Source organism: Exiguobacterium sp. SH1S1 (assembly GCF_004337245.1).
Classification (GTDB): Bacteria; Bacillota; Bacilli; order Exiguobacteriales; family Exiguobacteriaceae; genus Exiguobacterium; species Exiguobacterium aurantiacum_A.
The window spans coordinates 1-53650 of record NZ_SJUZ01000011.1 but is presented as its reverse complement, the minus strand read 5'-3'; the positions used below and the strand labels follow the sequence as shown (position 1 = coordinate 53650).

General features: G+C 49.2%; 68 protein-coding genes, 2 rRNA genes and 2 other annotated features. All 70 genes read left to right on the top strand.

What is annotated here, in order from left to right; translation table 11 throughout:
* The first annotated feature begins 19 nt into the window (after window positions 1–19).
* A 5S ribosomal RNA gene (rrf, locus tag EVJ23_RS14155) occupies window positions 20–135 on the top strand.
* 142 nt (window positions 136–277) lie between these two features.
* Window positions 278–745, top strand: coding sequence for a CtsR family transcriptional regulator (locus tag EVJ23_RS14150; RefSeq protein WP_070329265.1), 468 nt, complete (start codon window positions 278–280; stop codon window positions 743–745).
* A 62-nt stretch (window positions 746–807) separates the two neighbouring features.
* A complete protein-coding gene (locus tag EVJ23_RS14145; RefSeq protein WP_236641239.1) occupies window positions 808–1194 on the top strand; it encodes a UvrB/UvrC motif-containing protein in 387 nt (128 codons plus the stop codon).
* On the top strand, window positions 1194–2237 hold the full coding sequence (locus EVJ23_RS14140; protein WP_070329263.1) for a protein arginine kinase: 1044 nt from the start codon (window positions 1194–1196) through the stop codon (window positions 2235–2237). The genes EVJ23_RS14145 and EVJ23_RS14140 overlap by 1 nt, the downstream gene beginning before the upstream one ends.
* 24 nt (window positions 2238–2261) lie before the next feature.
* Window positions 2262–4697 carry an ATP-dependent protease ATP-binding subunit ClpC gene (clpC, locus tag EVJ23_RS14135; protein ID WP_070329262.1) on the top strand — a complete coding sequence of 812 codons (2436 nt, stop codon included), beginning with the start codon at window positions 2262–2264 and terminating at the stop codon, window positions 4695–4697.
* 54 nt (window positions 4698–4751) lie between these two features.
* A complete protein-coding gene (radA, locus tag EVJ23_RS14130; RefSeq protein ID WP_131441626.1) occupies window positions 4752–6128 on the top strand; it encodes a DNA repair protein RadA in 1377 nt (458 codons plus the stop codon).
* A 114-nt stretch (window positions 6129–6242) separates the two neighbouring features.
* Window positions 6243–7307, top strand: coding sequence for a PIN/TRAM domain-containing protein (locus tag EVJ23_RS14125; protein WP_070329260.1), 1065 nt, complete (start codon window positions 6243–6245; stop codon window positions 7305–7307).
* Window positions 7308–7363: 56 nt separating this feature from the next.
* Window positions 7364–8044 carry a 2-C-methyl-D-erythritol 4-phosphate cytidylyltransferase gene (ispD, locus tag EVJ23_RS14120; protein ID WP_201739024.1) on the top strand — a complete coding sequence of 227 codons (681 nt, stop codon included), beginning with the start codon at window positions 7364–7366 and terminating at the stop codon, window positions 8042–8044.
* Window positions 8041–8514, top strand: coding sequence for a 2-C-methyl-D-erythritol 2,4-cyclodiphosphate synthase (gene ispF / locus EVJ23_RS14115; RefSeq protein ID WP_131466502.1), 474 nt, complete (start codon window positions 8041–8043; stop codon window positions 8512–8514). Before ispD ends, ispF begins: the two co-directional genes overlap by 4 nt.
* Window positions 8515–8559: 45 nt before the next feature.
* Window positions 8560–10017, top strand: a complete 1458-nt coding sequence (gene gltX / locus EVJ23_RS14110; protein WP_201739246.1) for a glutamate--tRNA ligase — start codon at window positions 8560–8562, stop codon at window positions 10015–10017.
* Window positions 10014–10217 (top strand) — a binding site (T-box leader). It overlaps the preceding gene by 4 nt.
* A gap of 49 nt (window positions 10218–10266) precedes the next feature.
* Entirely contained in the window at window positions 10267–10956 is a 690-nt protein-coding gene (gene cysE, locus EVJ23_RS14105; RefSeq protein WP_131466498.1) for a serine O-acetyltransferase, read from the top strand.
* The gene (gene cysS / locus EVJ23_RS14100; protein WP_131466496.1) at window positions 10925–12322 is read left to right on the top strand and encodes a cysteine--tRNA ligase; all 1398 of its coding nucleotides are present in this window, start codon (window positions 10925–10927) and stop codon (window positions 12320–12322) included. The genes cysE and cysS overlap by 32 nt, the downstream gene beginning before the upstream one ends.
* A complete protein-coding gene (locus EVJ23_RS14095; RefSeq protein ID WP_035386102.1) occupies window positions 12319–12723 on the top strand; it encodes a Mini-ribonuclease 3 in 405 nt (134 codons plus the stop codon). Before cysS ends, EVJ23_RS14095 begins: the two co-directional genes overlap by 4 nt.
* A 121-nt stretch (window positions 12724–12844) precedes the next feature.
* Window positions 12845–13582 (top strand): 23S rRNA (guanosine(2251)-2'-O)-methyltransferase RlmB, encoded by a 738-nt coding sequence (gene rlmB / locus EVJ23_RS14090; protein WP_035386115.1) that lies wholly within the window; start codon window positions 12845–12847, stop codon window positions 13580–13582.
* Entirely contained in the window at window positions 13579–14127 is a 549-nt protein-coding gene (locus tag EVJ23_RS14085) for a YacP-like NYN domain-containing protein (RefSeq protein WP_070329254.1), read from the top strand. The genes rlmB and EVJ23_RS14085 overlap by 4 nt, the downstream gene beginning before the upstream one ends.
* Before the next feature lie 202 nt (window positions 14128–14329).
* Window positions 14330–14971, top strand: a complete 642-nt coding sequence (gene sigH, locus EVJ23_RS14080) for an RNA polymerase sporulation sigma factor SigH (RefSeq protein WP_070329253.1) — start codon at window positions 14330–14332, stop codon at window positions 14969–14971.
* 127 nt (window positions 14972–15098) lie between these two features.
* The gene (rpmG, locus tag EVJ23_RS14075; protein WP_083274150.1) at window positions 15099–15245 is read left to right on the top strand and encodes a 50S ribosomal protein L33; all 147 of its coding nucleotides are present in this window, start codon (window positions 15099–15101) and stop codon (window positions 15243–15245) included.
* 34 nt (window positions 15246–15279) lie between these two features.
* Window positions 15280–15450: a preprotein translocase subunit SecE gene (gene secE, locus EVJ23_RS14070; protein ID WP_012727692.1), complete on the top strand. Its 171-nt coding sequence runs from the start codon at window positions 15280–15282 to the stop codon at window positions 15448–15450.
* A gap of 17 nt (window positions 15451–15467) precedes the next feature.
* Window positions 15468–16019, top strand: coding sequence for a transcription termination/antitermination protein NusG (gene nusG / locus EVJ23_RS14065; RefSeq protein ID WP_016508920.1), 552 nt, complete (start codon window positions 15468–15470; stop codon window positions 16017–16019).
* A 148-nt stretch (window positions 16020–16167) separates the two neighbouring features.
* Window positions 16168–16593 carry a 50S ribosomal protein L11 gene (rplK, locus tag EVJ23_RS14060; RefSeq protein ID WP_070329252.1) on the top strand — a complete coding sequence of 142 codons (426 nt, stop codon included), beginning with the start codon at window positions 16168–16170 and terminating at the stop codon, window positions 16591–16593.
* 98 nt (window positions 16594–16691) lie between these two features.
* Window positions 16692–17378, top strand: a complete 687-nt coding sequence (rplA, locus tag EVJ23_RS14055) for a 50S ribosomal protein L1 (protein ID WP_083274148.1) — start codon at window positions 16692–16694, stop codon at window positions 17376–17378.
* 59 nt (window positions 17379–17437) lie between these two features.
* Window positions 17438–17591: a sequence feature (ribosomal protein L10 leader region), on the top strand.
* Between the two features lie 45 nt (window positions 17592–17636).
* Window positions 17637–18143: a 50S ribosomal protein L10 gene (gene rplJ, locus EVJ23_RS14050; RefSeq protein WP_070329251.1), complete on the top strand. Its 507-nt coding sequence runs from the start codon at window positions 17637–17639 to the stop codon at window positions 18141–18143.
* A 54-nt stretch (window positions 18144–18197) separates the two neighbouring features.
* Complete coding sequence (rplL, locus tag EVJ23_RS14045) at window positions 18198–18563, top strand: 50S ribosomal protein L7/L12 (RefSeq protein ID WP_070329250.1); 366 nt, start codon at window positions 18198–18200, stop codon at window positions 18561–18563.
* Between the two features lie 85 nt (window positions 18564–18648).
* The gene (locus EVJ23_RS14040) at window positions 18649–19245 is read left to right on the top strand and encodes a class I SAM-dependent methyltransferase (protein WP_131466494.1); all 597 of its coding nucleotides are present in this window, start codon (window positions 18649–18651) and stop codon (window positions 19243–19245) included.
* A 193-nt stretch (window positions 19246–19438) separates the two neighbouring features.
* Window positions 19439–22987 carry a DNA-directed RNA polymerase subunit beta gene (gene rpoB / locus EVJ23_RS14035; protein ID WP_070329266.1) on the top strand — a complete coding sequence of 1183 codons (3549 nt, stop codon included), beginning with the start codon at window positions 19439–19441 and terminating at the stop codon, window positions 22985–22987.
* Window positions 22988–23009: 22 nt separating this feature from the next.
* Window positions 23010–26609: a DNA-directed RNA polymerase subunit beta' gene (rpoC, locus tag EVJ23_RS14030; RefSeq protein ID WP_070329248.1), complete on the top strand. Its 3600-nt coding sequence runs from the start codon at window positions 23010–23012 to the stop codon at window positions 26607–26609.
* A 288-nt stretch (window positions 26610–26897) separates the two neighbouring features.
* Complete coding sequence (gene rpsL / locus EVJ23_RS14025; protein ID WP_012727683.1) at window positions 26898–27320, top strand: 30S ribosomal protein S12; 423 nt, start codon at window positions 26898–26900, stop codon at window positions 27318–27320.
* Window positions 27321–27365: 45 nt separating this feature from the next.
* Complete coding sequence (gene rpsG / locus EVJ23_RS14020; protein ID WP_016508928.1) at window positions 27366–27833, top strand: 30S ribosomal protein S7; 468 nt, start codon at window positions 27366–27368, stop codon at window positions 27831–27833.
* Between the two features lie 116 nt (window positions 27834–27949).
* The gene (fusA, locus tag EVJ23_RS14015; protein WP_070329247.1) at window positions 27950–30028 is read left to right on the top strand and encodes an elongation factor G; all 2079 of its coding nucleotides are present in this window, start codon (window positions 27950–27952) and stop codon (window positions 30026–30028) included.
* A gap of 114 nt (window positions 30029–30142) precedes the next feature.
* A complete protein-coding gene (gene tuf / locus EVJ23_RS14010) occupies window positions 30143–31330 on the top strand; it encodes an elongation factor Tu (protein ID WP_070329246.1) in 1188 nt (395 codons plus the stop codon).
* A 97-nt stretch (window positions 31331–31427) separates the two neighbouring features.
* Window positions 31428–31937 (top strand): nucleotidyltransferase family protein, encoded by a 510-nt coding sequence (locus EVJ23_RS14005; RefSeq protein WP_070329245.1) that lies wholly within the window; start codon window positions 31428–31430, stop codon window positions 31935–31937.
* A 380-nt stretch (window positions 31938–32317) separates the two neighbouring features.
* Window positions 32318–32626 (top strand): 30S ribosomal protein S10, encoded by a 309-nt coding sequence (gene rpsJ / locus EVJ23_RS14000; protein ID WP_016508894.1) that lies wholly within the window; start codon window positions 32318–32320, stop codon window positions 32624–32626.
* A 61-nt stretch (window positions 32627–32687) separates the two neighbouring features.
* Window positions 32688–33314, top strand: coding sequence for a 50S ribosomal protein L3 (gene rplC / locus EVJ23_RS13995; RefSeq protein ID WP_016508913.1), 627 nt, complete (start codon window positions 32688–32690; stop codon window positions 33312–33314).
* 28 nt (window positions 33315–33342) lie between these two features.
* The gene (gene rplD, locus EVJ23_RS13990) at window positions 33343–33966 is read left to right on the top strand and encodes a 50S ribosomal protein L4 (protein WP_070329244.1); all 624 of its coding nucleotides are present in this window, start codon (window positions 33343–33345) and stop codon (window positions 33964–33966) included.
* The gene (gene rplW, locus EVJ23_RS13985; protein WP_024372184.1) at window positions 33966–34247 is read left to right on the top strand and encodes a 50S ribosomal protein L23; all 282 of its coding nucleotides are present in this window, start codon (window positions 33966–33968) and stop codon (window positions 34245–34247) included. The genes rplD and rplW overlap by 1 nt, the downstream gene beginning before the upstream one ends.
* Window positions 34248–34281: 34 nt before the next feature.
* Window positions 34282–35112 carry a 50S ribosomal protein L2 gene (gene rplB, locus EVJ23_RS13980; RefSeq protein WP_070329243.1) on the top strand — a complete coding sequence of 277 codons (831 nt, stop codon included), beginning with the start codon at window positions 34282–34284 and terminating at the stop codon, window positions 35110–35112.
* A gap of 66 nt (window positions 35113–35178) precedes the next feature.
* Window positions 35179–35454 carry a 30S ribosomal protein S19 gene (rpsS, locus tag EVJ23_RS13975; RefSeq protein ID WP_012727673.1) on the top strand — a complete coding sequence of 92 codons (276 nt, stop codon included), beginning with the start codon at window positions 35179–35181 and terminating at the stop codon, window positions 35452–35454.
* 20 nt (window positions 35455–35474) lie between these two features.
* Window positions 35475–35807, top strand: coding sequence for a 50S ribosomal protein L22 (gene rplV / locus EVJ23_RS13970; RefSeq protein ID WP_021066609.1), 333 nt, complete (start codon window positions 35475–35477; stop codon window positions 35805–35807).
* Between the two features lie 13 nt (window positions 35808–35820).
* A complete protein-coding gene (gene rpsC / locus EVJ23_RS13965; RefSeq protein ID WP_035386108.1) occupies window positions 35821–36465 on the top strand; it encodes a 30S ribosomal protein S3 in 645 nt (214 codons plus the stop codon).
* 32 nt (window positions 36466–36497) lie between these two features.
* Window positions 36498–36935 (top strand): 50S ribosomal protein L16, encoded by a 438-nt coding sequence (gene rplP / locus EVJ23_RS13960; RefSeq protein ID WP_016508922.1) that lies wholly within the window; start codon window positions 36498–36500, stop codon window positions 36933–36935.
* Window positions 36922–37125, top strand: coding sequence for a 50S ribosomal protein L29 (rpmC, locus tag EVJ23_RS13955; RefSeq protein WP_016508900.1), 204 nt, complete (start codon window positions 36922–36924; stop codon window positions 37123–37125). Before rplP ends, rpmC begins: the two co-directional genes overlap by 14 nt.
* A gap of 33 nt (window positions 37126–37158) precedes the next feature.
* Window positions 37159–37419, top strand: a complete 261-nt coding sequence (gene rpsQ / locus EVJ23_RS13950; RefSeq protein WP_016508930.1) for a 30S ribosomal protein S17 — start codon at window positions 37159–37161, stop codon at window positions 37417–37419.
* 43 nt (window positions 37420–37462) lie between these two features.
* Window positions 37463–37831, top strand: a complete 369-nt coding sequence (rplN, locus tag EVJ23_RS13945) for a 50S ribosomal protein L14 (protein ID WP_012727667.1) — start codon at window positions 37463–37465, stop codon at window positions 37829–37831.
* Between the two features lie 37 nt (window positions 37832–37868).
* Window positions 37869–38177, top strand: a complete 309-nt coding sequence (rplX, locus tag EVJ23_RS13940; RefSeq protein ID WP_070329242.1) for a 50S ribosomal protein L24 — start codon at window positions 37869–37871, stop codon at window positions 38175–38177.
* A gap of 32 nt (window positions 38178–38209) precedes the next feature.
* Window positions 38210–38749, top strand: a complete 540-nt coding sequence (gene rplE / locus EVJ23_RS13935) for a 50S ribosomal protein L5 (RefSeq protein ID WP_016508927.1) — start codon at window positions 38210–38212, stop codon at window positions 38747–38749.
* A gap of 18 nt (window positions 38750–38767) precedes the next feature.
* Window positions 38768–39037 (top strand): 30S ribosomal protein S14, encoded by a 270-nt coding sequence (gene rpsN, locus EVJ23_RS13930; protein ID WP_035386110.1) that lies wholly within the window; start codon window positions 38768–38770, stop codon window positions 39035–39037.
* Window positions 39038–39068: 31 nt separating this feature from the next.
* On the top strand, window positions 39069–39467 hold the full coding sequence (gene rpsH / locus EVJ23_RS13925; protein ID WP_021066614.1) for a 30S ribosomal protein S8: 399 nt from the start codon (window positions 39069–39071) through the stop codon (window positions 39465–39467).
* Window positions 39468–39500: 33 nt separating this feature from the next.
* The gene (rplF, locus tag EVJ23_RS13920; protein WP_016508938.1) at window positions 39501–40040 is read left to right on the top strand and encodes a 50S ribosomal protein L6; all 540 of its coding nucleotides are present in this window, start codon (window positions 39501–39503) and stop codon (window positions 40038–40040) included.
* Between the two features lie 34 nt (window positions 40041–40074).
* Window positions 40075–40437 carry a 50S ribosomal protein L18 gene (rplR, locus tag EVJ23_RS13915; protein WP_070329241.1) on the top strand — a complete coding sequence of 121 codons (363 nt, stop codon included), beginning with the start codon at window positions 40075–40077 and terminating at the stop codon, window positions 40435–40437.
* Between the two features lie 20 nt (window positions 40438–40457).
* Window positions 40458–40958, top strand: coding sequence for a 30S ribosomal protein S5 (gene rpsE, locus EVJ23_RS13910; RefSeq protein WP_016508948.1), 501 nt, complete (start codon window positions 40458–40460; stop codon window positions 40956–40958).
* A 15-nt stretch (window positions 40959–40973) separates the two neighbouring features.
* Entirely contained in the window at window positions 40974–41159 is a 186-nt protein-coding gene (gene rpmD / locus EVJ23_RS13905) for a 50S ribosomal protein L30 (RefSeq protein WP_016508937.1), read from the top strand.
* A gap of 30 nt (window positions 41160–41189) precedes the next feature.
* On the top strand, window positions 41190–41630 hold the full coding sequence (rplO, locus tag EVJ23_RS13900; RefSeq protein ID WP_021066618.1) for a 50S ribosomal protein L15: 441 nt from the start codon (window positions 41190–41192) through the stop codon (window positions 41628–41630).
* Window positions 41630–42919: a preprotein translocase subunit SecY gene (secY, locus tag EVJ23_RS13895; protein WP_070329240.1), complete on the top strand. Its 1290-nt coding sequence runs from the start codon at window positions 41630–41632 to the stop codon at window positions 42917–42919. The genes rplO and secY overlap by 1 nt, the downstream gene beginning before the upstream one ends.
* A 78-nt stretch (window positions 42920–42997) precedes the next feature.
* Entirely contained in the window at window positions 42998–43648 is a 651-nt protein-coding gene (locus tag EVJ23_RS13890; protein WP_070329239.1) for an adenylate kinase, read from the top strand.
* Complete coding sequence (map, locus tag EVJ23_RS13885) at window positions 43645–44403, top strand: type I methionyl aminopeptidase (RefSeq protein ID WP_016508902.1); 759 nt, start codon at window positions 43645–43647, stop codon at window positions 44401–44403. The genes EVJ23_RS13890 and map overlap by 4 nt, the downstream gene beginning before the upstream one ends.
* A gap of 105 nt (window positions 44404–44508) precedes the next feature.
* A complete protein-coding gene (gene infA, locus EVJ23_RS13880) occupies window positions 44509–44727 on the top strand; it encodes a translation initiation factor IF-1 (protein ID WP_035386112.1) in 219 nt (72 codons plus the stop codon).
* A gap of 30 nt (window positions 44728–44757) precedes the next feature.
* Window positions 44758–44871, top strand: coding sequence for a 50S ribosomal protein L36 (gene rpmJ, locus EVJ23_RS13875; RefSeq protein WP_003156543.1), 114 nt, complete (start codon window positions 44758–44760; stop codon window positions 44869–44871).
* A 19-nt stretch (window positions 44872–44890) separates the two neighbouring features.
* Window positions 44891–45256, top strand: a complete 366-nt coding sequence (gene rpsM, locus EVJ23_RS13870) for a 30S ribosomal protein S13 (protein ID WP_035386113.1) — start codon at window positions 44891–44893, stop codon at window positions 45254–45256.
* A gap of 16 nt (window positions 45257–45272) precedes the next feature.
* Entirely contained in the window at window positions 45273–45668 is a 396-nt protein-coding gene (rpsK, locus tag EVJ23_RS13865) for a 30S ribosomal protein S11 (RefSeq protein WP_070329238.1), read from the top strand.
* A 92-nt stretch (window positions 45669–45760) separates the two neighbouring features.
* Window positions 45761–46705, top strand: coding sequence for a DNA-directed RNA polymerase subunit alpha (locus tag EVJ23_RS13860; protein WP_070329237.1), 945 nt, complete (start codon window positions 45761–45763; stop codon window positions 46703–46705).
* 24 nt (window positions 46706–46729) lie between these two features.
* A complete protein-coding gene (gene rplQ / locus EVJ23_RS13855) occupies window positions 46730–47083 on the top strand; it encodes a 50S ribosomal protein L17 (RefSeq protein WP_016510776.1) in 354 nt (117 codons plus the stop codon).
* Window positions 47084–47152: 69 nt separating this feature from the next.
* Entirely contained in the window at window positions 47153–47989 is an 837-nt protein-coding gene (locus tag EVJ23_RS13850) for an energy-coupling factor transporter ATPase (protein WP_070329236.1), read from the top strand.
* Window positions 47965–48843 carry an energy-coupling factor transporter ATPase gene (locus tag EVJ23_RS13845; protein WP_016510779.1) on the top strand — a complete coding sequence of 293 codons (879 nt, stop codon included), beginning with the start codon at window positions 47965–47967 and terminating at the stop codon, window positions 48841–48843. The genes EVJ23_RS13850 and EVJ23_RS13845 overlap by 25 nt, the downstream gene beginning before the upstream one ends.
* Window positions 48840–49631 (top strand): energy-coupling factor transporter transmembrane component T family protein, encoded by a 792-nt coding sequence (locus EVJ23_RS13840; protein WP_070329234.1) that lies wholly within the window; start codon window positions 48840–48842, stop codon window positions 49629–49631. Before EVJ23_RS13845 ends, EVJ23_RS13840 begins: the two co-directional genes overlap by 4 nt.
* On the top strand, window positions 49628–50368 hold the full coding sequence (truA, locus tag EVJ23_RS13835) for a tRNA pseudouridine(38-40) synthase TruA (protein ID WP_131466492.1): 741 nt from the start codon (window positions 49628–49630) through the stop codon (window positions 50366–50368). Before EVJ23_RS13840 ends, truA begins: the two co-directional genes overlap by 4 nt.
* 154 nt (window positions 50369–50522) lie before the next feature.
* Window positions 50523–50960 carry a 50S ribosomal protein L13 gene (gene rplM, locus EVJ23_RS13830; RefSeq protein WP_016510784.1) on the top strand — a complete coding sequence of 146 codons (438 nt, stop codon included), beginning with the start codon at window positions 50523–50525 and terminating at the stop codon, window positions 50958–50960.
* Between the two features lie 25 nt (window positions 50961–50985).
* On the top strand, window positions 50986–51378 hold the full coding sequence (rpsI, locus tag EVJ23_RS13825; RefSeq protein WP_070329232.1) for a 30S ribosomal protein S9: 393 nt from the start codon (window positions 50986–50988) through the stop codon (window positions 51376–51378).
* Between the two features lie 143 nt (window positions 51379–51521).
* Window positions 51522–52553, top strand: a complete 1032-nt coding sequence (locus EVJ23_RS13820; protein ID WP_071398652.1) for a P-loop NTPase — start codon at window positions 51522–51524, stop codon at window positions 52551–52553.
* A gap of 11 nt (window positions 52554–52564) precedes the next feature.
* Window positions 52565–53218, top strand: a complete 654-nt coding sequence (locus tag EVJ23_RS13815) for a KinB-signaling pathway activation protein (RefSeq protein ID WP_071398651.1) — start codon at window positions 52565–52567, stop codon at window positions 53216–53218.
* Between the two features lie 369 nt (window positions 53219–53587).
* Window positions 53588–53650: ribosomal RNA gene (locus EVJ23_RS13810) — 16S ribosomal RNA — on the top strand; the annotation flags it as partial.

Below are 53650 nucleotides of genomic sequence, written 5' to 3'. Positions count from 1 at the left end.
TTCAGGGAACAATCCCTTGTCTGGTGGCGATAGCGAAGCGGCCACACCCGTTCCCATGCCGAACACGGAAGTTAAGCGCTTCAGCGCCGAAAGTAGTTGGGGGTCTCCCCCTGTGAGGATAGGACGTTGCCAGGCCATATGAAGGACGACCAAGCACATGCTTGGTCGTCTTTTCTTTTGAGCGACGACGCATTTGCGTCGTCGCTTTTCGTTTGCCTTTTTTTAAATCAGTGATAGAATAAAAACAAAAGTCAAAGATGGTCAGAGGGTGGTGGAGATGAGAAACATATCTGATGTAATCGAACAGTATTTGAAGCAAGTGCTGAAGGAAAGTCAGGCAGAAGCGATTGAAATCAAACGACAAGATATCGCGAAACGTTTTGAATGTGTTCCGTCTCAAATCAACTATGTCATCAATACACGTTTTACGGTCGAAAAAGGCTACCTTGTAGAAAGTAAGCGAGGCGGGGGCGGTTATATTCGAATTCGTCGCGTCATTCTTCATGAGAAACAAGACTTGCTGACGAGTTTAATGGATATTTTACAAGACCATCCTCGCCTGACGGAACAACTTGTTGAAAACATTTTGATCCGTTTATTTGAAGAAGGTATGTTGAGCGAGCGGGATGTCCGTTTACTGTACCACTTGTTGTCCGACGAAACGCTCGGCTTGAACGCCGACGACCGCTATCTGATTCGAAGACAGCAGCTACTCGCCCTGATGAAGTTACTTAGTTATCACTGACGGAGGCTTAAGACATGTTATGCGAACGGTGTAAACGGCGTCCTGCCGTCAATGAAGTCGTTATGTTGGAAAACGGGGTCCCAGTCGAACGAAAACTATGTCGGAACTGTACAGTCGAAGTGATGGCTGGTTACGTTCCTGTCGTGAAGCGGTGTCCAACTTGCCAGATGACACAGAACGAGGTGACGCACCTAAGAAAAGCGGGCTGCGCCTCATGCTACACAGTTTTCCGTGAAGAGTTGATTAAAATGACACGTCAGTACCAGCAAGGGCATGACCATCATGTCGGTTCGGTACCTGACGCGTTACGCACACCGGATGAGCGAATCGGCGAACGTCTTGTAAAGTTAGCAGGGGAGTTAGAACGGGCCGTCGAACAAGAAGATTATGAACGAGCGGCACGAATCAAAAAAGAAATGACGCAACTGAAAGGGCAAGGTGAGGCGTGATGGAGACATTCCTCAAACATCCACTCGGTCCAAAAATGAAAGAACGGGCCAAGCTTGATGATCTTGTCATCTCGACACGAATTCGTTTGGCACGCAATTTAAAAGACACCGTCTTTTCTCCTACATTGTCTCAAGAAGGACAGCGACAGCTATGCGAACGCATCGAGACGGCCTTGGGCGGCTTACAAGGCTTTGAATATCTGCATATGCGCGCCTATGATCAAGTGACGCGGCAAGCTCTCGTCGAAAAGCATTTGATCAGCCCGACGATTGCGGAAAAAGATGAGAGTGCTGTTTTCCTGAGTGAAGACGAGACGATTAGCGTGTTGATTAACGAAGAAGATCATTTGCGCATCCAAACGTTGCTTCCCGGCTATCAAGTCCAAGAAGCGTTCGAACTTGCGAAACGAGTCGACGCGCTCTGTGGTGAGTCGCTCCCATACGCTTTCGATGAAGAGCTTGGTTATTTGACGACGTGTCCGAGCAATATCGGTACCGGACTTCGCGCATCGGTCATGCTTCACCTGCCGGGTCTGACGTTAACGGGACGAATAACTCCTATATTAGTAGAACTTCGCAAACTCGGATACACGATTCGAGGACGTTACGGAGAAGGCAGTGACGCAGCCGGGCGTTTGTTCCAGTTATCGAATCAACGGACGCTTGGCAGCGATGAATCGCAGCTGTTATCTGATTTTATGGAAATTACAGAACAAATCGTCCACGCAGAACGTCAAGCCCGAGAACAGCTCCTAGCCAGTAACCAAGATGAATTGGAAGATCAGTTTTATCGTTCTTACGGGATTTTACGGTATTCCAAATTATTGTCGTCGACAGAGGCGATTGAACGGTTATCCGATTTACATTTAGCGAGTGACCTCGGTATTTTGTCCGACTGGAGTCCACCGCAGTTTCATGATTTGATCGTCCGCCTACAATCAGGTTTCCTACAAAAACATTTCGGGAAAACATTATCTACGAAAGAACGAGATCGCGAACGAGCGACTCTCGTACGTCGAACGTTAGATCATGGTTTAGTTTGATCCAACTTTAAGGAGGTTTTGTCAATGATGTTTGGTCGATTTACAGAACGAGCTCAGCGCGTATTAGCTTTAGCACAAGAGGAAGCGGTACGACTTGGCCATCATAATATTGGTACGGAACATATCTTGCTCGGACTTGTCCGTGAAGGTGAAGGGATTGCTGCCAAAGCGTTGTTCGCCCTCGGTTTAACTTCTGAGAAAATTCAACAAGAAGTCGAGGCGCTGATTGGCCGTGGTTCTGAGAACGGTTCGACAATCCACTACACGCCGCGTGCGAAAAAAGTAATCGAGCTCTCGATGGATGAAGCCCGTAAACTCGGTCATTCTTACGTCGGGACAGAGCATATTTTACTCGGATTGATTCGTGAAGGCGAAGGCGTCGCTGCCCGCGTCTTGAACAACCTCGGTATCAGCTTGACGAAAGCACGGCAACAAGTGCTTCAACTTCTCGGGAACACGGAATCGTCGTCAAACGCATCACAACCAGGCACGAGCGCAGCGACACCGACACTTGATGGCTTGGCCCGTGACTTGACGCAACAAGCGCGTGAGTCACGTCTCGACCCTGTTATCGGCCGTGCCGGTGAAATCCAACGGGTCATCGAAGTGTTGTCTCGCCGGACGAAGAACAACCCGGTATTGATTGGAGAGCCAGGTGTCGGTAAGACGGCAGTTGTCGAAGGACTCGCGCAACAGATCATCAACAATGAAGTGCCGGAGACGCTTCGCAACAAACGCGTCATGGTGCTTGACATGGGTACGCTCGTCGCGGGAACGAAATACCGCGGTGAGTTTGAAGACCGATTGAAAAAAGTCATGGACGAGATTCGCCAGGCCGGCAACGTCATTCTCTTCATCGACGAGTTACACACGTTGATTGGGGCGGGTGGAGCCGAAGGAGCGATCGATGCCTCGAACATCTTGAAACCGTCGCTCGCGCGAGGAGAGCTCCAGTGTATCGGTGCAACAACGCTTGACGAGTACCGGAAATACATTGAGAAGGATGCCGCACTCGAACGCCGCTTCCAACCGATTCAAGTGAATGAGCCGACGACGGACCAGGCTGAACAGATCTTGTTCGGTTTGCGTGACCGCTATGAGGCTCACCACCGTGTCACAATTACGGATGAGGCGATTCATGAAGCGGTTGTCTTATCTGACCGCTATATTTCGGACCGGTTCCTTCCAGATAAAGCGATCGACCTCGTCGACGAAGCGGCTTCGAAAGTTCGCCTCCGTTCATTCACGGCGCCGCCGAACTTAAAAGAGCTTGAAGCACGTCTCGAATCGATCCGTAAAGAAAAAGATGCGGCCGTCCAGAGCCAAGAGTTTGAAAAAGCGGCTTCGCTTCGTGATACAGAACAGAAGCTTCGCGATGAACTCGAGCATCTCAAATCAGAATGGCAGAACAAGCAAGGCAATGAAAAGCTTGAAGTGACGAAAGAAGACATCGCTCAAGTCGTCGCAAGCTGGACGGGTGTGCCGGTGACAAAAATTGCCGAAGAGGAGACAGACCGTCTCCTCAAGCTCGAGTCGATCTTACACGGTCGGGTCATCGGTCAAGATGAAGCCGTCAAATCAATCTCACGGGCGATCCGTCGGGCCCGGGCCGGACTGAAAGATCCGAAACGTCCGATCGGTTCATTCGTTTTCCTCGGACCGACCGGTGTCGGGAAAACGGAACTAGCGCGTGCTGTCGCTGAGGCGCTCTTCGGTGACGAGGATGCGATCATCCGAATCGACATGTCAGAGTATATGGAAAAACACGCGACGAGCCGTCTCGTCGGATCACCTCCAGGGTATGTCGGATACGAAGAAGGCGGTCAGTTGACGGAGAAAGTCCGTCGTAAGCCATACTCGGTTATCTTGCTTGATGAGATTGAGAAAGCTCACCCTGAAGTGTTCAACATCTTGCTCCAAGTGCTCGATGACGGGCGTCTGACCGACTCGAAAGGTCGTACGGTCGACTTCCGCAACACGGTCATCATCATGACGTCAAACGTCGGTGCGGCCGCACTTAAACGAAACAAATATGTCGGCTTCACCGTCGAAGATGACGTGAAACGTGAATATACGGAAATGAAAGATAAAGTCATGGAAGAATTGAAGAAAGCGTTCCGGCCTGAGTTCTTGAACCGGATCGACGAGATCACCGTCTTCCATTCGCTTCAAAAAGAGCATATCCAAGAAATCGTCAAACTTATGGCGAAGACGCTCACAGACCGACTTGGCGAGCAAGGCATCGATTTCACTTTGACAGAATCGGCGCTTGAGAAGATTGCCGTCGTCGGCTATGACCCTGAGTACGGGGCTCGTCCGCTCCGCCGTGCGCTCCAACGCGAGGTGGAAGACCGACTCTCAGAATCGATGCTCAGCGGGGAAATCACGAAAGGTAGTAAAGTGGCTCTCGATGTTCAAGACGGTGAATTCATCGTCCGCAACGAAGGTGTCGTCCAGTAAATACGGAGCTCCCTCTCTCTTGTGAGGGGGCTTTTTTAGACAGAAGGGAATAACATGGCAAAAATTAAAACGAAGTACGTATGTCAGTCTTGTGGATATGAATCCCCAAAATGGATGGGTCGTTGTCCGGGATGTAACGAGTGGAACACGCTCGTCGAAGAATTTGTTGAAGAAAAGAAAGCGAAACGGGGAGCTGCGTTCGTCCATAGCTCGTCGCGACAACTGAAGCCAGAGCGTCTCTCAGACGTCGTTTCCCAAGAAGAAACACGTGTGCATACGAACAGTCAAGAGTTCGACCGGGTGCTCGGGGGCGGAATTGTCCCGGGCTCGCTTGTCCTCGTCGGTGGGGACCCGGGGATCGGGAAGTCGACAATTCTCCTGCAAGTGAGTGCACATCTCGCCCATAGCGGTCGGAAAGTGCTATATATTTCTGGGGAAGAATCGTTGAAGCAGACAAAGCTGCGCGCAGAACGACTAGGGTTACCGACGCAGGATTTATACGTTCTCGCCGAGACGGACATGCTCATGATCGAACGGGTCATCGATGAAGAGGAACCTGGGTTCGTCATTATCGACTCGATTCAGACGGTATACATGGATGAAATCCAATCGGCGCCAGGCAGCGTCGCCCAAGTGCGTGAATGTACGGCTGCGCTCATGAAAATTGCGAAGACACGAGGGGTCGCCGTCTTTATCGTCGGCCACGTGACGAAGCAAGGATCGATTGCCGGACCGCGTCTGCTCGAGCATATGGTGGATGCTGTTCTGTATTTTGAAGGAGAACGTCACCACACGTTCCGGATTTTACGGGCCGTCAAAAACCGGTTCGGTTCGACGAACGAGATTGGAATATTCGAGATGAAAGAAGGCGGTCTTGAGGAAGTGCTCAACCCGTCAGAGATTTTCCTCGAAGAACGAACGGCGGGCGTCTCAGGCTCGACGGTCGTCGCGTCGATGGAAGGGACACGGACGGTACTCGTTGAGCTGCAAGCACTCATTTCCCCAACGTCGTTCGGGAACCCGCGCCGGATGGCAACGGGAATCGACCAAAACCGGGTAGCCCTTCTCATGGCCGTGCTGGAGAAGCGTTCGGGTCTCTTGCTTCAAACGCAAGATGCTTATTTGAAGGCGGCGGGCGGAGTCAAGCTCGATGAACCGGCAATCGATTTGGCGATTTGTATTTCCATCGCCTCGAGTTTCCGGGACCGTCCGACTCGTCCGACCGATGTCTGCATCGGCGAGGTCGGATTGACCGGGGAAGTGCGCCGTGTGTCACGGATTGAGCAACGTGTCGCGGAAGCGGCCAAGCTCGGTTTCACGCGTGCGATCATTCCGAAGAATAACCTAGGGGGCTGGACCGCCCCGCCTGGTATCGACGTGGTCGGTGTCAGTACTGTCGATGAAGCGCTCCAACTTGCCATCCCGTTCTGACGGGGCGCTTCCGGCAGTTTTTAACGCTTTGTAACGAACGGATTTAAAAGAACCGTGTTACAATATAAGTGTTATTTTTTTGAAATTTTAATTCAATAGAAGGAGGTGGAATGAGTGAAGATTGCAGTGCGACTCGGATTTATTTTGATTGGACTCGTCGTCGGATGGTTTGGCATGATCGAAGCGATGGTGCTTCTTGATGACCTCGGTGTCAGCGTGCCGGCATGGTTGACGATTCCTTACGTTGCTAGTTTGATTGGTGGACTTATCTTCTTCATTCTCAGTTTATTTTTGACCGATGTGATCGTCAAATTTATCCGTTTTGTCGAAGAACGGCTCGTCCGTTTACCGGTCGGCGATATTTTATTCGGCTCGATCGGATTGATCATCGGTTTATTGATTGCCTTTTTGATCAGTGTATCGCTTGAGGTCACAGGCATCTTCTTACTCAGTAAGATTGTACCGATTTTTGTGACTGCCCTGTTCGGTTACTTTGGATTTGCCGTTGGTTACCGGAAGCGGAACGAATGGATCAAGTTGTTCGTGAAAAGTGAACGGGACAAGCCGGAAGCGGAACCATTACGCCGCTCTAACGATAAAATATTAGATACAAGCGTAATCATCGATGGTCGGATCGCCGATATTTCGAAGACCGGATTCATCGAAGGGACACTCATCGTTCCTCAGTTCGTCATCGGAGAGTTGCAGTACATCGCCGACTCGTCGGATACGCTTAAACGGAATCGAGGCCGACGCGGTCTGGATATTTTAAAAGAGCTCCAAAACAACGATCGAATCGAGGTCGAGATTTACGATGGTGACTTTGAAGACGTGGCCGAAGTCGATATTAAATTGATCAAGCTCGCCGAGTTAAAAAAAGGCATCGTCGTGACGAACGATTACAACTTGAATAAAGTGTGTGAAGTCCGAAACGTACCGGTGCTCAACATTAATGATTTGGCCAACTCGGTCAAACAGATCGTCATTCCCGGAGAAGAGATGGTCGTGACGGTCATCAAAGAAGGGAAAGAACAGAACCAAGGGGTCGCTTACCTCGAAGACGGGACGATGGTCGTCGTCGAAGGCGGACGCAAGCTCATCTCGAAGACGCTCCCTGTCGTCGTGACGAGCGTACTCCAAACATCCGCGGGCCGAATGATTTTTGCTCGCCCTGAATAAGTATGGAAAAAGAGACGCATCAGCGCTCTCTTTTTTCACGAAGAGAGGTGAACGTGATGGTACGTTACACGGTCGTCATCCCGGCTGCCGGGAAAGGCAAACGTATGGGAGCCGATGAGAATAAGTTGATGTTGTCGCTCCAAGGAAAACCGATCATCGTCTGGACCGTCGAGGCGTTTGCGAGAGACACATGGTGTGAACAGATTGTTCTGGCGATTCGTCCGGAAGAAGAAGCCTGGTTCGCGCATGAGTTACGTCACGTCCCGACGCCGATTACGTACGTGGCAGGCGGGGAAGAACGGCAACAGAGCGTTCGAGCCGGTTTACAGACAATCGACACGGACGGAGTTGTGTTGATCCATGACGGGGCCCGGCCGTTCGTTCGAATCAGTCAGTTGCATCAAGTAGCGGAAGCGGCTCAGACGAAAGGGGCCATTTTAGCCGTTCCTGTGAAAGATACGGTGAAACAAGTGACCGCGGGGACGATTACGCAAACTGTTCCCCGTGAGACGCTTTGGCTCGCTCAGACACCGCAAGCGTTTCCTGTGGCTGACATCCGGGCGATTCATGACCAGGCAGAATCATCCCAATTCATCGGGACTGATGATGCGAGCTTGTTCGAGTGGTCAGGTAAAGAAGTCACCGTCATTCCAGGTGACTATCACAACATAAAAATGACGACCCCTGAGGATTTGTTGTTCGGGGAAGCGATCTTGACGAAGGAGGACTATCGATGAGAATCGGACAAGGTTTTGATGTACATGCGTTCGCAGAAGGGCGCCCGCTTATATTAGGAGGGATCGAGATTCCCCACGACCGCGGTTTGCTTGGACACTCGGATGCCGACGTGTTACTTCACACCATCGCAGATGCGGCGCTCGGTGCCATCGCGGCAGGGGATATCGGCAAACACTTCCCGGATACGGATCCCGAGTTTAAAGATGCAGACTCGAAAGTGTTGCTCCAACACGTATGGCAACTCGTCAAGGCAGAAGGGTATGTGCTCGGCAACGTAGACGCGACTGTTATGGCGGAACGGCCGAAGCTCCGGACGTATATCGATGACATGCGCGCGGTCATCGCCGAACTGCTTGAAGCTGATATTAGCCAAGTGAACGTGAAAGCGACGACGACGGAACGGTTAGGTTTCACGGGACGTGAAGAAGGAATCGCCGCCCAGGCGGTCATCTTGCTCAACCGTGCTTGAAAAAAGTGGTATACTATTTGGGCAGAAGAGAAGAAAGGTGGAAATATTATGAGTGAAGTGCGTGTACGCTATGCGCCAAGTCCGACGGGTCACCTTCATATCGGGAACGCCCGGACCGCGCTATTTAACTATTTATATGCTCGCCACGCAGGCGGGAAAATGATTCTTCGGATCGAGGACACGGATCAAAAACGAAACGTCGAGAACGGTGTCGAAAGTCAGATGAAGTACTTGGAATGGCTCGGTATCGAGTGGGATGAAGGTCCGGGTCGCGATGGCGATTACGGTCCATATTTCCAAATGGAACGACTCGACATCTACAACAAATACGTGAACGAGTTGATGGACAAAGGGCTCGCTTATAAATGCTACATGACGTCAGAAGAACTCGAAGCGGAGCGCGAGGCACAGATCGCACGCGGTGAAGCACCACGCTACTCGGGAGCACATCGCGACTTGAGCGACGCTGAGCGCTCGGCGTTCGAAGCCGAAGGACGGAAGCCGTCGATTCGGATTCGAGTGCCAGAACAGGTTACGTACAAATGGATAGACGTTGTCAAAGGCGACGTTTCGTTCGAGTCGAAAGACTTCGGAGACTGGGTCATCGTCAAGCAAGACGGGATCCCGACGTACAACTTTGCCGTCGTCGTCGATGACTACTTGATGAAAATCAGCCACGTGTTGCGCGGGGATGACCATATCGCGAACACACCGAAACAGATGATGGTATACGATGCACTCGGATGGGAGTATCCGACGTTCGGTCACATGACATTGATCTATAACGAGAACCATAAGAAGCTCTCGAAACGTGATGAGTCGATCATCCAGTTCATCGAACAATATGCAGACCTCGGATATCTCCCTGGTGCGCTCTTCAACTTCATCTCGCTTCTCGGTTGGTCTCCAGTCGGTGAAGAGGAAATCTTCACGAAAGAAGCGTTTATCGACATGTTCGACGCGGGCCGTCTATCGAAGAGTCCGGCCGTATTCGACCAGCATAAGCTCGCTTGGATCAACAGTGTCTACATGAAGCAGGCTTCGCTTGACGAAGTGGTGGCACTCAGTTTACCATTCTTACAAGAAGCAGGACGATTGCCTGTTGCCTTGTCAATGGAAGAGGCGGACTGGGCCACAGCGCTCATCGCTCTTTATAAAGAACAAATGACACACGGTGCCGAAATTGTACCGTTGACAGACTTGTTCTTTAAAGACGAGGTCGAGTATGACGAGGCGGCGAACGCGGTGCTTGCCGGTGAAGCGGTGCCGGCTGTACTCGCCGAGTTCAAAACGCAGCTCGAGGCGATCGAAGACTTCACACCGGAAGCTGTCAAAGCGGCTACGAAGGCCACTCAAAAAGCGACTGGGCAAAAAGGAAAGAACTTGTTCATGCCAATCCGTGTCGCCACGACCGGACAAACACATGGACCAGAACTTCCAAACGCGATTGCGCTGATTGGCAAAGAGCGTGTGTTGGCACGTCTCACAACATTATTAGCTTAAAGGCAACGATGAGGAAAGTAAGCGGGTTGACACTTGTCAGAGACTAGAACCTAGGCTGGAAGTTCTAGAAGCGTCCCCCGTCGAAGTGCACCTCGGAGCCGTTCCGGCGATATGTAGTCGGGACCGCGACTCGGCGTTAACGAGACTTGAGAGGGGAACTTTCCCAAACAGAGTGGAACCGCGCTTACGGCGTCTCTGTGCCTTGGCACAGGGGCGTCTTTGTTTTTGATATGGAAAAGGAGAACAATTATGGGATTTTGGAAAAGTGTGAGCGCCGACATCCGGAACGTGCTCGAACTCGATCCGGCTGCCCGCTCAAAAGCAGAAGTCGTATTGACGTATCCAGGCCTCCATGCCTTATGGTCGCATCGGATCGCGCATGGGTTGTGGACTCGCAATATTAAACTATTGGCTAAAATGATTGCCCAGACGAGTCGCTGGGTGACCGGGATTGAGATTCATCCGGGTGCCATCATCGGCGAAGGTGTCTTTATCGACCACGGATTCGGGATCGTCATCGGGGAGACGGCCATCATCGGCAATAACGTCACCATCTATCAAGGCGTGACGCTCGGCGGAACCGGCAAAGAAAAAGGGAAGCGGCATCCGACCATCGGGAACGATGTGCTCATCTCGGCCGGCGCGAAAGTGCTCGGTAATATCACGATAGGCGATTGCGTCAAAATCGGGGCTAGTTCGGTCGTCTTAAAAGATGTCCCGTCAGACTCGACCGTCGTCGGAATCCCTGGACGTGTCGTCATCCGCAACGGGGAGCGGGTCAAACAGCACGACCTCGACCATCGCTTACCGGACCCGGATCGTGAATGCCAAGAGCGGTTAGAGAACGCTGTAGCCGATCTGCAACGTCAGTTAGCATCACTCGAGAAACAGATGGAGGAGAAGTCACATGATTCAGTTTTACAACAGCCTCACGAATAAGAAAGAACCGTTCAACCCGATCGTTCCTGGGAAAGTGTCCATGTACGTATGCGGACCGACCGTCTATAATTATATTCACGTCGGAAACGCCCGTCCGGCCATCGCATTCGACACGGTACGCCGCTATTTGACATACCGAGGCTACGACGTGAAGTACGTCCTCAACTTTACCGATGTGGATGATAAGATCATCCGTACGGCGAATGAGCTCGGTGAAGATGTCGCAACGCTGACGAACCGCTATATCGACGCTTATTTGGCGGATACGGGTGCGTTGAACGTCTTGCCAGCGGACGTGCATCCACGTGTCACCGACACGATGGAGGAAATCATCGACTTTATCCGTAACTTAGAGGATGAAGGCTACGCCTACGCGTCAGAAGGCGATGTCTATTTCCGGACGCGTAAGTTTGAAGAGTATGGCAAGCTCAGCCAACAGTCGATCGAAGACCTTCGGGCCGGGTCACGTGTCGACGTCGGGGAGAAGAAGGAAGACCCGCTCGACTTCGTGCTCTGGAAAGCGGCTAAACCAGATGAGCCGGCTTGGGACAGCCCTTGGGGACAAGGACGCCCCGGCTGGCATATCGAATGCTCGGCGATGGCGAAGAAGCACCTCGGCAAAACGATCGACATTCACGCAGGCGGGCATGACCTCAAATTCCCGCACCACGAGAATGAGATTGCGCAGTCTGAGGCGTGCAACCATACGAAGTTTGCGAACTACTGGCTTCACAACGGCTTCATCAACATCGAGAACGAGAAGATGTCGAAATCACTCGGGAATTTCCTGCTCGTCCACGAGGCGTTAAAAGAAGTCGACGCGATGGTGCTCCGTTTCTTCATGTTATCGGTCCACTACCGTCATCCGATCAACTATAGCCGCGAGCTGATCAATCAGGCCGCGAACGGATGGGACCGGATCAAGGAAGCGTACCATAACGTCGAACACCGTCTGTCGGTCACGGCCGGTCTCGTTGAACCGAGCGAGGCGATGGAGCGAAAACTTGCGACGGTGAAAGCAGCATTTATCGAAGCGATGGATGATGATATCAACACGGCGAACGCCGTGACAGTCTTGTTTGATTTAGCAAAAGAGGCAAACATCTACGCCAAAGCAGACCATGTCTCGAAAGATACGCTCGAGCAAGTGCTCGACTTGTTCAAGGAATTGACGGGCGTGCTCGGGTTGACGATTGAAGTGGAAACAGAACTACTCGACGCCGAGATCGATCAGTTAATTCTCGAGCGGAATACGGCCCGAGCAGAGCGTAACTTTGCCCGTGCCGACGAGATCCGTGACTTGTTGAAACAACAGAACATCCAGCTCGAAGATACGGCGCAAGGCGTACGGTGGAAACGGTCATGACGAACGCGAATCAACTAAACGCGCTCGCCCTCGCTTATATGGGCGACGCAGTGTATGAGATGGCGGTACGAAAACGACTGCTCGGCAAAGGGTTGACGCGACCGAACGACCTCCATCGCGGGGCCGTCCGTTACGTGAACGCAACCGCGCAAGCGAGCGTCGTCACCCACTGGTTAGAGACGGGTATCTTGAGCGAGGACGAGACAGCGATCGTCCGGCGCGGTAAAAATGCGAAATCAGGGTCGATCCCGAAACGCACCGACGTCCACACATACCGCTACTCGACAGCTTTTGAGGCATTGATCGGCTACACATATCTAATAGAAAGAAGGGATCGTCTTGAAGAACTCATCGAACAGGCACTCACATGGCTCGAAACCGAGCAACCCGAAACGACATGACGGAGGACGAGCGAACGACAAGCGTTCGTTCGACCGTCCAAGAGGCGAACGGGGCGACCGTCCGCACCGTCAAAAGCCGGAACGCCCGGACTATCAAGAAGTTGACGTCCTTGAAGAAGGCATCGATTTCTTATATGGACGTAATCCAGTAATCGAGGCGCTTCGGAGCGGACGGGATATGAATAAAGTCTTTATCATGGAAGGGCAGCACAAAGGGCCGCTCGCCCAAATTATCGGCATGGCCAATGAGGCCTCGGTACAGATCTCGTTCGTCCCGAAGACGAAGCTTGAAAAGATGGCGGGCAGTGAACACCATCAAGGCGTCGTCGCGGCCGTTGCGGCTTACGAGTATAAGACGCTTGACGATATGTTCGCGCTTGCCGAGTCTAAAGGGGAGACACCGCTCTTTATTTTGCTCGATGAGCTAGAGGACCCGCACAACTTGGGATCGATTTTACGGACAGCTGACGCGGTCGGCGCCCATGGAGTCATCATTCCGAAACGGCGCTCGGTCGGCTTGACGCAAACCGTCGCGAAAGCCTCGACGGGAGCAATTGAATATATCCCGGTCGCGCGTGTCACGAACTTGACGCGGACGCTCGAAGAATTGAAAGAAAAAGGGATGTGGATCGTCGGAACTGACGCGAGTGAGAGTCAAGACTATCGTCGGCTCGATGGGAACATGCCACTCGTCGTCGTCATCGGCAGCGAAGGGAAAGGGATGGGCCGTCTCGTGCGCGAGGCGTGTGACTTCCTCGTCCATATGCCGATGGTCGGTCATGTCACGTCGCTCAACGCTTCGGTCGCGGCCGCACTTCTTCTGTATGAGGTGCATCGCTCTCGTAATCCGTTATCATGAGCCTGAAAAAGCGAGAATTACTCCTCGTCGATGGCTATAACATCATTGGGGCGTGGCCGCATCTTCGAAAACTGCGGGACATCGACTTCGATCAAGCTCGAAATGACTTGATTGAAGCGATGGCCGAGTATCAGGCCGCCACAGGCCGCATGGTGACGGTCGTCTTTGATGCCCACATGCGCTATGGGCGCGAATCGATCCAGAAGCGGAGCCGGGTCGAGGTCGTCTATACGAAGGAGAACGAAACGGCGGATGAGTGGATTGAACGGCGGGCCCATGAACTCGTGGACGATCGTTTAGTGACGTTATTCGTCGCCACAAACGATTTTACCGAGCAATGGGTCATCTTCGGTCAAGGTGCCCTCCGTGTCCCGGCGACCGAACTATTAAAGGATTGGAAGCAAGCGAAAGTGGCGATTGAGCAAGAGCGTCAGACGCTCGCGAGCGACCGGTCCAATCGAAAAACAATCGATATCCCGCCTGACGTCATGGCCCGTTTTGAAGAAATGCGGCGCCGTAAGTCGAACGGTGAGGATTCTCACTGACGAGTTCATACAATGGACTCGTTTTTTGTTTTTAATTTGACATTTTTTTGGAAAGAAATGTTGTATACTATTAGTTGTATAAGTTACACCATATCTAATTGACGGAATTTTTTGAAATTTATTTGACGGTCGTTTTGTATGACGCCTATAATAAGAGCACTAACTTACATAGTTCATTATCAATAGCCGGGGGGTATGAAACATGAACGGATGGCCATACGAGCAGTTTGAAACGATGTCAGACGAAGAGCTCGTCTCTCTAGCGCGGAATGAAGGGGATAGTGATGCGCTCGAGTTTTTGATTGAACGTTACCGTTACTTCGTGCGGGCGAAGGCGCGGTCTTACTTTTTAATCGGCGCCGACCACGAGGATATCGTCCAAGAGGGAATGATCGGTCTGTATAAAGGCGTGCGTGACTATCGGGATGAACGCCTCGCGTCGTTTAAGAGTTTTGCCGAGATGTGTATCACCCGTCAGATGATCACGGCGATTAAGACGGCGACGCGTCAGAAGCATATTCCGCTCAACTCATACGTCTCGCTCGACAAGCCGATCTTTGACGATGAGTCTGACCGGACGTTGCTCGACGTGATTTTGCCCCCGCATCCGAACGACCCGCAAGACTTGCTCGTCACGCGGGAAGAACAACTGTTCATGGAAGAGAAGATGGATGAGCTCCTCAGTGACTTGGAACGAAAAGTGCTTCGTCTTTATTTGGATGGCCGTTCGTATCAAGAAATCTCTGACGACCTTGACCGTCACGTGAAGTCGATCGATAACGCCTTGCAGCGCGTGAAGAAAAAATTCGAGCGGCATGTTGACGTTAAAATGCTGACGAGTTAACTCGTATTGACCGCACGCCTCCTATGTGATACTTTTAAGGCAGCGCCTTGTCCGTAGACGCCATTTACAGGAGGCGTTTTTTTTTCGCTCTTTTTTAATATGGAGCTGTCGAAAGGGGCGCTTATGGATGGCAAAGAAAGTAAGTCTCGAGTGCGCGGATTGCGGGTCAAGAGTTTACTCGACGACCAAGAAAGATGATGTGCAGACGCGGCTCGAGCTGAACAAGTTCTGCCGTCGTTGCAATGCGCACACAACACATCGAGAATCAAAGTAACGTAGATTGGCATTCAACGTAGGAGGAAGCTACCATGAACTTTTTGCGCGATGTATGGAAAGAGTTAAAGAAGACGAGTTGGCCGACTCGTAAAGAGCTCACAAAATATACCATCACAGTCATCGCGACGGTCGTCGTGATCGGCCTGTTCGTGTTCGGCGTAGATACTGGTGTCAGTTATCTCGTCAACCTATTGATTAACTAAGGAAAGAGGTGAAAGCCGTGGAGAAACAATGGTTTGTTGTCCAGACGTACTCTGGCTTTGAGAACAATGTCAAAGAAAACCTAGAACGTCGAATCGGTTCGATGAACATGGAAGATAAAATTTTCCGCGTCCTCGTTCCGACCGAAACAACGCAAGAAGAAGTCACGTTGAAGAGTGGCGAAAAGAAAATTAAAGAGCGTGAAGTGAAAAACTTCCCTGGATACGTCTTCGTCGAGATGATTATGACAGACGATTCATGGTATGTTGTTCGTAACACGCCAAACGTAACGGGCTTCCTCGGATCAACCGGGGGCGGCGCCAAGCCGATCCCGCTCCAGCCTGACGAAGTGACGAACGTCCTTTCGCAGATGGGTCTGATCGAGAAGAAAGACCGTTATAACTATGAGCTTGGCGATCTCGTACGTGTCAAAGAAGGCGCGTTCGAGAACTTTGAAGGTACGATTGATGAGATCGAAACTGACAAAGAGAAGCTCAAAGTCGTCGTCGACATGTTCGGCCGCGAAACAAAAATTGAGCTTGATTTCGAACAAGTTCAGAAAATTAACTAAAACCCACTTGCCATTCTCGGAAACGGATGGTACAATCGGAAATGTTTGATGTTGTGCTATATTTCAGTACAAACTCGACCTAATAGATTGAGTGGGAGGGCGCACAACGTCCAAGAAACCACATTTTAGACTTAAGGAGGTGTGTCTCGTGGCGAAAAAAGTTACTAAACTCGTTAAACTTCAAATCCCTGCTGGTAAAGCTAACCCAGCACCACCAGTTGGTCCAGCACTTGGTCAAGCAGGTGTTAACATCATGGGATTCTGTAAAGAGTTCAACGCTCGTACACAAGACCAAGCCGGATTGATTATTCCTGTAGTCATTACGGTATACGAAGATCGTTCGTTTACATTCATTACGAAAACTCCACCAGCTGCAGTTCTTTTGAAAAAAGCTGCTGGTATCGAGAGCGGTTCAGGAGAACCGAACCGTAAGAAAGTAGCAACGGTTAAGCGTGATAAAGTTCGCGAAATCGCTGAACTTAAAATGCCTGACCTTAACGCAGCGTCTGTAGAAACAGCGATGCTTATGGTTGAAGGTACTGCGCGCAGTATGGGTATTGTAATCGAAGACTAATTTATTAGTCTCTGGGATTGTCGGTGCATATTTTGCTCACCTTCAATCCCTTCATTATGTGGGAGGAAATTCCGCTAACCACAAGGAGGAAAAGAATCATGGGTAAAAAACACCAAGAAGCAGCTAAGCTTGTTGATCGCACGAAGTCTTACGACCTCGCAGAAGCGGTTGAACTCGTTCAAAAAACTGCAACAGCTAAGTTCGATGAAACAATCGAAATTGCTGTCCGTCTCGGCGTAGATCCGAAGAAAGCGGACCAACAAATCCGCGGTGCCGTTGTACTTCCACACGGTACTGGTAAAACACAAAAAGTTCTCGTCTTTGCAAAAGGCGAAAAAGTTAAAGAAGCTGAAGCGGCTGGCGCTGACTTCGTCGGCGACGCTGAGTACATCACTAAAATCCAACAAGGATGGTTCGACTTCGATGTTATCGTTGCGACACCTGACATGATGGGTGAAGTTGGTAAACTCGGTCGCGTTCTCGGACCAAAAGGCCTCATGCCTAACCCGAAAACAGGCACAGTCACGTTCGACGTTGCGAAAGCAATCGCGGACATCAAAGCTGGTAAAGTCGAGTACCGTGTTGATAAAGCCGGTAACATCCACGTACCAGTTGGTAAGAAGTCATTTGAAGCAACAAAACTCTCTGAGAACATCGAGACTATCCTCGAGACACTCATGAAAGTTAAGCCTGCTACTGCAAAAGGAACTTACCTCAAAAACATCGCGCTTTCTTCGACAATGGGTCCTGGTATCCGTGTCGCAACTGCCGATTTCATCAAGTAATTCACTTGAAATAAACTGTTGACAACGTGTGATGCCGCTGTTAAAGTAAAACACGTTCAACCGAATATGTTGGATTACCGCAGACAGAAGGTGGACATCGGTCCGTAAACCCTTCCGAGGTGTCTTTGCTCGAACTTGAGCCTGTTGTCACAGGTTTACTTTCAAACAATTACGCCCTCGTATGTCTTCATACGAGGGATTTCTTTTTGGAGAGCAGCCTCTCGTCCGGTATAAGAATTGACTAGGAGGTGCACAAACATGGCAAGCGAAAAAATCGTAGCTCAGAAATCGGTACTCGTTGATGAAATCGCTGAGAAAATGCAAGCAAGCGTTGGAACGATCGTTGTTGACTACCGTGGACTTACAGTTGAAGAAGTGACTACACTCCGTAAAACACTTCGTGACGCTGGAATCGAGTTCAAAGTATACAAAAACGGTCTCCTTCGTCGCGCGGCGACTCAGTCTGGTTATGACGGTCTCGATGAAGTCTTCACAGGTCCTACTGCAATCGCGTTCTCGAAAGAAGACGTTATTGCTCCAGCGAAGATCTTGAACGACTTCTCAAAAGAGCACAAAGCGCTCGAACTTAAAGGCGGAATCATCGAAGGCAAAGTAACTTCACTCGAAGAAGTTAAAGCCCTTGCAGAACTTCCATCACGCGATGGTCTTCTCTCGATGCTTCTCAGCGTCCTTCAAGCTCCGATCCGCGGGCTCGCAATCGCAACAAACGCAATCGCAGAACAAAAAGAAGAGCAGTCTGCTTAATCTTTGTCGCGTAGCGTAAAAAACTTTTTACAACATCAAAGGAGGAAAACCATAATGGCTTTCAACAAAGAGCAATTCATCGAAGACCTCAAATCAATGACGGTTCTCGAACTTAACGAACTCGTAAAAACAATCGAAGAAGAATTCGGCGTATCAGCAGCAGCTCCAGTAGCAGCAGCAGGTGCAGGCGCAGCAGTAGCTGAAGAGCAAACTGAATTCGACGTAATCCTCACAAGCGCAGGTTCTGGTAAAATCAACGTAATCAAAGCAGTACGTGAACTTACTGGCCTCGGTCTTAAAGAAGCAAAAGCACTCGTTGACGGAACTCCGGCTCCAGTCAAAGAAGGCGTTTCTAAAGAAGATGCAGACGCAGTTAAAGCTAAGCTTGAAGAAGCTGGCGCATCTGTCGAAGTTAAGTAATCTAACTTTTACTTCACAACGTATAGAAGCTCGCTATGGCGAGCTTCTTTTATTTCCTTGAAGAGTGGGTTAGGAGGTTCAATGCATGGGAGATCATTACTATACGAACGATCCGAGTTCGAAAAGTGCCCCTGAGACGTGGACGTATGAGTTGCGAGGGAAGATGTATCGCTTCACCTCGGACCGCGGCGTGTTCTCGAAAGGATCGGTCGATTTTGGGTCACGTCTCTTAATCGAGTCATTTGAAGTGCCGGAAGTTGAAGGTCGCATTTTAGATGTAGGCTGCGGCTACGGTCCGATGGGGATCTCGCTTGCCGACGCCTCTGGGCGTGAAGCGCTTCTCGTCGACGTGAACGAACGAGCGCTTGCCTTGTCAGAGCAAAACGCCGCCCAAAACGGGGTGACGATCGAAACACGGCTTAGCCACGCATATGATGGAGTCGGAGGCGAGCAATTTGCCGCTATCGTGACCAATCCGCCGATTCGGGCCGGGAAGCAAGTGGTTCACACGATTTTAAGAGATGCGCACGCGCATCTCGTCATGGGCGGGGCACTCTACGTCGTCATTCAAAAGAAACAAGGAGCACCTTCTGCTAAGAAGTTGCTTGAAGATGTGTTCGGTCAGGTCGAGACGGTTGCCAAAGACAAAGGCTATTTTATTTTCCGGGCAATTCGCTCTTGACAAACGGTTGAGTCTTGTTGACTCGCTATAACGTATATGCTAACATTATAAAATGCCATTGGAATGGAATTCGCCTTGAATTGCCGCGTTTGCCGCTTTTTAGACGCGGAAAAAGGGCGACATTCAATGACAATGTTCGATTATTACGCCCGAAAAATTCGATAGAGAATTGGGGGTCTGAGAGGTGAATCAGTTGACTGGTCAACTTGTTCAGTACGGTCGTCACCGTCAGAGAAGAAGCTTTGCCCGTATCAGTGAGGTATTAGAGCTTCCGAATTTGATTGAAATTCAAACTGCTTCTTATGAGTGGTTCTTACGTGAAGGATTGAAAGAGATGTTTACCGACATTTCGCCAATCTCCGACTTCACTGGAAACCTCGTGCTTGAGTTCATCGATTACTCGCTTAGCGAGCCGAAATATTCGATTGATGACTCGAAGGAGCGCGACGTCACTTATTCTGCGCCATTGCGCGTGAAAGTACGTCTGCAAAACAAAGAGACAGGTGAGCTTAAAGAACAAGAAGTATTCATGGGTGATTTCCCGATTATGACAGAGTCGGGAACGTTTATTATTAACGGCGCAGAACGCGTCATCGTTTCCCAGCTTGTTCGTTCGCCGAGCGTCTATTACAATTCTAAACTCGATAAAAACGGTAAACGTGGTTTCGGTGCAACAGTCATCCCGAACCGTGGAGCATGGCTCGAACTTGAGACAGATGCTAAGGATATCGTTTATGTTCGTATCGACCGTACCCGTAAGATCCCGGTAACGGTGTTGTTGCGTGCTCTCGGATTTGGTACGGACCAAGAAATTATCGACCTTCTCGGGGATGATGAATATCTTCGGAACACCCTTGAAAAAGATAATACCGAGTCGACAGAGAAAGCGTTGATCGAGATTTACGAGCGTCTCCGCCCTGGTGAACCACCAACGGTTGAAAACGCGAAATCACTTCTCGTCTCACGTTTCTTTGACCCGAAACGCTACGACCTCGCAAACGTTGGTCGTTATAAGATGAACAAAAAACTTCATCTTAAAAACCGTCTCTTCGGTCAGAAATTGGCCGAGACGCTCGTTGACCCAGAGACAGGCGAAGTGATCGCCGAAGCTGGAACAATCCTCGACCGTCGCAACTTAGACCGCGTCCTTCCGCATTTGGAAAACGGTCTCGGTTACATGGACGCTGAGCCAACTGGCGGCGTTGCTGAAGGTGAGCCGTTTGGTCTCCAATCGATTAAAGTCATCTCACCGGATGACCCGGATGGAGAGCGTGTCTTGAACATTATCGGTAATGGCAACATCGACCGTAGCATCAAGCACGTCACACCAGCGGATATCATTGCATCGATCAACTACTTCTTCAACTTACTTCACGAAGTCGGAACAACAGATGACATCGACCACTTAGGAAACCGTCGTCTTCGTTCAGTCGGAGAACTTCTCCAAAACCAATTCCGTATCGGTCTTTCTCGTATGGAACGTGTCGTAAAAGAACGGATGTCGATTCAAGATCAAAATGCGATCACACCACAGGCGCTGATTAACATCCGCCCGGTAATCGCATCGCTGAAAGAGTTCTTCGGTAGCTCGCAGTTGTCACAGTTCATGGACCAAACAAACCCGCTCGCAGAGCTCACGCACAAGCGTCGTCTCTCTGCACTCGGACCGGGTGGTTTGACACGTGAGCGTGCCGGCTTCGAAGTTCGAGATGTTCACTATTCGCACTACGGTCGGATGTGTCCAATCGAAACACCTGAAGGACCGAACATCGGTCTCATCAACTCGCTTTCATCTTTTGCGAAAGTAAACGAGTACGGTTTCATTGAGACACCGTACCGCCGAGTCGACCCAGAAACAGGTCTCGTCACGAGCGAGATTCAATATATGACGGCGGATGAAGAAGATCTCTACGTCGTCGCCCAGGCGAACATGCCGCTCACTGAAGACAGTTACTTTGCAAACGAGCAAGTCCTTTGCCGCTTCCGCGGACAAAACTTGTCAGTTGAGCCAAGTCGAGTCGACTACATGGACGTTTCGCCGAAACAGGTTGTTTCTGCGGCAACAGCATGTATCCCGTTCCTTGAGAACGATGACTCGAACCGTGCCCTCATGGGAGCGAACATGCAACGTCAAGCTGTACCACTCCTTCAACCGGACTCGCCGATTATCGGTACTGGTATGGAGTACGTGTCAGCGAAAGACTCTGGGGCCGCGATTATCGCGAAATACCCAGGTGTCGTCGAGCGTGTCACAGCGCGTGAAATTTTGGTCCGCCGCACGTCTGACGTGAACGGAACAACGGTTTCAGGTGACCTTGACCGCTACAAACTTCAAAAGTACGTTCGTTCGAACCAAGGAACGTGCTATAACCAAAAGCCGATCATCGCTGCTGGTGACCAAGTCGAAAAAGGAGAAATCCTTGCTGACGGTCCATCGATGGATATGGGTGAGCTCGCGCTCGGTCGTAACGTCGTTGTCGCCTTCATGACTTGGGACGGTTACAACTATGAGGATGCGATCATCATGAGTGAGCGCCTCGTGAAAGATGACGTCTACACTTCGATTCACATCGAGGAGTATGAGTCAGAGTCACGAGACACGAAACTCGGACCTGAGGAAATCACACGTGATATTCCGAACGTCGGTGATGACGCGCTTCGCAACTTGGACGATCGTGGGATCATCCGCATTGGTGCGGAAGTGAAAGATGGCGATATCCTCGTCGGGAAAGTCACGCCTAAAGGTGTAACTGAACTGACGGCGGAAGAGCGTCTCTTGCATGCGATCTTCGGTGAGAAAGCCCGTGAAGTCCGTGATACGTCACTCCGTGTACCAAACGGCGGCGACGGCATCATCTTGGACGTCAAGGTGTTCGACCGTGAGAACGGCGACGAACTTTCACCAGGTGTGAACCAAATGGTTCGTGTCTACATCGTTCAAAAACGTAAGATTCACGAAGGGGATAAGATGGCGGGACGTCACGGTAACAAAGGTGTTATCTCGCGGATCCTCCCTGAAGAAGACATGCCATATATGCCAGACGGCACACCGATTGACATCATGCTTAACCCACTCGGTGTACCATCGCGGATGAACATCGGTCAGGTACTTGAACTCCACCTTGGAATGGCGGCTAAAAAGCTCGGCATCAAAGTGGCGACACCTGTATTCGATGGCGCACGTGAAGAAGACGTATGGGCAACGATTGAAGAAGCTGGAATGGACAAAGATGCCAAGACTCGTCTCTATGACGGTCGTACTGGTGAACCGTTCGATAACCGCGTCTCGGTCGGTGTCATGTATATGATCAAACTTGCGCACATGGTTGATGATAAACTTCACGCTCGTTCGACAGGACCATACTCGCTCGTTACGCAACAACCGCTCGGTGGTAAAGCACAGTTCGGTGGACAGCGCTTCGGTGAGATGGAAGTTTGGGCACTTGAAGCGTACGGCGCAGCCTACACGCTCCAAGAAATCCTTACAATCAAGTCGGATGACACGGTTGGTCGTGTGAAAGCATACGAAGCAATCGTGAAAGGCGAGAGCGTTCCGAAAGCGGGCGTTCCTGAATCGTTCCGCGTCTTGATCAAAGAGCTTCAAGCGCTCGGTATGGAAGTCAAGATGATGTCTGTGGACGACGAAGAAGTTGAAATGAAAGATGAAGATGACGACAACATCCCGAACGCAACATCGGCGTTAGAACAAGTCGTTCAACCGACTGTTACGGAAGAGGAATAAGGCGAAAAGGGAGGTCGGCCCCTTGGTAGATGTTAATCGATTTGAATATATGAAAATCGGCTTGGCTTCACCCGAAAAGATCCGTTCGTGGTCTTACGGGGAAGTCAAAAAGCCGGAAACAATCAACTATCGTACACTCAAACCAGAGAAGGACGGACTGTTCTGTGAACGAATCTTCGGTCCTACGAAAGACTGGGAATGTTACTGCGGGAAATACAAACGAATCCGATATAAAGGAGTCATTTGTGACCGCTGTGGCGTTGAAGTGACGAAAGCGAAAGTGCGTCGCGAACGTATGGGCCACATCGAGCTCGCGGCTCCGGTTTCGCACATCTGGTACTTCAAAGGGATTCCAAGTCGAATGGGGCTTGTTCTCGATATGTCACCGCGTGCGCTCGAAGAAGTAATCTACTTCGCGTCGTACGTCGTGACAGAACCAGGTGACACTCCGCTCGAGAAGAAACAACTTCTCTCGGAAAAAGAATTCCGTCTCTACCGTGAGAAGTACGGTAGTGACTTTAAAGCAGACATGGGTGCGGAAGCGATCCGGACACTCCTTCAAGACGTACAACTCGAGAAGGAAGTCGGAGAACTCCGCGAAGAATTGAAGACAGTTCAAGGCCAACGTCGTACACGTGCGATCAAACGTCTTGAAGTGCTCGATGCGTTCTTCACGTCGGGGAATGATCCAGATTGGATGATCCTCGAAGTACTTCCTGTCATTCCACCTGAGCTTCGCCCGATGGTGCAGCTCGACGGTGGGCGCTTTGCGACTTCTGACTTGAACGATTTATATCGTCGAGTCATCAACCGTAACAACCGTCTCAAACGTTTGCTCGATCTCGGCGCGCCGAACATCATCGTGCAAAACGAGAAGCGTATGCTTCAAGAAGCGGTTGACGCCCTCATCGACAACGGTCGTCGTGGTCGTCCGGTAACAGGTCCAGGTAACCGTCCACTTAAGTCGCTTTCACATATGTTGAAAGGGAAACAAGGTCGTTTCCGTCAAAACCTTCTTGGTAAACGGGTCGACTACTCAGGACGTTCGGTTATCGTCGTTGGACCGAACTTGAAGATGTTCCAATGTGGTCTCCCGAAAGAGATGGCCCTTGAACTCTTCAAACCGTTCGTGATGAAAGAACTTGTCGGTCGCGGAATCGCGTCGAACATCAAGAACGCCAAACGCAAAATTGAGAAGATGCAACCAGAAATCTGGGGCGTCCTCGAAGAAGTCATTCGTGAGCATCCGGTTCTCTTGAACCGTGCCCCTACACTTCACCGTCTAGGGATTCAAGCTTTCGAACCGATTCTCGTCGAGGGCCGTGCGATTCGTCTACACCCACTCGTATGTACGGCTTACAACGCCGACTTTGATGGTGACCAAATGGCGGTCCACGTACCACTTTCAGCCGAAGCGCAAGCAGAAGCTCGTCTCCTCATGCTCGCTGCACAGAACATCTTGAACCCGAAAGATGGTAAACCAGTTGTTACACCATCGCAGGATATGGTCCTCGGTAACTACTACATCTCGCTTGAACGCGACGATGCCATCGGACAAGGGAAAATTTTGTCGAACGTCAACGAAGCGCTCATCGCGTATCAAAATGGATACGTCCACTTGCATACACGTGTCGCCCTTCCAGCACGTACGCTCAACAACCCGACGTTCACAGCGGAGCAAAATGAGAAAATGTTAATCACGACAGTCGGTAAGATGATCTTTAACGAGATCTTGCCGAACACGTTCCCATACTTGAACGAACCGACGATGGAAAACTTGCAGGAAGCAACGCCTGATAAGTACTTCATCGAAAAAGGTGCCAACGTCGCGGAAGAAATTGCCGCACGTCCACTCATCGAACCGTTCAAAAAAGGATTCCTTGGTAAAGTCATCGCGGAAGTGTTCCAGAAGTTTGAAACGACTGAAACGAGCCGCATGCTTGACCGGATGAAAGATCTCGGCTTCAAACACTCGACTAAAGCGGGTGTGACGGTCGGAATCGCCGATATCATCGTTCTTCCGGACAAACAAGAAATCCTTGATGAAGCGCAAACTCAAGTCGACCAAATCATGAAGTCGTTCCGTCGTGGTCTCATCACTGAAGATGAGCGTTACGAGCGCGTTGTACGCTCTTGGAACGAAGCGAAGGACGAGATTCAATCGCGATTGATGAAATCCCTCAACCGCTTGAACCCGATCTTCATGATGTCTGACTCAGGTGCCCGTGGTAACGCGTCCAACTTCACGCAGCTCGCAGGGATGCGTGGTTTGATGGCCGCTCCATCTGGCCGCATCATCGAACTTCCAATCAAATCGTCGTTCCGTGAGGGACTGACGGTTCAAGAATACTTCATCTCGACGCACGGTGCGCGTAAAGGTCTTGCCGATACAGCCCTTAAAACGGCTGACTCAGGTTACTTGACGCGTCGTCTCGTCGACGTTGCCCAAGATGTCATCATCCGTGAAGAAGATTGTGGAACGGACCGCGGAATCCGCGTTGCCGCTCTCCGCGAAGGCACGGAAGAAATCGAAAACTTGTATGACCGCCTCGTCGGCCGTACAGCGTTCGAGACAGTGGCACATCCGGAAACGGGTGAAGTCATGATTGAGAAGAACCAATTGATCACAGAAGATATCGCCCGCGACATCGTCGACGCTGGTATCGAACGAGTTGAAATCCGTACAGCCTTCACATGTAACACGTCACACGGCGTATGTAAGAAGTGCTACGGCCGCAACTTGGCGACCGGCTCGAACGTTGAAGTTGGCGAAGCAGTCGGAATCATCGCCGCGCAATCAATCGGTGAGCCAGGAACGCAGCTTACAATGCGTACCTTCCACACAGGTGGGGTAGCCGGAGATGATATCACGCAAGGTCTTCCACGTATCCAAGAGGTATTCGAGGCTCGTAACCCGAAAGGGCAAGCGGTCATCTCGGAAATTCCTGGTACGGTCATCGACTTTACCGAGTCGCGTGACAAGCGGGAACTCACGGTCGAAGGACTCAGTGAGACTCGTACGTACACGATTCCGTTCGGAGCGCGTTTACGCGTTCAGATCGGCGACACGGTAGATGCCGGGGAAGTCTTCACGGAAGGTTCGATCGATCCGAAAGAATTGCTCACCGTCCGTGGTGTGTCTGGTGTCCAAAACTATCTTCTTCAAGAAGTTCAAAAAGTATACCGGATGCAAGGGGTAGAAATCGGCGACAAACACGTCGAAGTCATGGTTCGCCAAATGCTTCGTCGCGTCAAAGTCATCGAGTCAGGTGACACGCCACTTCTCCCTGGTTCACTCGTCGATATCGGCGTCTTCAAAGAAGCGTGTAAAGACGTACTTCGCGTAGGTAAGAGCCCAGCAACGGCGAAACCGGTCCTTCTCGGAATCACGAAAGCGTCGCTTGAGACAGATTCGTTCCTCTCGGCCGCTTCGTTCCAAGAAACGACTCGCGTGTTGACAGACGCTGCCATCAAAGGCAAACGCGACTATCTTCTCGGACTCAAAGAGAACGTCATCATCGGTAAACTCGTGCCAGCTGGTACAGGGATGCCGGTATACCGTGACGTTAAACTTAAAGAAGATGCGTCGAAAGCCGTCCTCGAAGACGCGAACGTCGAGTAAAAACGTCTTGACAGCACTCTTTGGCGGTGCTACTATGATTTAGTGCCGCCAATCGGTTGTTGTCGATGACAATGGTGTCCAGCAGTCGGCAAGCTACTTGGACGTTAACCGATCTTTCTACGGAAAGGTTTGGCTGCTATTATTGCCACTTTCAAGGTATAACTCACGTTTTTGCGAGGTCATGGAATGCCTACGCCTCGTAAAAGCGTTTCGTTATGACCTTAAATGAACCACCCGGGTCGGTGGGTCTAGAAAATAGCATAATTCAGGAAGGGAGGATCTTCAAAGATGCCTACTATCAACCAGTTAGTCCGTAAAGGACGCAAATCGAAAGTCGTTAAATCTGACTCTCCAGCACTTAACAAAGGTTACAACAGTTTCATCAAGTCACAAACAAACGTGAGCTCACCACAAAAACGTGGTGTTTGTACACGTGTTGGTACAATGACTCCGAAGAAACCGAACTCGGCTTTACGTAAGTATGCCCGTGTTCGTTTGACTAACCAAATCGAAGTGACTGCGTACATTCCAGGTATTGGCCACAACCTTCAAGAGCACAGCGTTGTTCTTATCCGCGGAGGACGTGTAAAAGACTTACCAGGAGTACGTTACCACATCGTTCGTGGTGCACTTGACACTGCAGGTGTGGACGGACGTATGCAAGGCCGTTCTAAATACGGTACGAAACGTCCGAAAGCTGCGAAGAAGTAATTCTCGCAAACTAAACTACTGAAATTTTGAAAGGAGGGTACTCGGATGCGTAAAAACCGTGCAGAACGTCGTGACGTTATCGCAGATCCGATCTACAACTCGAAATTGGTAACTCGCCTCATTAACCGTGTCATGTTAGACGGTAAAAAAGGTACAGCTCAAACTATCATTTACAACGCATTTGGTCTCATCGCTGAACGCTCAGGCAAAGAGCCTATGGAAGTGTTCGAAGAAGCAATGACAAACATCATGCCTGTACTTGAAGTTAAAGCTCGCCGTGTAGGTGGAGCAAACTACCAAGTTCCTGTTGAAGTTCGTCCAGAACGCCGTACGACACTTGGTCTTCGTTACCTCGTGAACTACGCTCGTCTCCGCAACGAGAAGACGATGGAGCAACGTATCGCGAATGAAATCATGGATGCAGCCAATAACACTGGTGCTTCTGTTAAGAGACGCGAAGACATGCATAAGATGGCAGAAGCGAACAAAGCGTTTGCTCACTATCGTTGGTAAGTTAAACGTAAAGACCACTCCACGTCACCAAGCGGTGGCTTAATGGAGTGGCTTTCGGGTATAATCATATCGTGTGCCAGCACACGAAAAACACATGCGGAAGGAGAATACCCAGTATGGCAAGAGAATTCTCCCTAAAGAATACTCGTAACATCGGGATCATGGCTCACATCGATGCCGGTAAAACGACTACAACTGAACGTATTCTTTATTACACAGGTCGTATCCACAAGATTGGTGAAACTCATGAAGGAGCTTCACAAATGGACTGGATGGAGCAGGAGCAAGAGCGTGGAATCACGATCACTTCTGCAGCGACGACTGCACAGTGGAATGGCCACCGTGTAAACATCATCGATACACCTGGACACGTAGACTTCACAGTTGAAGTTGAACGTTCACTCCGTGTACTTGATGGCGCAGTTGCTGTACTTGACGCTCAGTCAGGTGTTGAACCACAAACAGAAACTGTATGGCGTCAAGCGACAACATACGGTGTTCCACGTGTCGTATTCGTCAACAAGATGGATAAGATTGGTGCGGACTTCATGTACTCGGTGAAAACACTTCACGAACGTTTACACGCTAACGCACACCCAATCCAACTTCCAATCGGCGCAGAAGATGAATTCAAAGGAATCATCGACCTCGTCGAAAGAAAGACATACATGTACTCGAACGACCTCGGTACTGACATCGAAGTAACAGAAGGCTTCCCAGCTGATATGGCTGACCAAGCTGAAGAACTTCGTGGTCGCTTGATCGAAGGCGTTGCGGATTACAACGAAGATTTGATGATGAAATACCTCGAAGGCGAAGAGATCTCAATCGAAGAACTCAAAGCTGGTATTCGTCAAGCAACACTTAGCGTTGAATTCTACCCTGTACTTGTAGGTTCGGCCTTTAAAAACAAAGGTGTTCAATTGATGTTGGACGCTGTTGTTGATTACCTCCCATCACCAGTTGATGTCGAGTCAATCAAAGGAATCAACCTCGATACAGAAGAAGAAATCACGCGTGAACCTTCTGACGAAGCGCCGTTCTCGGCACTTGCGTTCAAAGTCATGACTGACCCTTACGTCGGTAAATTGACATTCTTCCGTGTGTACTCTGGTACAGCACAAGCTGGTTCGTATGTGAAGAACTCGACTAAAGGGAAGCGCGAGCGTCTCGGTCGTATCCTTCAAATGCATGCAAACAGCCGTGAAGAAATTCCAATGGTATTTTCTGGTGACATCGCCGCTGCTGTTGGTCTTAAAGATACAACGACTGGTGACACACTTTGCTCAGAGAAAGACAACGTCGTTCTCGAGTCAATGACATTCCCAGAACCGGTTATCTCGGTCGCAATCGAGCCTAAATCGAAAGCAGACCAAGACAAGATGGGTCAAGCCCTCGCGAAACTCGCAGAAGAGGATCCAACTTTCCGCACTGAAACAAACCAAGAGACTGGTCAAACGATCATCTCTGGTATGGGTGAGCTTCACCTTGATATCCTCGTTGACCGTATGCGTCGCGAATTCAAAGTCGAAGCAAACGTCGGTGCACCACAAGTTGCTTACCGTGAGACAATCCGTAGCGCTGCGAAGATCGATTCGAAATTCGTACGTCAATCGGGTGGACGCGGTCAGTACGGTCACGTTGTCGTTGAATTCGAACCTAACGTAGAAGGTGCTGGATTCGAATTTGAGAACAAAATCGTCGGTGGTGTTGTTCCACGTGAATACGTACCAGCTGTTCAAAACGGTATTCAAGAAGCTCTCGAAAACGGTATCCTCGCTGGTTACCCAGTAGTTGACGTTAAAGCTGCCCTCGTCTTCGGATCGTACCACGATGTCGACTCGAACGAGATGGCGTTTAAAGTTGCTGCTTCGATGGCGGTCAAACAACTTAAGGAACAAGCGAAAGCTGTCATCCTTGAGCCAATGATGCGTGTTGAAGTTGTCATCCCAGAAGAATACTTGGGAGACATCATGGGTGACGTCACGTCACGCCGTGGACGCGTAGAAGGTATGGAAGCTCGCGGTAACGCACAAGTCGTTAAAGCGATGATTCCACTTTCGGAAATGTTCGGATATGCAACGTCACTCCGTTCACGTACGCAAGGACGTGGAACGTACTCGATGCACTTCGACCACTACGAAGAAGTACCGAAGTCAATTGCAGAAGAAATCATCAAAAAAGCGAACGGCTAATAACGGTTGTAACGCTGAAATGATTGTTGTAAGCTAAGGAGGACGTATGTTAAAAGTAGCCTACGTCTTCCTAGTTAAATAAAAAATTAATTGTCTATAGAGGAGGAATCTAGAATGGGTAAAGAAAAATTCGACCGTTCTAAACCGCACGTTAACGTTGGTACAATTGGCCACGTCGACCACGGTAAAACAACTTTGACTGCAGCGATTTCAGCTGTACTTTCAAAAGCACAAGGGAAAACAGCTACAAAGTTTGACGCAATCGATGGTGCTCCAGAAGAGCGCGAGCGCGGTATCACAATCGCAACAGCTCACATCGAGTACGAAACTGAAAAACGCCACTACGCACACGTTGACTGCCCAGGTCACGCTGACTATGTTAAAAACATGATCACTGGTGCTGCACAAATGGACGGCGCGATCCTCGTTGTTTCGGCAACAGATGGCCCAATGCCACAAACACGTGAGCACATTCTTCTTTCACGTCAAGTAGGTGTTCCTTTCATCGTAGTATTCATGAACAAAGTTGACATGGTTGACGACGAAGAGCTTCTCGAACTCGTTGAGATGGAAATCCGTGAACTTCTTTCTGAATATGACTTCCCAGGCGACGACCTCCCTGTAATCAAAGGTTCAGCTCTTGGCGCGCTTAACGGCGAACCACAATGGGAAGAAAAAATCATGGAACTCATGAACGCAGTTGATGAGTACATCCCTGAGCCTGTTCGTGACACGGACAAAGACTTCATGATGCCAGTTGAGGACGTATTCTCAATCACTGGTCGCGGTACTGTAGCGACTGGTCGTGTTGAGCGTGGTATTCTCCGCGTCAACGACGAAGTTGAAATCGTTGGTCTTACAGAAGAAACTAAGAAAACTGTATGTACTGGTGTAGAGATGTTCCGTAAGCTTCTTGACTATGCAGAAGCTGGCGACAACATCGGTGCTCTTCTCCGTGGTGTATCACGTGAAGACATCGAGCGTGGACAAGTACTTGCTAAACCAGGTACAATCACTCCGCACTCTAAATTCAAAGCTTCAATCTACGTTCTTTCTAAAGAAGAGGGTGGCCGTCACACGCCATTCTTCGCGAACTACCGTCCGCAGTTCTACTTCCGTACAACTGACGTAACAGGTATCGTTCACCTTCCAGAAGGTACTGAAATGGTAATGCCAGGAGACAACATCGAGTTGACGATCGAATTGATTTCTACAATCGCGATCGAAGACGGAACACGTTTCTCAATCCGTGAGGGTGGCCGTACTGTAGGTGCTGGTTCGGTAACAGAAATCGTCGAGTAATCGATGTCTTAAGCAGTCCGCATTTGCGGGCTGCTTTTTTGTTTTTTGAAACGAAGTGATAGGATAGGAGATAGGATTGTAGGAAGGAGAATCGATGATGGAAAAGCAAGTGGAGACGCTTTGCCGGTTGAACGGCGTTGCCTGCCGCTTTGGCGGGTCAAGTTTACTCAAGCATCACGGAATCGTCGAGACGGCGCGTGACTTGGATCTATTCGTTGAGCCTGACCAGTTCGAGACGATTGACCGTGTGCTCAGCCGTGCCGGAAAAAAAGAAGAGTCTGGTCCGCACGACGAGTATATGACGACGTACTTTGGCGAATATACGTTTGAAGGCCAGGACATCGACGTGATGGCTAGTTTTCGGATGCGTTGCACGGACGGGATTTATACGCATCCTTACATTGAACCGGACGAGAGTTGGATGCATCTTGAAGAGTGGGTCGTCCTCTATTCAGTGATGGGGCGGGAAGAGAAAGTCGACAAGCTGCACGAATACTTTATGACGCACCCGTTCAACAACTCGATTGTGCAAACGTGTTTGAAACGAGCTCCGGCATCAGTCGTCGAAGCCGTCACTGAGCAGTTTAAAGAGTATATGAAACGCTAGGAAGAGTTGGCATGGGCCTTCTTTTGAAAAATAGTTCAACAAAAGAAGGAAAAGAACTTGCAAAAGGATTCGAATCTTGTTACATTAGTGAACGTTGAACAACTCATCAGACATCCGGCACGATCGAAAAAAATCAAATCTTGCATTTGTTTTGCAGATTCGATATAATGATTAAGTGTTTGTGCGAGTGGTGAGAGACTTTACAGCAGAAAATGGGTCCTATCGTTGATTTGCAATGATCGGATGCCTCTGCTGACACAAGCACGCTGCGATGAAGCGGGAGGTTATGACACGCCAGGCAGCTTTGCCATGGCCGGTGTGGAAATTTCCGCTGAGAACTGTCTATTTTTAAAAGTAGGCGACAAAGGAGGGAAACTTACATGGCAAATGAAAAAATCCGTATTCGCTTAAAAGCATACGACCATCGCGTTCTCGATCAATCAGCTGAGAAAATCGTTGAAACTGCGAAACGTTCAGGTGCGAAGGTCTCGGGCCCAATCCCGCTTCCAACTGACAAATCGATCTACACGATCCTTCGTGCGGTCCACAAGTATAAAGATGCTCGTGAACAGTTCGAAATGCGTACACACAAACGCTTGATCGACATCGTTAACCCAACACCAAAAACGGTTGATGCGCTTATGCGTCTCGAATTACCATCAGGTGTTGACATCGAAATCAAACTTTAATTCTTCATATAGTAGATACTAGCCAGAAGAGACAATAATTATTAAACAGGAGGTGTATCTCATGGCTAAAGGAATCTTAGGAACAAAACTTGGTATGACTCAAATCTTCAACGAAGCAGGCGAAGTCGTACCGGTAACAGTAGTTGCTGTCGAAGGAAACGTTGTGCTTCAAGTTAAAACACTTGAAACAGACGGTTACGAAGCAGTTCAACTCGGTTTTGGAGACATCAAAGAATCACGTCAAAACAAACCGGCAAAAGGTCACGCTGCGAAAGCAAGCGCGACACCTAAGCGCTTCATGAAAGAAATTCGTACTTCAGTAGAAGGATACGAAATCGGTCAAGAGATCAAGGCGGACATTTTCGCTGCAGGTGAATTAGTGGACGTAACAGGTACTTCAAAAGGTAAAGGATTCCAAGGTGCGATTAAGCGTCACGGACAATCACGTGGACCAATGTCCCACGGTTCGCGTTACCACCGTCGCCCTGGTTCAATGGGTCCTGTAGCGCCTAACCGCGTATTTAAAGGGAAGCTTCTTCCTGGTCAAATGGGTGGCGAGCGTAAAACGATTCAAAACCTTGAAATTGTCAAAGTTGACGTGGAACGCGGCCTTGTACTCGTTAAAGGCGCAATCCCAGGCGCTCGTAAATCGAACGTCATCATCAAGACAGCTGTCAAAGGTAACTAATTAACTGCACGGAAAGGAGGAATTACGAATGCCTAAAGTAGCTTTGCTAAACCAAACAGGTTCACAAGTTGGCGAAATCGAATTGGCTGAAGCCATTTTCGGTATCGAGCCAAACGAATCAGTACTTTATGACGCGATCGTCATGCAACAAGCATCACGCCGTCAAGGTACTCACGATACGAAAGGTCGCTCGGAAGTACGCGGTGGCGGCCGTAAACCATGGAAACAAAAGGGAACTGGTCGTGCGCGCCAAGGTTCGATCCGCTCACCACAATGGGTTGGTGGTGGAACAGTCTTCGGTCCAACTCCACGTTCATACTCTTACAAGCTTCCTAAAAAAGTTCGTCGTCTTGCACTTCTCTCGGCTTTGTCGTCGAAAGTACAAAACAACGAAATGATCGTCCTCGAAGGCCTTGCTTTCGATGCACCAAAAACAAAAGATATGGTCGCAGTACTTCTTGGCCTATCAGTAGAACGTAAGGCTCTTGTAGTCACAGCGGACTACAATGAGACTATCGCTCTCGCAGCTCGTAACATCCCAGGAGTGACTGTAATCGAGGCAGCGGGCGTTAACGTTCTTGACCTCATTGCTAACGACAAAGTCATCTTCACTAAAGATGCGGTTGCGAAGGTAGAGGAGGTGCTTGCATAATGGCTCAAGCATACGATATCATCAAACGTCCGATCATCACTGAGCGTTCAGTTAGCCTCATGGAAGCTAACAAATACGTTTTCGAGATCGAAGTTAAAGCGACTAAATCACAAGTGAAGCACGCTATCGAAACAATTTTCAACGTGAAAGTTGCTTCGGTAAACACAATGAACATGAAACCGAAAGCGAAACGTGTCGGTCGTCACTCTGGTTACACATCGCGTCGTAAAAAAGCGATCGTAACTCTTGCTGAAGGCAACACAATCGACTTCCTCGGTTAATTTACTACCTTAGAAGAAAAGGAGGGAATCCTCGATGGCAATTAAAAAGTTTAAGCCGACCACTAACGGTCGCCGTAACATGACATCTCTCGACTTTGCAGAGATCACAACGAACCGTCCTGAGAAATCGTTAACTGAAAAGCTTTCGAAAAAAGGCGGTCGTAACAACCAAGGTCGTTTGACTGTACGTCACCAAGGTGGCGGGCACAAACGTAAATACCGTATCATCGATTTCAAACGTAACAAAGATGCTATCATCGGACGCGTTGCTACGATCGAATACGATCCAAACCGTTCAGCTAACATCGCCCTCATCAACTATGCAGATGGTGAGAAACGTTACATCCTCGCTCCTAAGGGCATCAAAGTAGGCATGGAAATCATGTCTGGTCCTGAAGCGGATATTAAAGTGGGGAACGCTCTTCCACTCGTAAACATCCCTGTCGGTACTACTATCCACAACATCGAGCTTAAGCCTGGTAAAGGCGGTCAGCTTGTTCGTGCGGCTGGTGCATCGGCACAAATCCAAGGACGTGACGGCAAGTACGTCATCGTTCGTCTTCAATCAGGTGAATCACGCTTGTTCCTCGGCACTTGCCGCGCGACAATCGGTTCAGTTGGTAACGAAGAACACGAACTTGTAAACATCGGTAAAGCAGGACGTTCACGTTGGTTAGGCAAACGCCCAACAGTACGTGGTTCTGTAATGAACCCAGTTGATCACCCACACGGTGGTGGTGAAGGTCGTGCGCCAATCGGTCGTTCGGGCCCACTTACTCCTTGGGGTAAACCAGCTCTTGGTTACAAAACTCGTAAGAAAAACAAATCGAGCGACATGTACATCCTTCGTCGTCGTAAGAAATAATTATTACATGATTCTTGGGCGGTTCGAAAGAGCCGTTCCCGAATCATTCCAAAGGGAGGTTCTATCATGGGTCGCAGCTTGAAAAAAGGTCCATTCGCAGATCACCATTTGCTCGCTAAAGTTGACAAACTTAACGAATCTGGTGAGAAGCAAGTCATCAAAACTTGGTCACGTCGCTCGACAATCTTCCCAGAATTCATGGGTCACACGTTCGGTGTACACGATGGTCGTAAACACGTACCAGTATTCGTGACAGAAGACATGGTCGGTCACAAACTTGGTGAATTCGCTCCAACACGCACGTATAAAGGTCACGGATCAGACAAGAAAACGAAACGGTAATCTGAGGGGAGGTCAAATCCATGCAAGCTAAAGCATCAGCTAATATGGTCCGTCTTGCTCCTCGCAAAGCACGTCTCGTTGTAGACTTAATTCGCGGGAAACAAGTCGGCGAAGCGCTCTCTGTCCTTGCTCACACGAACAAGGCAGCGTCGCCAATCGTTGAAAAAGTATTGAAGTCAGCGATTGCTAACGCAGAGCACAACTACGATATGAACATTGAGAACCTTGTTGTATCTGAAATTTTCGTCAACGAAGGTCCAACACTCAAACGCTTCCGCCCACGTGCGATGGGTCGCGCAAGTCGTATTAACAAACGCACAAGCCACATTCACATCGTGGTAACTGAGAAATAAGGAGGGATATGTAGTGGGTCAAAAGGTAAATCCGCACGGTTTTCGCGTTGGTGTTATCAAAGACTGGGATTCGCGTTGGTACGCTGAGAAAGACTACGCAGATCTCCTTCATGAAGACTACGTTATTCGTGAATACATCGAAAACAAAATGAAGGATGCTAGTGTGGCTAAAGTTGAAATCGAACGCGCTGCAAACCGCGTAAACATTTCGCTTCACACTGCGAAACCAGGTATGGTCATCGGTAAAGGTGGTTCGGAAATCGAGTCACTCCGTAAAAATATCACAAAGCTTGCTGAAGGCAAACGTGTTCACATCAACGTTGTTGAAGTGAAAAACGCGGATGCGGTCGCTAAGCTTGTTGCTGAAAACATCGCTCGTCAATTGGAAGGCCGTGTGTCATTCCGTCGTGCAATGAAACAGTCAATTCAACGTTCGATGCGCACTGGCATCAAAGGGATCAAAACAGAAGTTTCTGGTCGTCTTGGTGGCGCTGATATCGCTCGTTCAGAGAAGTACTCAGAAGGATCAGTTCCGCTTCATACAATCCGTGCCGACATCGACTACGGAACAGCTGAAGCTGACACAACTTATGGTAAAATCGGAATTAAAGTATGGCTTTACCACGGAGAAGTTCTTCCAACAAAAAACACTAAATAATAAACACTCTTTCAGGAAGGAGGCAACACACTATGTTGTTACCTAAACGCGTGAAATATCGTCGTGTACACCGTGGTAAAATGCGCGGAAATGCAAAACGCGGCACAACAGTACATTTCGGTGAATTCGGTCTCCAATCGCTCGAAGCGAGCTGGATCACAAACCGTCAAATCGAATCAGCACGTATCGCAATGACACGTTATATGAAACGTGGCGGTAAAGTGTGGATCAAGATCTTCCCACACAAGCCGTACACTAAAAAGCCTCTCGAAGTTCGAATGGGTTCGGGTAAAGGTGCTCCAGAAGGCTGGGTAGCTGTAGTTAAGCCTGGTAAAGTAATGTTCGAAATCGCGGGTGTATCTGAGGAAGTCGCACGTGAGGCACTTCGCCTTGCAGCGCACAAACTTCCAGTGAAATGTAAGTTCGTGAAACGTGAAGAAAATGGTGGTGATACGAATGAAAGCAACTGATCTCCGTCAATCAACAAATGAAGAGCTCAACGGTAAAGTAGGCGAGTGGAAAGAAGAACTCTTTAACCTTCGTTTCCAATTAGCTACAGGTCAGCTTGAGAATCCTGCTCGTATCCGTGAAGTACGCAAGTCGATTGCGCGTGCTAAAACGATTCTTCGTGAACGCGAACTCGGCATCAACAACGGCTAATCTAATCGGATTATTGAAGAGGAGGTAACACTCATGGAACGCAATAAGCGTAAAGTACTCACTGGACGCGTCGTGTCTGACAAAATGGACAAAACGATCGTCGTTGCAGTTGAAACAAAAGTACGTCATAAGCTTTATGGAAAACGTGTAAACTACACGAAGAAATTTAAAGCGCACGATGAGAACAATGTCGCTAAAGTAGGCGATGTGGTCCGCATCGCGGAAACACGTCCGCTTTCTAAAGACAAACGTTTCCGTCTCGTAACAGTAGTAGAAGAATCAGTAATCATCTAATAACAGTTCGGATCTATAAACATCCGGAGGGAGGTACACTCGCATGATTCAACAAGAATCTCGCTTGAAAGTAGCAGACAACTCTGGCGCGCGTGAACTGTTGACAATTAAAGTCCTCGGTGGTTCAGGTCGTAAGACTGCAAACATCGGTGACATCATCGTCGCGACGGTAAAACAAGCAACACCAGGTGGCGTTGTTAAAAAAGGTGACGTTGTCAGAGCAGTTGTCGTTCGTACAAAACGCGGCGCTCGTCGTAAAGATGGTTCGTACATCCGTTTCGATGAGAACGCAGCAGTCATCATCAAAGATGACAAGAGCCCACGCGGCACTCGGATCTTCGGGCCAGTTGCACGTGAACTTCGTGAAAAAGAATTCATGAAGATCGTTTCGTTGGCACCGGAAGTACTTTAATTTCCAATTTCAATCCTATAAGGAGGTGCGCAAAACGATGCATGTTAAAAAAGGCGATACAGTCCAGGTAATGTCTGGTAAAGATAAAGGCAAGCAAGGGGTTATCCTCAAAGCTATGCCAAGCAAGAACCGCGTAGTCGTTGAAGGGGTTAACGTGATGAAAAAACACGCTAAACCATCACAAGCGAATCCACAAGGCGGTATCCTTGAAATCGAAGCACCAATTCACGTCTCGAACGTCATGCCAATCGACCCTAAAACGGGCAAACCAACTCGCGTTGGTTTCCAAGTAGTCGATGGTAAAAAAGTTCGTGTCGCGAAATCGGGCGAAGTACTCGATAAATAAGAACAACGTGACGAAAGGAGGTCCATTCGACTATGAACCGTTTGCAAGAGAAGTATAAAAGCGACATCGTGAAAGCGATGATGGATAAATTCAACTATGACTCGGTTATGCAAGTGCCACAAGTCGACAAGATCGTCATCAACATGGGTGTAGGTGACGCTGTTTCGAACTCGAAAGCTCTTGACATGGCAGTGGAAGAATTATCAATTCTTTCAGGTCAAAAACCACTCGTAACGAAGGCTAAGAAATCAATCGCTGGTTTCAAACTTCGTGAGGGCATGCCGATCGGTGCGAAAGTAACACTTCGTGGCGAGCGCATGTACGATTTCCTCGACAAATTAGTAACTGTTTCACTTCCACGTGTACGTGACTTCCGCGGTGTATCGAAGAAAGCATTCGACGGACGCGGTAACTACACGCTTGGTGTGAAAGAGCAGCTTATTTTCCCTGAAATCGATTACGATAAAGTAACTAAAGTACGCGGTATGGATATCGTTGTTGTTACAACAGCGAACACAGACGAAGAAGCACGTGAATTGCTCACACTTCTCGGAATGCCATTCCAAAAATAATAAAGGGAGGTCGACAACATGGCTAAAAAGTCAATGGTGAATCGCGAGCAAAAACGCGAGAAACTCGTTGCCCAGTACGCTGAGAGACGCGCGCAATTAAAAGCTGAAGGCGACTACATCGGACTCAGCAAATTGCCACGTAACTCGTCACCTGTACGTCTTCATAACCGTTGCCGTATCACAGGTCGTCCACATGGTTACATGGGTAAATTCGGGATCAGCCGTATCAAGTTCCGTGATCTTGCATACAAAGGTCAAATCCCTGGTGTTAAAAAAGCAAGTTGGTAATCCACTAACAGTGTGAAAGGAGGTACATCGCATGGTAATGACAGACCCTATTGCAGATATGCTTACACGTATCCGTAACGCTAACATGGTTCGCCATGAAAAATTGGAGCTTCCAGCTTCTAATATCAAACGTGAGGTTGCAGAGATCCTCAAGCGTGAAGGTTTCATTCGCGATGTTGAATATATCGAGGACGCTAAACAAGGTACACTTCGTCTTTTCCTTAAATATGGAGCAAGCAACGAACGTGTTATCACTGGTCTCAAACGTATTTCGAAACCAGGTCTTCGTGTATATGCAAAAGCAGATGAAGTACCAAAAGTACTCGGAGGACTCGGTATCGCAGTTCTTTCGACATCAAAAGGTCTTATGACTGATAAAGAAGCTCGCCAACAACAAGTCGGCGGCGAAGTGCTCGCCTACATCTGGTAAGTCACTTTTCTAACAAGAACGGAGGTGTAATCAATGTCACGTATTGGTAAAAAACCAGTTACGATTCCAGCTGGCGTTACTGTAACGGTTGCAGAAGGCAACATTGTCACAGTAAAAGGTGCTAAAGGTGAACTTTCGCTTTCAGCTAACCCAGCCTTGGAAGTCAAAATTGAAGAAAACGAACTAACTGTTGTTCGTCCGGATGACTCGAAAGAGAACCGTACGATCCACGGTACGACACGTGCCCTCATCGCCAACATGGTGGAAGGTGTGTCTAACGGGTTCCAGAAAACACTTGAGATCTCAGGGGTTGGTTACCGTGCTGCTAAGCAAGGTAACAAACTCGTCCTCAGCCTCGGTTACTCGCATCCAATCGAGTACGTTGCTGAAGAAGGTATCGAGATCGAAGTTCCTTCAAACACGCAAATCATCGTAAAAGGTATTAGCAAAGAGCGCGTCGGTCACGTTGCAGCTCAAATCCGCTCGTACCGTGCTCCAGAACCTTACAAAGGTAAAGGTGTTCGTTACTCTGATGAACGTATTCGCCGTAAAGAAGGTAAGACTGGTAAGTAATTCGTCACGAAATGAACGGAAAGGAGTGGCATAAATGATCACAAAAGCAGATAAAAATGCAGTTCGTAAGAAACGTCATGCTCGTGTACGTCGTACGATCACCGGGACGGCAGCTCGTCCACGTTTGAACGTATTCCGTTCGAGCAAGAACATCTACGTACAACTTATCGATGACGCGTCACAAACAACGCTTGTGTCAGCATCTTCGAAAGATAAAGCACTCGATCTTACAAACGGCGGCAACGTTGAAGCAGCGAAAGCTGTTGGTAAACTTGCAGCTGAACGTGCACTCGAGAAAGGTATCGACACTGTTGTGTTCGACCGTGGTGGATACCTCTATCATGGCCGCGTCAAAGCTGTTGCAGAAGCAGCTCGTGAAGCGGGTCTTAAATTCTAACAAAAAGGAGGGGACACTCGATGCGCCAGTTAGACGTTAACATGGAACAACTTGAAGAACGCGTTGTTACCGTAAACCGCGTCGCGAAAGTTGTGAAAGGTGGCCGTCGCTTCCGTTTCGCCGCTCTCGTAGTCGTAGGTGACAAAAATGGTCACGTCGGTTTCGGTACAGGTAAGGCACAAGAGGTGCCAGAAGCGATCCGCAAGGCTATTGAAGCCGCTAAGAAAAACATGGTTCAAGTACCAATGGTTGGTACAACAATTCCACACGAAATCACAGGAGTATACGGAGCAGGTCGTGTATTCATGAAACCTGCTTCTGAAGGTACTGGGGTTATCGCCGGTGGTCCAGTTCGTGCAGTGCTCGAACTTGCAGGTGTAGGTGACATCCTTTCGAAATCGCTTGGATCAAACACACCGATCAACATCGTCCGTGCGACGGTCAAAGGCTTGACAGAGCTTAAAAAAGCAGAGGAAGTTGCTAAACTACGCGGTAAAAGCGTAGAAGAACTTCTTAAATAAGGGAGGGAACTAGACATGGCGAAACTCGCAATCACCCTCACACGCAGCACAATCGGTCGTCCCGAGGATCAGCGTGTAACAGTACGTACACTTGGTCTTCGCAAAATGCATCAAACCGTCGTTGTCCCTGACAACGTCGCGATGCGTGGTATGATCAAAAAAGTGTCGCACCTTGTGACTGTAGAAGAAATTAACGAATAATATCGATTTTAATAATAAGGAGGTGCCACTATGAAACTCCATGAATTGAAGCCAACTCCAGGTTCGCGTCACGAACGCAACCGTGTCGGTCGCGGTATGGCGACTGGTAACGGTAAAACTTCTGGCCGTGGACATAAAGGTCAAAAAGCTCGTTCAGGCGGTGGCGTTCGTCCAGGGTTCGAAGGTGGACAAAACCCACTTTACCGTCGTCTTCCAAAACGCGGTTTCAACAACCCTACTCGTAAAGAGTATGCAGTTGTTTCCCTAGACACGCTTAACCGTTTCGAAGCAGGTACTGAAGTCACTCCAGAACTCTTAATCGAGACTGGTGTCGTCAGCTCTGCTAAAGACGGAATCAAAGTACTTGCTAACGGCAAGCTTGAAACAAAATTAACTGTTAAAGCCAACAAATTCTCGGGTGCAGCGAAAGAAGCGATCGAAGCAGCTGGCGGTTCAGTTGAGGTGATCTGATGTTTCAGACGATCTCCAATATGTGGCGCGTGAAAGATATTCGACAGCGTATTCTCTTCACACTCGCAATCATCATCATTTTCCGCATCGGGGCCCATATCCCGGTGCCGATGGTGAATACGGATGTGTTGCGTTTTGACTCAGGAGGTCTACTCGACTTCTTGAACTTGTTTGGAGGAAATGCTTTACAGAACTTCTCCCTGTTCGCAATGGGGATCATGCCGTACATCACGGCATCGATCGTTGTACAACTTTTACAAATGGACGTCGTTCCGAAGTTTGCCGAATGGGCAAAACAAGGCGAGTCCGGGCGTAAGAAGCTAGCGACGGTCACGCGCTATGGGACGATCATGTTAGGGTTTGTCCAAGCGACATCACTGTCGTTCGGATTTAACCGCCTCTACCCAGGTCTCGTCAATGAGACGTGGGGAACGGCAACCTATTTCGTGATCGCGATTGTACTTACTGCAGGTACGGCGTTCTTGATGTTCCTCGGTGAGATGACAACGGAGAAAGGTGTCGGGAATGGTATTTCCGTCATCATCTTCGCGGGTATCATCGCTGGGTTCCCAAGAATCTTCACGCAGATTTACGAGACGAAGCTCCAAAATGCTGGAGACGCGTTATTCATTAACATCGTTTACTTGGCTGTGCTATTGCTCGTTATTCTTGCTGTGACGGTTGGGATCATTTATGTTCAACAAGCGGCACGTAAGATTCCGATTCAATACGCGAAGCGCACGGCGAACCGTACCCCTGTGGGCGGTCAGTCGACGCACTTGCCAATCAAGCTAAACGCTGCTGGTGTCATCCCGGTTATCTTCGCGATTTCCTTCATGGTGACACCGCCAACTGTTGCAAGCTTCATTGCTTCTCCGGAAACGACGCAGAAGTTGCAGACTTACTTCGATACGACATCTCCAATCGGAATGTCAATCTACGTAGCGCTCATCATCGCGTTCGCTTACTTCTATACATTTATTCAGGTCAACCCAGAACAAATGGCAGAAAATCTGCAGAAGCAAGGTGGCTATATTCCTGGGATTCGTCCTGGGGCGCAAACAGAACAGTACATCACGAAGTTGCTCTATCGATTGACTTTCTTCGGAGCGATTTTCCTATCGCTCGTTGCGATCATGCCGACAATCTTCATTAAGCTTGCCGGTCTCCCAACTTCGGTGCAAATCGGAGGGACGAGCTTGTTGATCGTAATCGGGGTAGCCCTCGAAACGATGAAACAAATCGAAAGTCAACTCGTAAAACGACACTATAAAGGCTTTATCCGTTAAAGCGGAAGGAAGGGCTCTCCCTTCCTTCCTGTCGTGTTTACGATGTGTTGTGAAAATCAAAACTGGAGGCTAACTGAGATGAATCTAGTACTCATGGGCTTACCGGGTGCAGGGAAAGGGACTCAAGCGGCTAAAATCGTCGAAGAGTACCAAATCCCACACATTTCGACAGGCGACATGTTTCGTGCGGCAATCAAAGGCGGAACGCCACTTGGTAAAGAAGCTAAATCGTTCATGGATAAAGGGGAACTCGTACCGGATGAGGTAACAATCGGAATCGTACGTGAACGCTTGAGTCAAGATGATACGAAAAACGGCTTTTTACTCGATGGATTCCCGCGTACTGTTGCTCAAGCAGAGGCACTCGAAAGTTTGCTTAAAGATTTGGGGAAACAGATCGACCACGTCGTCAACATTGATGTGGCTGCGGAAATTCTCGTTCCGCGTTTGACAGGTCGTTGGATCTGCCCGACGTGTGGAGCGACATATCATGTGATCTTCAATCCACCAAAAGTGGAAGGCATCTGTGATGTGGATGGGTCGGCACTCATGCAACGTGAAGACGATAAAGAGGAAACGGTTCGCCGTCGCCTTGACGTCAACATCGAGCAATCGAAACCACTTATTGACTTTTATGCAGAAAAAGGGTATCTTCGTACATTGGATGGAGATCGTCCAATCGATGTCGTTTATGCCGATGTTAAAGCGTTACTCGGTGATACTGAATGATCATCACGAAGACGCCTCGAGAAATTGCGATTATGCGTGAGGCTGGGCAAATTGTTGCTCGAACGCACCAGGTGCTCAAAGAGCACATCAAACCAGGTATTACGACGCTAGAGCTCGACCGGATTGCGGAAGATTACATTCGCAGCCAAGGTGCGACACCGTCGTTCAAAGGCTACAACGGTTTTACCGGTAGTGTTTGCGCTTCAGTGAACGAAGAACTTGTTCATGGAATTCCCGGAGAACGGGTATTGAACGATGGAGATATCATCTCGATCGACATCGGTGCCCACTATAACGGATACCATGGAGATTCCGCTTGGACTTATCCAGTGGGAACAATCTCAGAAGAGACACAGCGGTTGCTTGACGTAACCGAAGAAAGTCTGTATAAAGGATTGGAGCACGCCAAGGCTGGACTGCGATTGACAGACATTTCGCATGCGATTCAAGCGTATGTTGAATCTCATGAGTTTTCTGTCGTCCGTGAGTATGTCGGTCATGGTGTCGGTCAAAATTTGCATGAAGAACCGCAAATTCCGCACTATGGTCCACCGGGGAAAGGGCCGCGCCTAAAGACTGGGATGACGTTAGCCATTGAACCAATGGTCAACGCTGGTCAACGCTATGTTCGAACGCTGGCTGACAACTGGACAGTTGTGACAGTGGACGGTAGCATGTGCGCCCACTTTGAGCACACCATCGCCATCACAGACGATGGATACGAGATTTTAACGAAACTCGATTCCGGTGAATGAGGCTCTATTGTTGCGTGCTGATCCGTTATGGATCCTTCTCTCACAGTACTGTACAATAGATCGTCTGTGCTCCTAAATATCTTCATATAGAAAGGGGAATAAATGATGGCGAAACAAGATGTCATTGAAGTGGAAGGCACTGTTATCGAACCACTTCCAAACGCAATGTTTAAAGTGGAGTTAGAAAACGGCCACACGGTGCTCGCGCACGTCTCAGGGAAAATTCGGATGCACTACATTCGAATCCTTCCAGGCGACCGCGTAACTGTCGAGTTGTCTCCGTACGACTTGACTCGCGGGCGAATCACGTACCGTTATAAGTAACTCCGATTTTTCCAGGAGGAGGGTATAATCATGAAAGTAAGACCGTCGGTAAAACCGATTTGCGAAAAATGTAAAGTTATTCGCCGTAAAGGAAAAGTAATGGTAATTTGCGAAAACCCGAAACACAAACAAAAACAAGGTTAATCTAAGAGGAGGTGCACACATGGCACGTATTGCTGGTGTAGATATTCCGCGCGAAAAACGTATCGTTATTTCGCTCACATACATCTTTGGTATTGGTAAAACAAAAGCACAAGAAATCTTGAAGACTGCAAACGTATCTGAAGATTCACGCACACGTGATCTTACAGAAGACGAAATCAACCGCATCCGTGAAGCAATTGACGGAATTAAAGTTGAAGGTGACCTTCGTCGTGAAGTTTCACTCAACATTAAGCGTTTGATCGAAATCGGCGCCTACCGCGGTGTCCGTCATCGCCGTAGTCTCCCTGTTCGCGGACAAAACACGAAGAACAACTCGCGTACTCGTAAAGGCCCACGCCGTACAGTAGCGAACAAGAAGAAGTAAAGGAGGGAATTGAACAATGGCGAAACGTAAGCAAAATGTACGTTCAAAACGTAAAGTCAAAAAGCATATTGAAGTCGGTGTGGTACACATCCGTTCTACATTTAACAACACAATCATCACAATCACTGACACGCAAGGTAACGCGATCTCATGGGCTACTTCTGGTAACCTTGGATTTAGAGGATCACGTAAATCGACACCGTTCGCAGCACAATTGGCTGCTGAAACTGCAGCGAAAGTTGCAATGGACAACGGTATGCGTACAGTAGAAGTTAACGTTAAAGGTCCTGGTGCTGGACGTGAAGCGGCAATCCGTGCCCTCCAAGCTACTGGTCTTGAAGTAACTGCAATCCGTGACGTAACACCTGTTCCGCACAACGGTTGCCGCCCTCCAAAACGTCGCCGCGTATAATCGTTTGTGCGTGTGATGGGCTTACCTAGCACGAACAACATATACAATGCAGCGCAAGCTGCGTGGCAGGATACACTCAAGGAGGGGTTCAGATGATCGAGATTGAAAAACCAAAGATCGAAACGGTCGAAATCAGCGAGGATGCTACGTTTGGTAAATTCGTGGTGGAACCGCTTGAACGTGGATATGGCACTACTCTCGGCAACTCACTGCGTCGAATTTTATTGTCATCGCTTCCTGGTGCAGCGATTACGGCGGTTCAAATCGATGGCGTACTTCACGAGTTCTCAACGATTGACGGAGTCGTCGAAGACGTCACCCAAATTGTTTTAAACCTCAAGAAGTTAGCGCTCAAAGTGTACTCGGAAGAAGAGAAAACGCTTGAGATTAACGTTTCAAGTGCCGGTGCTGTCACTGCGGCAGACATTACCCATGATAGCGACGTTGAAATCTTGAATCCTGAGCTCCACATCGCGACTCTCGCTGACAATGCGACGCTTCGCATGCGTTTGACTGCTCGCCGTGGTCGTGGTTACGTCCAGGCAGAAGATAACAAACGTGATGATATGCCGATTGGTGTCATTCCAATCGATTCGATCTATACACCGATTCAACGCGTGAACTACGAAGTAGACAAAACACGTGTCGGTCAAGATGCTAGCTTCGATAAGCTTCTATTAGACGTGTGGACAGATGGTTCAATCCGTCCGGAAGAAGCAGTATCGCTTGGAGCGAAAATTTTGACAGAACACTTGAATATCTTTGTTGGTTTGACTGACGAAGCTCTCAACGCAGAAATTATGGTCGAGAAAGAAGAAGACCAAAAAGAAAAAGTACTTGAAATGACGATCGAAGAACTCGATCTCTCAGTTCGTTCGTACAACTGCTTGAAGCGCGCCGGCATCAACACTGTTCAAGAACTCGCAAACAAATCAGAGGAAGAGATGATGAAAGTCCGTAACCTCGGACGTAAATCACTCGAAGAAGTTCAACTCAAGTTGGACGAGCTCGGTTTGGGCTTGCGTAAAGAAGACTAAGTTCAACCGAAGGAGGGAAATGTAATGGCTTATTCGAAACTTGGCCGTACAAGCTCGCAACGCAAGGCTCTTTTGCGTGATCTTGCAACTGACCTTATTATCAACGAGCGCATTCAAACAACTGAACAAAAAGCGAAAGAACTTCGCCCAGTCGTTGAAAAATTAATCACTCTTGGAAAACGTGGCGATCTTCATGCCCGTCGTCAAGTAGCTTCATTCGTTCGCAAAGAGAGCGCTGGAGAGAAAAACGCAATCCAAAAATTGTTCGAAGACGTGGCACCACGCTACGCTGAACGTCAAGGTGGATACACACGCATCATGAAAGTCGGCCCACGCCGCGGTGACGGTGCGGAAGTCGTAATCATCGAACTCGTCTAATTCATTAGGCAGTCAACAGGGCATGCGGTCACGTATTGCCCTGTTTCCACATCGGAAAGGAGTCGACAGATGGAATCTCAAATTATGGTACGTGATGTCGTGTTTCGTTACCCGGGACAAACCGAGCCAGCCTTAGACGGGTTGTCACTCGATGTATACAAAGGGGAATGGCTCGCCATCGTTGGCCATAATGGTTCCGGCAAGTCGACTTTGACGAAGTTGTGGAACGGGCTTTTGCTTCCTCAGGAAGGAGAGGTCCGGGTTGAGACGCTCGATCCGACGGACGCCACAGACGTGTGGGACGTTCGTAAACGGATCGGTGTCGTCTTCCAAAATCCCGACAATCAGTTTGTCGGGGCGACCGTGCGCGATGATGTGGCGTTCTCTCTCGAAAACATGGGACTTCCACGTCAAGAAATGGTTCGTCGAATTGATGACAGTCTAGCGCGCGTTGGATTATCGGAACTAGCGGACCGTGAACCGCATCAGTTATCCGGTGGACAAAAGCAGCGTGTTGCGATTGCTTCGGCTCTCGCAATGCGCCCGCATGTCCTCGTGCTCGATGAAGCTACCTCGATGCTCGACCCGATTGGGCGTAAAGAGGTGTTACAAACGGTACAACAGCTCGTCTCAGAAGGGATGACCGTTGTCGCCATTACACACGAGCTCGACGAAGTGTTGTTTGCCGACCGTATCATTGCCTTGTCTAAAGGGAAAATTGCAATGACCGGTACACCAGAAGACGTGTTTAGAAATCCGGAAGCGTTACGTGCCATCCAATTGGATGTGCCGTTTATCGTACGGATGCAACTCGAACTGAAGGAACGGGGCATACCACTCGATCGTCTGATGCTACAACATTCGGAGTTGGTGAACCATCTATGCCGATTAGCATTGAAGAAGTGACTTACCAATATCAATTGAATACTCCGTTTGAACGAACCGCGCTGCGCGATGTGAATGTATTTATTCCGTCGGGGGCGCTTGTTGCGTTTCTTGGCCATACCGGCTCTGGGAAATCGACACTCGTTCAGCACATGAACGGCTTACTGCGACCGACAAAAGGTCGTGTCGTCGTGGATGACATTACAGTACGTGCGATTACGAAGCGTCGCGATAAAAAGCAAAGTTTGCTTCCGCTTCGACGCCGCGTTGGGCTCGTCTTTCAGTATCCCGAGCATCAACTGTTTGAAGAGACGGTCGAACGCGACGTGATGTTTGGTCCCCGCAACTTCGGTGCGACGGAGGCCGAGTCGAAAGAACGGGCTCATGCGGCCCTGCGCCTTGTCGGTCTCGATGAAACGTTATGGGACCGTTCCCCGTTCGATTTGTCGGGCGGACAGATGCGACGTGTCGCGATTGCGGGCGTGCTCGCGAGCCGTCCGGACGTCTTAGTCGTCGATGAACCGACGGCAGGACTCGACCCGCTCGGCCGTCAAGACATGCTGGCGCTGTTTAAACGTTTAAAAGAAGAACTCGACTTGACGCTCATCCTCGTCTCGCATGACATGGATGACGTGTTGACGTATGCGGAACGTGTCGTCGTCATGGAACAAGGACAAGTCGCCTTCGATGGTGACCCGTTCGAACTGTTCAAGGACGAGTCACTCGTTCGCTCGTTGCAACTCGACGTCCCGAACGTGCTTCGGCTCGCGCTTGAACTCGCACCGACGTTCGGGGTCGAGCCTCCATCCCTTCGGACGGAAGTCGAACTGGCGGACTGGATTGCGGCCGAGTTGAGAAAGGGGGGAGCCATATGATTATCGGGCAATACATTCCCGGTCATTCATGGCTGCACACACTTGACGCTCGGGCCAAAACGCTGTTCATCCTCGGGTTTATTCCAGTCGTCTTCTTGGCCGACAATTTGTGGACGAACGTGTTTTTACTCGCGTTCACGTTATTCGCGGTCAAATTGTCTCAGTTGTCATGGCGCTATTTATGGAACGGGTTGAAAATGATTTTATTTTTGATCGTGTTCACACTCCTGTTGCAACTGTTCTTCAATCGGGAAGGGACGTTGCTCGTTTCACTCGGTCCGTTCTCGATTTATTCGGAAGGGGTGAGAATGGGCTTGATCGTCTCGCTCCGTTTCTTCTATCTCGTCATGTTGACGACGCTCGTCACCTTGACGACGACGCCGATGGAACTGACCGATTCGATTGAAGCTGGTCTTCGTCCCCTCGAACGCATACGAGTGCCGGCACACGAGATCGCCCTGATGCTGTCCATCTCGCTTCGTTTCTTGCCGACGCTAGCCGACGAGACGGATCGCATCATGAAGGCGCAACAGGCGCGAGGCGTCGATTTAAAGAGTGGTCCGATTAAAGATCGGTTAAAAGCGGTCGTCCCGCTCATGATCCCATTGTTCGTGTCCGCGTTTAAGCGGGCTGAGGACCTTGCCACGGCGATGGAAGCCCGCGGGTACCGTGGGGGTGAAGGGCGGACGAGGTGGCGTGAGATGACGTGGGAACGACGCGACACAGGATTGTTGATCGTATTTGTCTGCTTGACACTCATTTTGATTGGATTGCGAGGGATAGGATGAGACGGGTTAAATTGACGATTGCTTATGATGGGACGAATTATGCGGGTTATCAAGTCCAGCCAAACGGCAATACGGTTCAGGCCGAAGTCGAGACGGTTCTTGCGAAGATGCATGGTCAAGCGATGAAAGTTGTCGCTTCTGGGCGGACGGATGCCCGTGTTCACGCGAAAGGTCAGGTCATCCACTTCGATACGCATTTATCGATGCCGGCAGATCGCTTCGTCAAAGCGTTGAACGCGATGTTGCCAGATGATATCCTTGTTTGTTCGGCCGAAGAAGTAGATGCTTCTTTCCATGCCCGCTACGGTGCGAAACGGAAAGAGTATCGTTACTTCATTCGCACTGACGTCGATCCGTTCCGCCGCCATCATGCCGTGACGGTGACGTATGCGCTTGACCGGGAACGGATGCGTCAAGCGCTCCGGTCACTCGTCGGGACACATGATTTCACTTCGTTTTCGGTGACGAAGTCAGAAGTGGTGGACCGTGTCCGCACGATTTATGAAGCGGAACTCGTTGAGGTGGGAGACGAAATGTACTTTCGGTTCGTCGGATCCGGCTTTCTGTACAACCAAGTCCGGATTATGGTCGGTACGTTAATGGAGGTTGGCAGAGGGAAGTATGAGCCGGCCGATGTGAGTCGAATGCTCGCGGCGAAAGACCGCCGCAGTGCTGGGATTACGGCTCCACCGCACGGTCTATATTTATGGAATGTGAATTATAAAAAAGTAGATTGACATTCCCCTTGTAAAAACGTATCATATTCATTGGCATTTCATTTTCACATTGAGAGATGAACCACAATCTTAGCCCCGTAAACTAGGATTATGATAAAGCATCAAACAAGCATTAAAAAATTCAAATGAACAGACATTTTAGGAGGTATTCCACATGCGCACGACATTCATGGCTAAAGCATCTGAAGTAGAACGCAAATGGCACCTTATCGATGCAGAAGGCAAAACACTCGGTCGTATGACTAGTGAAGTAGCATCACTTCTTCGCGGTAAGCACAAGCCAACTTTCACACCACACGTTGATTGCGGAGACCACGTCATCATCATCAACGCTGAGAAAGTCAAATTGACTGGTAACAAACTGAACGACAAGATGTACTACCGTCATTCAGGTCATCCAGGCGGCTTGAAATCACAAACTGCAAAAGAGCTTCTTGCAAAACGCCCAGAGCGTATGCTTGAACTCGCGATCAAAGGGATGCTTCCAAAAGGATCACTCGGTCGTCAACAATTCACTAAACTCCACGTTTACGCTGGAGCTGAGCACAACCACGAAGCACAAAAACCAGAAGTTTACGAACTTCGCGGTTAATCGGGACACAAGGAGGAACTAAACGATGGCAGATGTACGTTACTACGGAACTGGCCGCCGCAAGCACTCGGTGGCTCGTGTTCACCTCGTTGCAGGTGACGGCAAAGTTGTTGTAAATGGCCGTGATATTTCAGAATACTTCGGTCATGAGACTTTGATCATGATGGCAAAATCACCACTCGTATTGACTGAAACAGAAGGTAAATACGATATCATCGTTAACGTTAACGGTGGTGGATTCACTGGACAAGCTGGAGCGATTCGCCACGGCGTATCACGTGCGCTTCTTCAAGCGGACCCAGAATTCCGTCCAAGCCTCAAAGAAAAAGGCTTCTTGACTCGTGACGCACGTATGAAAGAGCGTAAAAAATACGGTCTTAAAGCAGCACGTCGCGCACCACAGTTCTCGAAGCGTTAATCTTCGAACAGTTTGGTCTAAACTCTCCGCCCTTTATGGGCGGAGAGTTTTTTTGTTGCTCGAGAAATAGTTGGTTTTCGTTCCCTCAAGAAAACGCTTTTTTTGATATACTGTTATCGAGACAGAAATTAGGGGGAAATGACATGCTTACAGTAGAACAAGTTCGTGAAGAATTAGCAGGGTTGGTCGATCCGACGATCAATCGTACGCTTGGAGATACAGCTGGCGTGAAAGACGTCCGAATTAAAGAAGACTATGTCAGCGTGAAAGTGGCACTCGGTCAGACCGGGAGCGGAGAGCAGCTTCAGCTGCAACAAGAGATCGTCACATTGTTGAAAGGAAAAGGCTTTAAGACGGTCGGCCTTCGTTTCGAAGCGCTAAATGACGAAAGTTTACAAGAAGCGACAAAACCGGCTATCCTTCGTGAAAACTCAGGAACGACGTTCATAGCAATCGCTTCAGGAAAAGGCGGCGTCGGGAAGTCGACGGTGTCGGTCAACTTGGCGGTCGCGTTAGCACGTGCCGGTAAAAAGGTCGGCTTGATCGATGCCGATATTTACGGGTTCAGCGTCCCGGACATGCTCGGGATTGAAGAACGTCCCGTCGTCCGAGGTGAAAAAATCATCCCGGTCGAGCGGTTCGGGGTAAAAGTCATCTCGATGGGCTTCTTCGTCGAAGACAATGCGCCGGTCATCTGGCGCGGACCGATGCTCGGGAAGATGCTCAACAACTTCTTCAATGATGTGGAGTGGGGCGACCTCGACTACTTGTTGCTCGATTTACCGCCAGGGACAGGTGACGTCGCGCTTGATATCCACTCGATGCTCCCGTCATGCCAGGAGTTGATTGTAACGACACCTCACGCGACCGCTGCTTTCGTCGCGGCTCGAGCGGGTGCGATGGCAATCAAGACGAACCATAAAGTGCTCGGAATCATTGAGAATATGGCGTACTTCGAGAGTAAGGTAACGGGCGAGAAAGAATACGTCTTCGGTTACGGCGGCGGCGAAAAATTATCAGAAGCGCTCAAGAGTAAACTGCTCGCGCAAATCCCGCTCGGTCAGCCGTATGACAACGAAGACGACTTTGCGCCTTCGGTCTACCGGGATGGGCATCCGTTTGAGACAACATATGATGAATTGGCGCAATCGGTCATTCAACAAATAGAAGGGTGAATGGTTAGCAGATGAAAGTACAAGGTTTTTTACGTTTGTTTTGGACGACGCTCGTTTTCGGGACGCTATTTGGGTTCCTGATGAATATACTCGCCAATCCGGGTTATTTGGTCAGTCAGTCGTGGGAAGCGATCGTGACGGCACTCAGTTACTCGAGCACGTGGACGGGAATCAGTATGATGGGCTTTTTTGCCTACTTGATCGTCCACCGAGTCGGCTTGGATTTATTCCGCGGAGCGAAACTGTGGAATCGAGTTCAAGTGCTCTTGATTGTATTCGCGTTATTTGACGCGGTCTATCTACGCATGCTCGCATTTGGAAATGATCACATGTGGCGTTATATCGGAGAGATGCTCGTCCTAGTCGTCGTGTCGTGGATCGTAGCGACGAGCAAGGCGAGACAGACGAACGCGAGTGCATTTATCCCCGCGCTCTTCTTGATGATCGTCATTACGTTGATTGAGTGGATTCCGGCACTGCAAGCGACAGATGAGATCGCTCTTCTATGGCCGGCACTTGCGACGCTCGTGTTCGCCAACGCTTACCAAGTGTTGATGCTTCATCGCTTCCAAGCGCCAGCGCACGGTGAAGCAGTGTCAAAATCGAATAGTGGTCCTAAAGAGTCATTAAAGACGAAGAAACGCGTCTCGTCCAAATCGTCGTAATGTTCTCTTGCCAGTGATGAGCTCAGGTGATTTCGCCTGAGCTTTTCCATTGGTTAAGAAGGGAGTCCACGGCCAATTTAAGCGTATCGAAATAATTTTTGAAGCAATCAAAGTTTTTTTAGAAAAACAGTTGACGAATAGTGCAGGCATTGATATATTAATAAACGTCGCTGCTGTTCAAATTTGAGCAACAGAAAAAAAGTGAAAAAATAATAAAAAATGGTTGACTTTAAAAAGTGAACTCGCTATTATTAAAAAGTCGCTAACACGACAACATTTGGTCTTTGAAAACTGAACGATGAGGCAAAAAAAGTTTTACAAGTTTTGATTGAAGCGCAAGCTTCGTCATTTTCAAGAGCTATATCAAATTCTTTGGAGAGTTTGATCCTGGCTCAGGACGAACGCTGGCGGCGTGCCTAATACATGCAAGTC

Excerpts from the sequence above, each read along its gene's own strand:
- rplW (WP_024372184.1), top strand. The coding sequence starts at position 33,966 with ATGGCTCAAGCATACGATATCATCAAACGTCCGATCATCACTGAGCGT.
- rpmC (WP_016508900.1), top strand. The coding sequence starts at position 36,922 with ATGAAAGCAACTGATCTCCGTCAATCAACAAATGAAGAGCTCAACGGT.
- EVJ23_RS13840 (WP_070329234.1), top strand. The coding sequence starts at position 48,840 with ATGATTATCGGGCAATACATTCCCGGTCATTCATGGCTGCACACACTT.
- rplN (WP_012727667.1), top strand. The coding sequence starts at position 37,463 with ATGATTCAACAAGAATCTCGCTTGAAAGTAGCAGACAACTCTGGCGCG.
- cysE (WP_131466498.1), top strand. The coding sequence starts at position 10,267 with ATGGGATTTTGGAAAAGTGTGAGCGCCGACATCCGGAACGTGCTCGAA.
- EVJ23_RS14095 (WP_035386102.1), top strand. The coding sequence starts at position 12,319 with ATGACGAACGCGAATCAACTAAACGCGCTCGCCCTCGCTTATATGGGC.
- radA (WP_131441626.1), top strand. The coding sequence starts at position 4,752 with ATGGCAAAAATTAAAACGAAGTACGTATGTCAGTCTTGTGGATATGAA.
- secE (WP_012727692.1), top strand. The coding sequence starts at position 15,280 with ATGAACTTTTTGCGCGATGTATGGAAAGAGTTAAAGAAGACGAGTTGG.
- EVJ23_RS14005 (WP_070329245.1), top strand. The coding sequence starts at position 31,428 with ATGGAAAAGCAAGTGGAGACGCTTTGCCGGTTGAACGGCGTTGCCTGC.
- rpsI (WP_070329232.1), top strand. The coding sequence starts at position 50,986 with ATGGCAGATGTACGTTACTACGGAACTGGCCGCCGCAAGCACTCGGTG.
- EVJ23_RS14085 (WP_070329254.1), top strand. The coding sequence starts at position 13,579 with ATGAGCCTGAAAAAGCGAGAATTACTCCTCGTCGATGGCTATAACATC.
- rplE (WP_016508927.1), top strand. The coding sequence starts at position 38,210 with ATGAACCGTTTGCAAGAGAAGTATAAAAGCGACATCGTGAAAGCGATG.
- infA (WP_035386112.1), top strand. The coding sequence starts at position 44,509 with ATGGCGAAACAAGATGTCATTGAAGTGGAAGGCACTGTTATCGAACCA.
- EVJ23_RS13860 (WP_070329237.1), top strand. The coding sequence starts at position 45,761 with ATGATCGAGATTGAAAAACCAAAGATCGAAACGGTCGAAATCAGCGAG.
- secY (WP_070329240.1), top strand. The coding sequence starts at position 41,630 with ATGTTTCAGACGATCTCCAATATGTGGCGCGTGAAAGATATTCGACAG.
- EVJ23_RS14040 (WP_131466494.1), top strand. The coding sequence starts at position 18,649 with ATGGGAGATCATTACTATACGAACGATCCGAGTTCGAAAAGTGCCCCT.
- cysS (WP_131466496.1), top strand. The coding sequence starts at position 10,925 with ATGATTCAGTTTTACAACAGCCTCACGAATAAGAAAGAACCGTTCAAC.
- rplB (WP_070329243.1), top strand. The coding sequence starts at position 34,282 with ATGGCAATTAAAAAGTTTAAGCCGACCACTAACGGTCGCCGTAACATG.
- rpmJ (WP_003156543.1), top strand. The coding sequence starts at position 44,758 with ATGAAAGTAAGACCGTCGGTAAAACCGATTTGCGAAAAATGTAAAGTT.
- rplX (WP_070329242.1), top strand. The coding sequence starts at position 37,869 with ATGCATGTTAAAAAAGGCGATACAGTCCAGGTAATGTCTGGTAAAGAT.
- fusA (WP_070329247.1), top strand. The coding sequence starts at position 27,950 with ATGGCAAGAGAATTCTCCCTAAAGAATACTCGTAACATCGGGATCATG.
- rpsE (WP_016508948.1), top strand. The coding sequence starts at position 40,458 with ATGCGCCAGTTAGACGTTAACATGGAACAACTTGAAGAACGCGTTGTT.
- EVJ23_RS14150 (WP_070329265.1), top strand. The coding sequence starts at position 278 with ATGAGAAACATATCTGATGTAATCGAACAGTATTTGAAGCAAGTGCTG.
- ispF (WP_131466502.1), top strand. The coding sequence starts at position 8,041 with ATGAGAATCGGACAAGGTTTTGATGTACATGCGTTCGCAGAAGGGCGC.
- rpmD (WP_016508937.1), top strand. The coding sequence starts at position 40,974 with ATGGCGAAACTCGCAATCACCCTCACACGCAGCACAATCGGTCGTCCC.
- rplJ (WP_070329251.1), top strand. The coding sequence starts at position 17,637 with ATGGCAAGCGAAAAAATCGTAGCTCAGAAATCGGTACTCGTTGATGAA.
- rplP (WP_016508922.1), top strand. The coding sequence starts at position 36,498 with ATGTTGTTACCTAAACGCGTGAAATATCGTCGTGTACACCGTGGTAAA.
- rpmG (WP_083274150.1), top strand. The coding sequence starts at position 15,099 with ATGGCAAAGAAAGTAAGTCTCGAGTGCGCGGATTGCGGGTCAAGAGTT.
- rplQ (WP_016510776.1), top strand. The coding sequence starts at position 46,730 with ATGGCTTATTCGAAACTTGGCCGTACAAGCTCGCAACGCAAGGCTCTT.
- EVJ23_RS13845 (WP_016510779.1), top strand. The coding sequence starts at position 47,965 with ATGCCGATTAGCATTGAAGAAGTGACTTACCAATATCAATTGAATACT.
- rpsS (WP_012727673.1), top strand. The coding sequence starts at position 35,179 with ATGGGTCGCAGCTTGAAAAAAGGTCCATTCGCAGATCACCATTTGCTC.
- rpsH (WP_021066614.1), top strand. The coding sequence starts at position 39,069 with ATGGTAATGACAGACCCTATTGCAGATATGCTTACACGTATCCGTAAC.
- EVJ23_RS13815 (WP_071398651.1), top strand. The coding sequence starts at position 52,565 with ATGAAAGTACAAGGTTTTTTACGTTTGTTTTGGACGACGCTCGTTTTC.
- map (WP_016508902.1), top strand. The coding sequence starts at position 43,645 with ATGATCATCACGAAGACGCCTCGAGAAATTGCGATTATGCGTGAGGCT.
- rplV (WP_021066609.1), top strand. The coding sequence starts at position 35,475 with ATGCAAGCTAAAGCATCAGCTAATATGGTCCGTCTTGCTCCTCGCAAA.
- rpsG (WP_016508928.1), top strand. The coding sequence starts at position 27,366 with ATGCGTAAAAACCGTGCAGAACGTCGTGACGTTATCGCAGATCCGATC.
- rplD (WP_070329244.1), top strand. The coding sequence starts at position 33,343 with ATGCCTAAAGTAGCTTTGCTAAACCAAACAGGTTCACAAGTTGGCGAA.
- rplO (WP_021066618.1), top strand. The coding sequence starts at position 41,190 with ATGAAACTCCATGAATTGAAGCCAACTCCAGGTTCGCGTCACGAACGC.
- tuf (WP_070329246.1), top strand. The coding sequence starts at position 30,143 with ATGGGTAAAGAAAAATTCGACCGTTCTAAACCGCACGTTAACGTTGGT.
- rpsL (WP_012727683.1), top strand. The coding sequence starts at position 26,898 with ATGCCTACTATCAACCAGTTAGTCCGTAAAGGACGCAAATCGAAAGTC.
- rplL (WP_070329250.1), top strand. The coding sequence starts at position 18,198 with ATGGCTTTCAACAAAGAGCAATTCATCGAAGACCTCAAATCAATGACG.
- rplR (WP_070329241.1), top strand. The coding sequence starts at position 40,075 with ATGATCACAAAAGCAGATAAAAATGCAGTTCGTAAGAAACGTCATGCT.
- rpsM (WP_035386113.1), top strand. The coding sequence starts at position 44,891 with ATGGCACGTATTGCTGGTGTAGATATTCCGCGCGAAAAACGTATCGTT.
- EVJ23_RS13890 (WP_070329239.1), top strand. The coding sequence starts at position 42,998 with ATGAATCTAGTACTCATGGGCTTACCGGGTGCAGGGAAAGGGACTCAA.
- truA (WP_131466492.1), top strand. The coding sequence starts at position 49,628 with ATGAGACGGGTTAAATTGACGATTGCTTATGATGGGACGAATTATGCG.
- rpsQ (WP_016508930.1), top strand. The coding sequence starts at position 37,159 with ATGGAACGCAATAAGCGTAAAGTACTCACTGGACGCGTCGTGTCTGAC.
- EVJ23_RS14140 (WP_070329263.1), top strand. The coding sequence starts at position 1,194 with ATGGAGACATTCCTCAAACATCCACTCGGTCCAAAAATGAAAGAACGG.
- ispD (WP_201739024.1), top strand. The coding sequence starts at position 7,364 with ATGGTACGTTACACGGTCGTCATCCCGGCTGCCGGGAAAGGCAAACGT.
- sigH (WP_070329253.1), top strand. The coding sequence starts at position 14,330 with ATGAACGGATGGCCATACGAGCAGTTTGAAACGATGTCAGACGAAGAG.
- rpsN (WP_035386110.1), top strand. The coding sequence starts at position 38,768 with ATGGCTAAAAAGTCAATGGTGAATCGCGAGCAAAAACGCGAGAAACTC.
- EVJ23_RS14145 (WP_236641239.1), top strand. The coding sequence starts at position 808 with ATGTTGGAAAACGGGGTCCCAGTCGAACGAAAACTATGTCGGAACTGT.
- rplF (WP_016508938.1), top strand. The coding sequence starts at position 39,501 with ATGTCACGTATTGGTAAAAAACCAGTTACGATTCCAGCTGGCGTTACT.
- rplA (WP_083274148.1), top strand. The coding sequence starts at position 16,692 with ATGGGTAAAAAACACCAAGAAGCAGCTAAGCTTGTTGATCGCACGAAG.
- rplM (WP_016510784.1), top strand. The coding sequence starts at position 50,523 with ATGCGCACGACATTCATGGCTAAAGCATCTGAAGTAGAACGCAAATGG.
- EVJ23_RS13820 (WP_071398652.1), top strand. The coding sequence starts at position 51,522 with ATGCTTACAGTAGAACAAGTTCGTGAAGAATTAGCAGGGTTGGTCGAT.
- rplC (WP_016508913.1), top strand. The coding sequence starts at position 32,688 with ATGGCTAAAGGAATCTTAGGAACAAAACTTGGTATGACTCAAATCTTC.
- EVJ23_RS13850 (WP_070329236.1), top strand. The coding sequence starts at position 47,153 with ATGGAATCTCAAATTATGGTACGTGATGTCGTGTTTCGTTACCCGGGA.
- clpC (WP_070329262.1), top strand. The coding sequence starts at position 2,262 with ATGATGTTTGGTCGATTTACAGAACGAGCTCAGCGCGTATTAGCTTTA.
- rpsJ (WP_016508894.1), top strand. The coding sequence starts at position 32,318 with ATGGCAAATGAAAAAATCCGTATTCGCTTAAAAGCATACGACCATCGC.
- rpsK (WP_070329238.1), top strand. The coding sequence starts at position 45,273 with ATGGCGAAACGTAAGCAAAATGTACGTTCAAAACGTAAAGTCAAAAAG.